At 72.5% G+C, this 56,696-nt stretch carries 47 protein-coding genes, 2 pseudogenes and 1 riboswitch (1 of these 50 only partly in view); of the genes and pseudogenes, 28 read left to right on the plus strand and 21 right to left on the minus strand.

Going from position 1 to position 56,696, the window contains the following annotated elements; genetic code table 11:
- The first annotated feature begins 125 nt into the window (after positions 1–125).
- From KGS77_RS28675 to KGS77_RS28685, 3 genes are all read left to right on the plus strand, one after another.
- Entirely contained in the window at positions 126–551 is a 426-nt protein-coding gene (locus tag KGS77_RS28675) for a helix-turn-helix transcriptional regulator (protein WP_242587747.1), read from the plus strand.
- 5 nt (positions 552–556) lie between these two features.
- Positions 557–973: a VOC family protein gene (locus tag KGS77_RS28680; protein ID WP_242586049.1), complete on the plus strand. Its 417-nt coding sequence runs from the start codon at positions 557–559 to the stop codon at positions 971–973.
- A 136-nt stretch (positions 974–1,109) separates the two neighbouring features.
- Positions 1,110–1,844, plus strand: coding sequence for a DsbA family oxidoreductase (locus KGS77_RS28685; RefSeq protein WP_242586050.1), 735 nt, complete (start codon positions 1,110–1,112; stop codon positions 1,842–1,844).
- Positions 1,845–1,899: 55 nt separating this feature from the next.
- On the opposite strand, the gene KGS77_RS28690 is transcribed toward KGS77_RS28685, so the two are convergent.
- On the minus strand, positions 1,900–3,372 hold the full coding sequence (locus KGS77_RS28690; protein ID WP_242586051.1) for a PLP-dependent aminotransferase family protein: 1,473 nt from the start codon (positions 3,370–3,372) through the stop codon (positions 1,900–1,902).
- On the opposite strand from KGS77_RS28690, the gene KGS77_RS28695 reads away from it, so the two are divergent.
- Positions 3,371–4,327 (plus strand): DMT family transporter, encoded by a 957-nt coding sequence (locus KGS77_RS28695; protein WP_242586052.1) that lies wholly within the window; start codon positions 3,371–3,373, stop codon positions 4,325–4,327. The genes KGS77_RS28690 and KGS77_RS28695 overlap by 2 nt on opposite strands.
- Before the next feature lie 148 nt (positions 4,328–4,475).
- Positions 4,476–5,552 (plus strand): aminotransferase class V-fold PLP-dependent enzyme, encoded by a 1,077-nt coding sequence (locus KGS77_RS28700; protein ID WP_242586053.1) that lies wholly within the window; start codon positions 4,476–4,478, stop codon positions 5,550–5,552.
- Between the two features lie 144 nt (positions 5,553–5,696).
- Here the strand turns inward: KGS77_RS28700 and KGS77_RS28705 are convergent, their stop codons facing one another.
- On the minus strand, positions 5,697–7,049 hold the full coding sequence (locus KGS77_RS28705) for an alpha/beta fold hydrolase (RefSeq protein WP_242586054.1): 1,353 nt from the start codon (positions 7,047–7,049) through the stop codon (positions 5,697–5,699).
- Between the two features lie 216 nt (positions 7,050–7,265).
- Here KGS77_RS28705 and KGS77_RS35095 point away from each other — a divergent pair, with 216 nt between their 5' ends.
- Both KGS77_RS35095 and KGS77_RS28720 read left to right on the plus strand, forming a co-directional pair.
- A complete protein-coding gene (locus KGS77_RS35095) occupies positions 7,266–9,128 on the plus strand; it encodes a sigma-70 family RNA polymerase sigma factor (RefSeq protein ID WP_347404540.1) in 1,863 nt (620 codons plus the stop codon).
- Positions 9,129–9,333: 205 nt separating this feature from the next.
- On the plus strand, positions 9,334–10,371 hold the full coding sequence (locus tag KGS77_RS28720; RefSeq protein WP_242586055.1) for a DUF475 domain-containing protein: 1,038 nt from the start codon (positions 9,334–9,336) through the stop codon (positions 10,369–10,371).
- A 74-nt stretch (positions 10,372–10,445) separates the two neighbouring features.
- On the opposite strand, the gene thpD is transcribed toward KGS77_RS28720, so the two are convergent.
- The 4 genes from thpD to ectA all read right to left on the minus strand — a co-directional run bounded on the left by thpD (position 10,446) and on the right by ectA (position 13,941).
- Complete coding sequence (gene thpD / locus KGS77_RS28725; protein WP_242586056.1) at positions 10,446–11,345, minus strand: ectoine hydroxylase; 900 nt, start codon at positions 11,343–11,345, stop codon at positions 10,446–10,448.
- A gap of 89 nt (positions 11,346–11,434) precedes the next feature.
- Entirely contained in the window at positions 11,435–11,839 is a 405-nt protein-coding gene (locus tag KGS77_RS28730) for an ectoine synthase (RefSeq protein ID WP_242586057.1), read from the minus strand.
- Positions 11,840–11,930: 91 nt separating this feature from the next.
- Positions 11,931–13,199 (minus strand): diaminobutyrate--2-oxoglutarate transaminase, encoded by a 1,269-nt coding sequence (gene ectB / locus KGS77_RS28735; RefSeq protein ID WP_242586058.1) that lies wholly within the window; start codon positions 13,197–13,199, stop codon positions 11,931–11,933.
- Positions 13,200–13,356: 157 nt separating this feature from the next.
- The gene (gene ectA / locus KGS77_RS28740) at positions 13,357–13,941 is read right to left on the minus strand and encodes a diaminobutyrate acetyltransferase (protein ID WP_242586059.1); all 585 of its coding nucleotides are present in this window, start codon (positions 13,939–13,941) and stop codon (positions 13,357–13,359) included.
- A gap of 517 nt (positions 13,942–14,458) precedes the next feature.
- Between ectA and KGS77_RS28745 the strand changes: the two genes are divergently transcribed.
- Positions 14,459–15,550, plus strand: a complete 1,092-nt coding sequence (locus tag KGS77_RS28745) for an amidohydrolase family protein (RefSeq protein ID WP_242586060.1) — start codon at positions 14,459–14,461, stop codon at positions 15,548–15,550.
- Positions 15,551–16,529: 979 nt separating this feature from the next.
- On the opposite strand, the gene KGS77_RS28750 is transcribed toward KGS77_RS28745, so the two are convergent.
- Positions 16,530–17,438 (minus strand): YafY family protein, encoded by a 909-nt coding sequence (locus KGS77_RS28750; RefSeq protein WP_242586061.1) that lies wholly within the window; start codon positions 17,436–17,438, stop codon positions 16,530–16,532.
- 63 nt (positions 17,439–17,501) lie between these two features.
- Between KGS77_RS28750 and KGS77_RS28755 the strand changes: the two genes are divergently transcribed.
- The 3 genes from KGS77_RS28755 to KGS77_RS28765 all read left to right on the plus strand — a co-directional run bounded on the left by KGS77_RS28755 (position 17,502) and on the right by KGS77_RS28765 (position 21,019).
- Complete coding sequence (locus tag KGS77_RS28755; protein WP_242586062.1) at positions 17,502–19,013, plus strand: MFS transporter; 1,512 nt, start codon at positions 17,502–17,504, stop codon at positions 19,011–19,013.
- 144 nt (positions 19,014–19,157) lie between these two features.
- Positions 19,158–19,982 carry a VOC family protein gene (locus tag KGS77_RS28760; protein WP_242587749.1) on the plus strand — a complete coding sequence of 275 codons (825 nt, stop codon included), beginning with the start codon at positions 19,158–19,160 and terminating at the stop codon, positions 19,980–19,982.
- 92 nt (positions 19,983–20,074) lie between these two features.
- Positions 20,075–21,019, plus strand: coding sequence for a Gfo/Idh/MocA family oxidoreductase (locus KGS77_RS28765; protein WP_242586063.1), 945 nt, complete (start codon positions 20,075–20,077; stop codon positions 21,017–21,019).
- Here KGS77_RS28765 and KGS77_RS28770 read toward each other — a convergent pair.
- On the minus strand, positions 20,974–21,396 hold the full coding sequence (locus KGS77_RS28770) for a hypothetical protein (protein ID WP_242586064.1): 423 nt from the start codon (positions 21,394–21,396) through the stop codon (positions 20,974–20,976). The genes KGS77_RS28765 and KGS77_RS28770 overlap by 46 nt on opposite strands.
- Positions 21,397–21,953: 557 nt before the next feature.
- On the opposite strand from KGS77_RS28770, the gene KGS77_RS28775 reads away from it, so the two are divergent.
- Positions 21,954–22,886, plus strand: a complete 933-nt coding sequence (locus KGS77_RS28775) for a serine hydrolase (protein WP_242586065.1) — start codon at positions 21,954–21,956, stop codon at positions 22,884–22,886.
- A 288-nt stretch (positions 22,887–23,174) separates the two neighbouring features.
- On the opposite strand, the gene KGS77_RS28780 is transcribed toward KGS77_RS28775, so the two are convergent.
- On the minus strand, positions 23,175–23,822 hold the full coding sequence (locus KGS77_RS28780; protein ID WP_242586066.1) for a TetR/AcrR family transcriptional regulator: 648 nt from the start codon (positions 23,820–23,822) through the stop codon (positions 23,175–23,177).
- 109 nt (positions 23,823–23,931) lie between these two features.
- Here KGS77_RS28780 and KGS77_RS28785 point away from each other — a divergent pair, with 109 nt between their 5' ends.
- Entirely contained in the window at positions 23,932–24,666 is a 735-nt protein-coding gene (locus tag KGS77_RS28785; protein ID WP_242586067.1) for a hypothetical protein, read from the plus strand.
- A gap of 173 nt (positions 24,667–24,839) precedes the next feature.
- Here the strand turns inward: KGS77_RS28785 and KGS77_RS28790 are convergent, their stop codons facing one another.
- Together KGS77_RS28790 and cobC are read right to left on the minus strand one after the other, a co-directional pair.
- Complete coding sequence (locus KGS77_RS28790; protein WP_242586068.1) at positions 24,840–27,059, minus strand: NADP-dependent isocitrate dehydrogenase; 2,220 nt, start codon at positions 27,057–27,059, stop codon at positions 24,840–24,842.
- Positions 27,060–27,201: 142 nt separating this feature from the next.
- Positions 27,202–28,932 (minus strand): Rv2231c family pyridoxal phosphate-dependent protein CobC, encoded by a 1,731-nt coding sequence (gene cobC, locus KGS77_RS28795; protein ID WP_277994279.1) that lies wholly within the window; start codon positions 28,930–28,932, stop codon positions 27,202–27,204.
- A gap of 149 nt (positions 28,933–29,081) precedes the next feature.
- Here cobC and KGS77_RS28800 point away from each other — a divergent pair, with 149 nt between their 5' ends.
- The gene (locus KGS77_RS28800) at positions 29,082–29,807 is read left to right on the plus strand and encodes a ZIP family metal transporter (protein ID WP_242586069.1); all 726 of its coding nucleotides are present in this window, start codon (positions 29,082–29,084) and stop codon (positions 29,805–29,807) included.
- Between the two features lie 97 nt (positions 29,808–29,904).
- Here the strand turns inward: KGS77_RS28800 and KGS77_RS28805 are convergent, their stop codons facing one another.
- The 5 genes and pseudogenes from KGS77_RS28805 to KGS77_RS28825 all read right to left on the minus strand — a co-directional run bounded on the left by KGS77_RS28805 (position 29,905) and on the right by KGS77_RS28825 (position 37,384).
- Entirely contained in the window at positions 29,905–31,362 is a 1,458-nt protein-coding gene (locus KGS77_RS28805; protein WP_242587751.1) for a cobyrinate a,c-diamide synthase, read from the minus strand.
- A gap of 181 nt (positions 31,363–31,543) precedes the next feature.
- Positions 31,544–32,140: a cob(I)yrinic acid a,c-diamide adenosyltransferase gene (gene cobO, locus KGS77_RS28810; protein ID WP_242586070.1), complete on the minus strand. Its 597-nt coding sequence runs from the start codon at positions 32,138–32,140 to the stop codon at positions 31,544–31,546.
- Positions 32,140–34,434 carry a putative cobaltochelatase gene (locus KGS77_RS28815; protein ID WP_242586071.1) on the minus strand — a complete coding sequence of 765 codons (2,295 nt, stop codon included), beginning with the start codon at positions 34,432–34,434 and terminating at the stop codon, positions 32,140–32,142. The genes cobO and KGS77_RS28815 overlap by 1 nt, the downstream gene beginning before the upstream one ends.
- 172 nt (positions 34,435–34,606) lie before the next feature.
- Positions 34,607–36,169 carry a cobyric acid synthase gene (locus KGS77_RS28820; protein WP_242587752.1) on the minus strand — a complete coding sequence of 521 codons (1,563 nt, stop codon included), beginning with the start codon at positions 36,167–36,169 and terminating at the stop codon, positions 34,607–34,609.
- A 241-nt stretch (positions 36,170–36,410) separates the two neighbouring features.
- Positions 36,411–37,384: pseudogene (locus KGS77_RS28825) on the minus strand (cobalamin biosynthesis protein).
- A 124-nt stretch (positions 37,385–37,508) separates the two neighbouring features.
- Positions 37,509–37,662: riboswitch (cobalamin riboswitch) on the minus strand.
- Between the two features lie 203 nt (positions 37,663–37,865).
- On the opposite strand from KGS77_RS28825, the gene KGS77_RS28830 reads away from it, so the two are divergent.
- The 3 genes from KGS77_RS28830 to KGS77_RS28840 are packed head-to-tail and all read left to right on the plus strand — an operon-like array spanning position 37,866 to position 42,610.
- A complete protein-coding gene (locus tag KGS77_RS28830) occupies positions 37,866–38,480 on the plus strand; it encodes a hypothetical protein (protein ID WP_242586072.1) in 615 nt (204 codons plus the stop codon).
- 6 nt (positions 38,481–38,486) lie between these two features.
- Complete coding sequence (locus tag KGS77_RS28835) at positions 38,487–41,234, plus strand: caspase family protein (protein WP_242586073.1); 2,748 nt, start codon at positions 38,487–38,489, stop codon at positions 41,232–41,234.
- Positions 41,231–42,610, plus strand: coding sequence for an extracellular solute-binding protein (locus KGS77_RS28840; RefSeq protein WP_242586074.1), 1,380 nt, complete (start codon positions 41,231–41,233; stop codon positions 42,608–42,610). Before KGS77_RS28835 ends, KGS77_RS28840 begins: the two co-directional genes overlap by 4 nt.
- A 202-nt stretch (positions 42,611–42,812) precedes the next feature.
- Here KGS77_RS28840 and KGS77_RS28845 read toward each other — a convergent pair whose 3' ends face one another.
- The 3 genes from KGS77_RS28845 to KGS77_RS28855 form a co-directional block, all read right to left on the minus strand.
- A complete protein-coding gene (locus KGS77_RS28845; protein WP_242586075.1) occupies positions 42,813–43,064 on the minus strand; it encodes a hypothetical protein in 252 nt (83 codons plus the stop codon).
- Positions 43,061–44,416 (minus strand): inorganic phosphate transporter, encoded by a 1,356-nt coding sequence (locus tag KGS77_RS28850; protein ID WP_242586076.1) that lies wholly within the window; start codon positions 44,414–44,416, stop codon positions 43,061–43,063. The genes KGS77_RS28845 and KGS77_RS28850 overlap by 4 nt, the downstream gene beginning before the upstream one ends.
- 251 nt (positions 44,417–44,667) lie before the next feature.
- Positions 44,668–45,486 (minus strand): lysozyme, encoded by an 819-nt coding sequence (locus tag KGS77_RS28855; protein ID WP_242586077.1) that lies wholly within the window; start codon positions 45,484–45,486, stop codon positions 44,668–44,670.
- Positions 45,487–45,728: 242 nt separating this feature from the next.
- Here KGS77_RS28855 and KGS77_RS28860 point away from each other — a divergent pair, with 242 nt between their 5' ends.
- From KGS77_RS28860 to KGS77_RS28870, 3 genes are all read left to right on the plus strand, one after another.
- On the plus strand, positions 45,729–46,388 hold the full coding sequence (locus KGS77_RS28860) for a class II aldolase/adducin family protein (protein ID WP_242586078.1): 660 nt from the start codon (positions 45,729–45,731) through the stop codon (positions 46,386–46,388).
- Positions 46,389–46,584: 196 nt separating this feature from the next.
- Positions 46,585–47,712 carry an alpha/beta hydrolase gene (locus KGS77_RS28865; protein ID WP_242586079.1) on the plus strand — a complete coding sequence of 376 codons (1,128 nt, stop codon included), beginning with the start codon at positions 46,585–46,587 and terminating at the stop codon, positions 47,710–47,712.
- Positions 47,713–48,025: 313 nt separating this feature from the next.
- On the plus strand, positions 48,026–49,483 hold the full coding sequence (locus KGS77_RS28870; RefSeq protein ID WP_242586080.1) for a hypothetical protein: 1,458 nt from the start codon (positions 48,026–48,028) through the stop codon (positions 49,481–49,483).
- Positions 49,484–49,579: 96 nt separating this feature from the next.
- Here KGS77_RS28870 and KGS77_RS28875 read toward each other — a convergent pair whose 3' ends face one another.
- Complete coding sequence (locus KGS77_RS28875) at positions 49,580–49,996, minus strand: VOC family protein (protein ID WP_242586081.1); 417 nt, start codon at positions 49,994–49,996, stop codon at positions 49,580–49,582.
- A 422-nt stretch (positions 49,997–50,418) separates the two neighbouring features.
- On the opposite strand from KGS77_RS28875, the gene KGS77_RS28880 reads away from it, so the two are divergent.
- From KGS77_RS28880 to KGS77_RS28890, 3 genes are all read left to right on the plus strand, one after another.
- Positions 50,419–52,017, plus strand: coding sequence for an ABC-F family ATP-binding cassette domain-containing protein (locus KGS77_RS28880; RefSeq protein WP_242586082.1), 1,599 nt, complete (start codon positions 50,419–50,421; stop codon positions 52,015–52,017).
- 322 nt (positions 52,018–52,339) lie between these two features.
- Complete coding sequence (locus KGS77_RS28885) at positions 52,340–52,561, plus strand: helix-turn-helix domain-containing protein (RefSeq protein WP_242586083.1); 222 nt, start codon at positions 52,340–52,342, stop codon at positions 52,559–52,561.
- Positions 52,562–52,711: 150 nt separating this feature from the next.
- On the plus strand, positions 52,712–53,491 hold the full coding sequence (locus KGS77_RS28890; RefSeq protein WP_242586084.1) for an enoyl-CoA hydratase/isomerase family protein: 780 nt from the start codon (positions 52,712–52,714) through the stop codon (positions 53,489–53,491).
- Between the two features lie 101 nt (positions 53,492–53,592).
- On the opposite strand, the gene KGS77_RS28895 is transcribed toward KGS77_RS28890, so the two are convergent.
- The gene (locus KGS77_RS28895) at positions 53,593–54,366 is read right to left on the minus strand and encodes a hypothetical protein (protein WP_242586085.1); all 774 of its coding nucleotides are present in this window, start codon (positions 54,364–54,366) and stop codon (positions 53,593–53,595) included.
- A gap of 322 nt (positions 54,367–54,688) precedes the next feature.
- Here KGS77_RS28895 and KGS77_RS28900 point away from each other — a divergent pair, with 322 nt between their 5' ends.
- The 5 genes and pseudogenes from KGS77_RS28900 to amaP form a co-directional block, all read left to right on the plus strand.
- The gene (locus KGS77_RS28900) at positions 54,689–55,183 is read left to right on the plus strand and encodes an Asp23/Gls24 family envelope stress response protein (RefSeq protein WP_242586086.1); all 495 of its coding nucleotides are present in this window, start codon (positions 54,689–54,691) and stop codon (positions 55,181–55,183) included.
- Positions 55,184–55,266: 83 nt separating this feature from the next.
- Complete coding sequence (locus KGS77_RS28905) at positions 55,267–55,464, plus strand: hypothetical protein (RefSeq protein WP_242586087.1); 198 nt, start codon at positions 55,267–55,269, stop codon at positions 55,462–55,464.
- A 15-nt stretch (positions 55,465–55,479) separates the two neighbouring features.
- Complete coding sequence (locus KGS77_RS28910; RefSeq protein WP_242587753.1) at positions 55,480–55,956, plus strand: hypothetical protein; 477 nt, start codon at positions 55,480–55,482, stop codon at positions 55,954–55,956.
- Positions 55,877–56,629 carry a DUF6286 domain-containing protein gene (locus KGS77_RS28915; protein ID WP_242586088.1) on the plus strand — a complete coding sequence of 251 codons (753 nt, stop codon included), beginning with the start codon at positions 55,877–55,879 and terminating at the stop codon, positions 56,627–56,629. The genes KGS77_RS28910 and KGS77_RS28915 overlap by 80 nt, the downstream gene beginning before the upstream one ends.
- A 7-nt stretch (positions 56,630–56,636) precedes the next feature.
- A pseudogene (gene amaP, locus KGS77_RS28920) lies at positions 56,637–56,696 on the plus strand (alkaline shock response membrane anchor protein AmaP) (it continues 545 nt past the right edge of the window).

Raw genomic sequence — 56,696 nt, forward strand, 5'->3', positions numbered from 1 at the left:
TCGCCACACGCCCTACCGTACGGATCCCGAGCCTGCCGACCCTCGCCGAGCGCTCCCACACCGCCCCGAAGCCGTGCCGCGCAGCAGCCGGCCTGCTCGACCAGGCGCTGTGGGATGGTGGCCGGGTGAACCTGGAAGACCTCGTCCGGCTGCGCCGGGCCCGTGACCTGATGGACCGCGACTACGCCAAGCCGCTCGACGTCCCGGCGCTCGCGCGCTTCGCCCTCATGTCGCCGGGCCATTTCTCCCGCAGCTTCCGCGAGGCATTCGGGGAGACACCGTACGGCTACCTGATGACGCGCCGGATCGAGCGGGCCAAGGCGCTGCTGCGCCGGGGGGACCTGACGGTGACGGAGGTCTGCTTCGCGGTCGGCTGTACCTCGCTGGGGTCCTTCAGCTCGCGCTTCACCGAACTGGTCGGGGAGAGCCCGAGCGCGTACCGGGCCCGCAGTCATGAGGCGGGCGCCGCCATCCCGGCCTGCATCGCCAAGATGTACACGCGACCGGTCAGGAATGGAGAAGCCAAACCCGCTGATCCGCCCGTAGCGTGAGACGCATGGACATCAAACTTTCCACCTGCTTCATCGCCGTCGACGACCACGACAAGGCGCTCGCCTTCTACCGGGACGTGCTCGGCCTGGAAGTACGCAACGACGTCAGTTTCGAGGGGATGCGCTGGGTGACGGTCGGCGCGCCGTCCCAGCCCGGGGTGGAGATCGTCCTCGAACCTCCCCTCGCGGACCCGAACGCCTCGCCCGCCGACAGGGAGGCCATGGCGGAGCTGCTGGCCAAGGGTCTGCTGCGCGGTGTCATCTTCCGGACCGACGACTGTGACGCCACCTTCGAGCGGATCCGCGCCGCGGGCGGCGAGGTGCTGCAGGAGCCGGTCGACCAGCCCTACGGAGTCCGCGACTGCGCCTTCCGCGACCCCTCCGGCAACATGCTGCGCTTCAACCAGCCCCGCGGACAGTAAACGCTCTCCACAGCGCGCGGGCGGCCCGCCTCCGGTCCGCCCGCCGGGGCAGCCGCCCGGTCGTCTTCAGGGAATAGCCGGACCCTCTAGATGGTTGCCCATGCAACTATCAGCTCGTGGAAAGTTCAGTCAGCTCATGCGCGTCGAAATCTGGTCGGACATCGCCTGCCCCTGGTGCTACATAGGAAAGGCCCGTTTCGAGGAGGGGCTGGCGCGGTTCGCGCACCGGGACGAGGTGCGGGTGGTGCACCGGTCCTTCGAGCTGGACCCGCGGGCGGAGGCCGCCTCGGACGTGCCGGTGATCGACATGCTGGCCCGGAAGTACGGAGTGTCGCGGGAGCAGGCCGAGAGCATGGAGGGGCGGGTCGCCGGGGCCGCCGCGCAGGCCGGACTGGAGTACCGGTCCGACCGCCTGCACGGCAACACCTTTGACATGCACCGGCTGCTGCACCTGGCCAAGGCGCGCGGTGTGCAGGACGCCCTGCTCGGGGCGCTGTACCGGGCGAACTTCGCCGAGGCCCGGCCGCTCGGCGATCCCGCCACGCTCGTCGGGATCGCCGTCGGGGCCGGGCTGGACGCTGAGGAGACCGAGCGCGTACTGGCGGACAAGGGTGCGTACGCGGACGCCGTACGGGCCGATGAGCGCGAGGCGGCGGAACTGGGCGTCACCGGCGTGCCGTTCTTCGTCATCGACCGCCGCTACGGCATTTCCGGCGGGCAGCCGGCCGAGGTCTTCGTGCAGGCGCTGGAACGGGCGTACGCCGAGAGGGAGGGAAGCGGGGGCGGAGAAGGGCCGGTGGAGGCCGGGGCGGAGACTGCCGCTGATGAGATGTGTGCGGACGGTGCGGACGGGACGTGCGCCGTGCGCTGACAGAAGACTCGTACGTCGCATACGAGCTTGTGCGTCGTGTACAAGCTCGTACGGCTCATGCACGTTCATACGGCTCGGGAACGCTCTCCTCGACGGCCTGCCGGAGCCGGCGTACACCTTCCTCCAACTGCGCCGTGCCGGGCGTGCTGACATACGTCAGGCGCAGATGGGGAGCGGTTGCCTCGGCGGGGAAGTACGGGCCACCGGGGGTGACCGCCACGCCGTGGCGCAGGGCGGTCGCGGCGACGGCGCGCTCGTCGGTGCCGTCGGGCAGCCGCAGCCACAGGTGGTAGCCGCCGTGGGGCGGCCGGTGCGGCAGGAGGCCGGGCAGTGTGCTGCCCAGGGCGGCGAGCAGGGTGGTGCGGCGGTCGCGCAACGCGTCGGCGAGCGTACGCAGATGGCGGGTCCAGGCGGGCGAGCCGACCAGTTCCAGGGCGGTCTCCTGTAGCGGACGCGGGACGAAGAAACTGTCGACGGCCTGGATCGCGCGCAGCCGTTCCAGAGCCGGGCCGCGGCCGGTCAGGGCCCCGATCCGCAGGCTGGGGGAGGACGCCTTGGTCAGCGAGCGGACATGGACGACGACGCCGTCGAGATCGTCGGCGGCCAGCGGGGCCGGCAGCGGAGGAGAGTCGGCGTGCATCAGGCGGCGGGCGAAGTCGTCCTCGACGACGAAGGCGCCCGCCGCCCGGGCGATATCGAGCACGGCGGTGCGCCGCTGCGGGGACAGGACCGCACCGGTGGGATTGTGGAACAGCGGCTGGCAGACGAACACCCGGGCCCGGGTGGCGTGGAACGCCTCGGTCAGCAGGTCGGTGCGTACCCCGTCGGCGTCGACCGGTACGGGGACGGGCCGCAGCCCGGCGGCGCGGGCGACGGCGAGCGTGCCGGGGTAGGTGGGGGACTCGACCAGGACGGCGGAACCGGGGGCGGCCAGGGCGCGCAGCGCGGTGGTGAGCGCGCTTTGACCCCCGGCGGTGATCAGGACGTCGGAGGCGCCGAGCGGGCCGCGTGGCCCGCCGATGTCACGGGCGAACCACTCCCGCAGCTCGGTCAGTCCCTCCACCGGGGGGCGGGACCAGGTGCCGGGTCTGCGGCCGGCCCGGGCCAGGGCGGCGGCCAGGGCGCGTTCCGGCTGGAGTGCCGCGTGCAGATAGCCCCCGTTGAGGTCGATGACCTCAGGTGGCGGAGCGGTGAGGGTGGCCAGCAGCCCGGAGGCGTCCGCGCTGCGGGGGCCGGTGTCGGCGGTGGCGTACGGCGGGTCCGCGCTCAGTGCCACCTCCTGCCAGGAGACGTCACCAAGGGCGCTCGCGGCGCGGCGGGGAGCGGCCTTGAAGACACCGGCGCCGGGCCGGGAGGTGACCAGTCCCTCGGCGGCGAGGGAGGCGATCGCCCGGGAGACCGTCACCGGGCTGACCTGATGCCGTGTCACCAGCGCCCGGCTCGACGGCAGCTTCTCCCCTTCCGAGTAGCGGTCCAGCTCCTTCCGCAAGATCGCGGCTAGCTGTGCAACGCTGCTACTGTCTTTCATGACGGAACAAGATAGCGCTATCCATTCCTCGGCGATAACGGTCCGCAGCGATATCCGCGGCGACATCCGTAGTGATTTCCGCGGCGATACCCATGGCGGTATCCGCGGCGGCACTGTCCTTGCCGCCCTCGGGGTGGTCTCCTTCTCCCTGAGCTTTCCGGCCACCGTATGGGCCCTGGAAGGTTTCGGCCCGTGGACCGCGACCGGCGTACGGGGCCTGCTGGCCGGCCTGCTCGCCACGGCCTGCCTGCTCGGAAGCCGGGTGCCGGTGCCCGCGCGCCGGCACTGGCCCGGCCTGCTCACGGTGGCCGCCGGCTGTGCCATCGGCTTCCCGCTGCTCACCACGCTCGCCCTCCAGACCTCCACCACCGCCCACTCGGCCGTCGTCGTCGGCATGCTCCCGCTGGCCACCGCCGCCGTCTCCTCCGCCCTGACCGGCCGGCGCCCCTCGCGCGGGTTCTGGGTGGCCGCCGTCCTCGGCGCCCTCACCGTGGCCGCCTTCACCCTCCAGCAGAGCCACGGCCTGCCGACCCTGGGCGACGCGTACCTCTTCGGCGCCCTGCTGGCGTGCGCCGCCGGATACGCCCAGGGAGGCCGGCTCGCCTCCCATATGCCCGGCTGGCAGGTCATCGCCTGGGGCGTCGTCGCCGCCCTGCCGGTATCCGCCCTGGTCACGGCCCTCTCCTTGCCGTGGGAGCCGGTACATCTCACCACCAAGGCGGTCGTCGGTACGGCCTACATCGCCGCCGTGTCCCAGTTCGGCGGGTTCGTCCTGTGGTACCGCGGCATGGCCGCCATCGGAGTGCCCAAGGCCAGCCAGATCCAGCTCGCCCAGCCCCTGATCACCCTTGTGTGGTCGGTCCTGCTCATGGGGGAACGGCTCGCACCCCTCGCCGCCGTCACCGCCCTGATCGTCCTCGGCTGCATCGTGGTCACCCAGCGCGCCCGTGGCTGACCTCCCGCCGCTGTGCGCAAGGCGGGTGAGACAGCAAGGCAGGTAAGGGGTGGGGCAGGTAAGAGGAGTGGGGGGTGAGGGAGGGGCACCCGGGGCGGAAGAGGGAAACTCCGTGGACCGTGTGGCGTCGGGGCCCCAGAGTGGGGGCATGCAGCGACTTGAGCCATTGGCAGGGGCCGAATTCGCGCCCGTCACCACGTACCTCAACACCGCCTCCAGCGGGCTGATCCCCGCGCGCACGGCCGCCGCCCTGCACGCGGCCGTCGACGAGTCCCTCGACCACGGGACCATGGGACGGGACTACTTCGGTCCCGTGGCGGCCTCCCGGGCCGCCTTCGCCCGGCTGCTCCAGGTGCCGGCCGAGCGCGTGGCCGTCGGCGGCTCGGTGGCGGTGCACACCGCGTTCGTCGCGGCCTCCCTCCCCGAGGGGGCCGAAGTCCTCGTACCCGAAGGCGACTTCAGCTCCCTGGTCAACCCCCTCGCCGTACGCCCCGGCATCACGCTGCGCAGCGCTCCCCTGGAGGAACTGGCCGGGGCCGTCCGCCCGGGGACGGCGCTCGTCGCGCTGAGTGCTGTGCAGGCGCGCGACGGCCGGGTCGCCGACCTGGAGGCCGTACGGGCGGCGGCGCGTGCCCACGGGGCCAAGGTGCTCGTCGACGCCACGCAGGCCGCGGGCTGGCTGCCGCTGCGCGCAACCGACTTCGACTATCTGGTGTGCGGGGCCTTCAAGTGGCTGCTGTGCCCGCGCGGCGTCACTTTCCTGGCGTTCGGTGGCGAGGAGGGTGGTGCGGGGGCGTCGATGGCGGACGGGCCGCTCCCGCTGTTCGCCGGCTGGGTGGCGGGCGAGGACCCGGGGGAGTCCAACTACGGTGTGATCGACCGGCTCGCCGCCACCGCGCGCCGCTACGACCAGGCGCACGCGTACTACGCGTACGTCGGTGCCCGGGCGTCCCTCTCCCTCATGGAGGAGATAGGCGTACGGGCCGTATACGCCCACAACACCGCACTGGCCGACCGCTACCGCGCCGGCCTGGAGGAACTGGGTCACCGGCCGGTGACCGCCCCGGGCTCCGCGATCGTCGCGGTCCCGGGCCTCACGGGCGCGGCGGAGCGGCTGGAACGGGAGGGAGTACGCATCTCGGTACGGGCCGGGCACCTGCGTGCCGCCTTCCACCTCTACAACGGGCCGGCCGACGTGGACCGTCTGCTGGACCTCCTCGGCTGACCGCTCCGGAGGCCCGGTCCATTGCGACCGGGCCTCCCCGCTTCGGCGCATCCCCGGCGCATTCTCGGCGCATCCCCGGCATGTCCGCGAAACGTCCACAGCGTTCGCAGCGCCCGCGGCGGTGGTCAGCGTCCGCGGCGGTGGTCAGAGTTCGCCGCGGTTCATACGGATCAGGCGGCGCAGAACCGTTCCGTCACTGACCCGCAGCCCGTCGTGCTCCCACTCGTTGGTCACCCACGTACGCAGATTGCCGACGCGCTCGGCGGTGCGCAGCGAGTGGGCGAGGTCCACGTACATGTCGTCCGCGTAGACGGCCGCGGCGACCGGGACCTCGTTGGCGGCGAGCCGTACGGTGTCGTACAGATCGGGCCACTCCTCACGGGCGGCGAGTTCCTGCGCGGTCTCCTTCAAGGGGCGCAGGGCCGGGTCGGTGTCGAACAGCCAGGGGTAGATCATCTCGCCGGTGAAGTACAGCGGTCCGCCGCCCGCCAGGGCCCGGTCCGCGTCGAATTCCGGGAACTTCGCACGCAGGCGCTGCGCCGCCCAGCCGGTGGCACCGCGGTCCACCGAGCGCTGGGCGTAGATCGCCTCGTGCAGCACGGCGTACAGCGGAGTGGACGCGTACGAGAGATGACCCTGTACGGCCTGGAGGAAGGAATCGGCGAGCTCCGGCCCGGACGGGCCGGTCACCCACGCCTCCTCAAGCAGGTGGTGCAGGGCCGGCGATCCGGCGCCGGTGCCCAGCATCAGTCCCAGCGCCTGGAACGCCTCGACCGTCAGTACCCCGCCGCCGGGCAGCCGGGCCGGGCGTTCGCGCAGGTGCGCGGCGATCCGCAGGGCGCTCTCGACGTCCTGCGGGAAGCGCGCGTAGTGCGCGGCGTTCTTGCGCGCCACGCGTGGGTACGCCGCCCGGTAGACGTCCTCCGCGCCGGTGTCCAGCCCCGGCAGGCCGCCGGTGACGAACACCTCGCGCAGCCCCTCCGGCGCCCGGGACAGATAGGTCAGGGCGCAGAAGCCGCCGAAACTCTGCCCCAGGACGCTCCACCGGCCGGCCGCGGCCTCTCCGGTGCCGGCGCTGCCGGTGCTGCCGGTGCCCTCGCCCAGCAGGTGCCGGCGGAAGAGTTCGGCGTCCCGCACGATGGCGTCGGCGCGGAAGTGCGCCAGGTACGCGGCCTGTTCGCGCGGCCCGCCGCGCAGCGCGAGCGTCTGCCGGTTGGCCGGTGTCGAGCGCCCCGTACCCCGCTGGTCCAGGAGCAGTACGCGGTAGTGGTCAAGGGCGGGTACGAGCCAGGAGTCCCGGCCCAGGGGGCGCGGCGAGGCGCAGCCGGGGCCGCCCTGGAGGTAGACCAGCCACGGCAGTTCCTCGCGCTCCCGCCCGGCGGCCACCACCTCCCGGCCGTACACGGACAGCCGCTCGCCGTCCGGGACCGAGTGGTCCAGCGGCACGTCCAGGAAGTGATCGCGCAGTACGACGCCGGGCAGCCGGTCGACGCTCATGGAACTCCTCAGCTCTTGTCCGTATGCCGGCACTTGCCTGCATTCCGGTACTCGTCCGTACTCATCCGCACTCGGCGGTTCTCGTCCGTACTTGTTCGTGTCCTTCGCGTTCCCCTGGGGTGTCCGGGGCCCGGCGGCCCGGTCAGGGTAGCGCCGGGGCGGTTCCGCAATTCGGCCGGGCCGATGCCTATCGCGCGCAAGGACGGAAGGCTAGGAATGGCACCACACATTCATGAGGTGGTGCCGGTGGACGGGACACCCAGGTACCCGCCGCGTGACGAGGAGTCGCACCGGCGGCTGGTGTACGGCGAGGAGTCCGCGCTCGGCGAGGCGTACGACGCCTTCGGCGCGCTGGTGCGGGCGGTCGCCCGGCGCGTCACCGGCAGCGCGCACAGCGCCGACGAGGTGGTGCAGGAGGTCTTCCTGCGGTTGTGGACCTGCCCGTACGCCTTCGCGCCCGGGCACGGCTCGCTGCGTGCCTGGCTGAGCATGCTCGCGCACCACCGCGCCGTGCTCCGGATGCGGGACGCGGCCGGGGAGCCGGGCGAGCCCGGAGAATCCGAGGAAGCGGGGGAAGCGGGGGAGGAGGCCGGTGAGGCCGGGCGGCGGGCGCGCGACGCCGAAGCGGCGCTGATGCTGCACTCGGCACTGGCCGAACTCCCGCTGCCGCAGCGGGAGGCGATGCATCTGGCCTGCTTCGCCGGGCGGACCTGTCGTCAGGTCGCGGTGGAACTGGGCATCCCCGAGGAGATCGCCGCCTCCCGGCTGCGTACGGCGCTCGGTGGCCTCGCGGACCGTCTCACCGCACTGCCGGGCCATGTCCCCGCCGATCCCCGAACCTCTCAAAGCCCCCAGGAGTCACAAGAGACCCAAGAGCTCCAAGGGGCCCAAGAGCTCCCACAAGCATCACCCCCCGGCCCCGGCGACCCGGAAAGCAGCGCCGAAGACGACCACCAGGCCGTCAGCGAGCTGCTCGCGGCCTGGGTGCTGGGCGCGGGCATGCCGGGCGACGACGCCCGCGTACGCCGCCACCTGCGAAGCTGCGCGCCGTGCGCCGCGGAAGCCCGTCGGCTGGGCGAAGCCGTACGACTGCTCGACGAACCGGCGGAGAGCGGCGCGACGGAGGCAAAGGGTGCGAGGCAGGTAAAGGGTGTAAAGGGTGCAGGGAGCCGGAAAGGCGGCGGCAAGGGGGCCGTACGGACCGTACGCAAGGGCAACACCGGGGTCGCCCGCGGCCGGCTGATGGCCGCCGCCCGCACCGCCCGGCCCGGTCACGGCCCGCTGGCCGCGCACGCCGCCCCGTACGCCGGGGCAGTGGCGAGCCTGGACGCGCTGCTGCACGAACTGGACACCGCTCCGGCCCTGTGGGGCACCCCCGTCGTCCACGACTGGGACGTACAGGGCACCCTCGCCCATCTCGTCGCGGCCGACGAGGCGCTGGCCGAACGGCTGGGGCTGGCGCCGGTCACGATGACCGGCGGGAGCCAGGGCCCGGCCCGGGTGGCGATGCCGGGCGGCCCCTGGGAGCTGCGCTGGTCGGCGCGTACGGAAGAGGTGGTGGCGTACGAGCACACCCGGCCGACGGCCGAGACCCGCGAGGCATGGCGGACCCAGGCCCACGGCCTGCTGGCGCTGCCGGAGGCCGGTGACGAACAACTGGCCGCCTCTCCCACGGTGCTGATGGGACTACGGCTGCCGGTCGCCGACCACTATGTGCTGCGGGCGCTGGAGACCTGGGTGCACACCCGCGACATCGGACGGGCGCTGGGCCGGCCCGTACCGCCGCCGCTGCCGACGCATCTCCAGCGGTTCGTGGGACTGTCCATCCGCATCCTGGACCGCGCGCTGGGGCCGACCGCGCGGCCGGTGCTGCTCTCGGTGGAGGGCGAGGCGGGCGGCGACTGGGTGCTGGGCTCGGACGCAGAGCCGATCGCCGCCGAACTGGTCCTGGAGGCGGTGGACTTCTGCCTGCTGGTCGGCGGCCGGCGGATTCCGGCGGAGATCGCACGCGGCCACGCGGGCGACCCGGTCGCCTCCCAGCGGGTACTGGAGACGGCCGCATCGCTCGCATGGCTCTGACCCCGGTACCGACCCCGGCACTGTCGGGAATCCTGAAATCCCGCTGTCCGAGCGCCTGCTCCCCGTGCCCGAACCGATTGAATCATTATGATCGATTGATGGTCGGGCGTTCGGACCGGCTGTCCTCCCGGCGAGTGCCGCATTAGTCTGCCCGTATTCATGTGCCGCGGGGGCCGCCATGTTCTTGAAGACCTACGGGTGGGCAATGGCATGCTTCGCCCTGGTAGGTGCCGCGGTGGCGCTCCTGGGCGGCTGGGCTCACCTTGTGCCGCTGGTTCCGATCATGCTGCTCGGCTTCGCCCTGGGAGTGAACGAGGCCATTGCCTCGGTCGGCCCCCTCAAGCGGATCCCGGGGTTCTGGCAGCGCTTTTTTCTGCTGCCGGGAGTCATCCTCGCCGCGGTGATCGGCCGCCTGGGCGTCCCCTTTTTCGTCGTCACGCTCAGCTCCGGCGAACCTCCCGGCCAGGTGCTGAGTCTGGCTCTGCACGAACCGCATCGGTACGAGGAGATGCTCGCCGCGGCGGAACCCGCCGTCTACGCCTTCAGCGGCACCTTCTTGCTGCTGGCCTTCTTCGAATTCATCTTCATCGACCGGGAGGTGAAGTGGCTCGCCTGGCTGGAGAGGCCCTTGGGGCGAGCCGGAGGCATGCCGAACCTTGGGCTCATGCTCGCCATGACCGTCCTGCTGTGCACCGCCTGGTTCATCGGCGAGCGCCCGGCAGCCATCCTCACCGCCGGCCTGCTGGCCCTCCTGTCCTACGTGGTGATCCACAGCATCGCCGCGTTCCTGCGTGAGCGTGCACGCCCTGGCAGCCCAAGTAACGGGGAAAGCCGTGCCGTCGACGCCGGTACGGCCGGTGTGGCGATCACGCTCTCCAGCATCGAGGTGGCGGACATCGCCGTGGGGGCGGAGGCGAGTGCGGCAGCATTCATCTTCGACAAGAACATCTTCGTGATAGCCGCCGGGCTGGGGATGGCCGCCTTCGTCGCACGCTCCTCCGTCCTGCTGTGGACGCGCCGGCAGACCTTGCGCACCTGGGCCTACGCACGCCATGGCGCGGCGTACGGCACGGGAGCGATCGCCGCACTGCTCCTGCTCAAGACGGGCTATGCCGTGCCCACTTACGTCAACGTACTGGTGGTCGCCGTCATGCTCGGCGCCGCGCTGCTCTCCTCCCACCGCTTGGAGAAAACAACAGTGGAGCAGGCCGCATCAGAGGCCGAGGGCCAGCGCACACGATGAGCCGGCCGACCGCCGGCCGTACCGCGGCGGCGTTCGTACGGAACGGAACGCCGCCGCGGTACGGCCGCACGGAGTCACCGCACCGGCGTGAAGTCCCGTGCGCCGATGTACTCCGGGCGCCGCACCGGTGCCGCGAACGGTTCCACCGCCGTGTTCTCCACGCTGTTGAACACGATGAAGACGTTGCTGCGCGGGTAGGGGGTGATGTTGTCCCCGGAGCCGTGCATGGCGTTGCAGTCGAACCACGTCGCCGAGCCGGGCTTCCCGGTGAACAGCCGGATGCCGTGCCGGTCCGCCATTTCTGTCAGCGCCCGGTCCGAGGGGGTGCCGGCGTCCTGCATCTGGAGGGACTTCTTGTAGTTGTCCCGCGGCGTCTCGCCCGCGCAGCCCAGGAAGTGCCGGTGCGAACCAGGCATGATCATCAGGCTGCCGTTGGTGTCGTGGTTCTCGGTGAGGGCGATCGAGATCGAGACGGTACGCATCCGGGGCAGACCGTCCTCGGCGTGCCAGGTCTCGAAGTCGGAGTGCCAGTAGAAGCCCGAGGCACCGAAGCCCGGCTTGACGTTGATCCGGGACTGGTGGACGTAGACGTCCGAGCCGAGGATCTGACGGGCACGCCCCACCACGCGCGGGTCGGCGACCAGGCCCGCGAACACCTCACTGATCTTGTGCACCTCGAAGACGGACCGGATGTCCTGGGACTTCGGCTCGACGATCGAGCGGTCGTCCGCCCGCATCCGCGAGTCGTTGACCAGGCGGTCCAGTTCGGCGCGGTACACCGCGACCTCGTCCGCGGTGATCAGTTCGTCGATGGCGAAGAAGCCGTCGCGGGCGAAGTCCTCCAGCTCGGAGGGCCGGAACGGCCCGGCCGTCCCGGGCTGCGACCACACCACCGGGTCCTGACGCGGGGTGATCACCTCGGTGGCCCCACGGGTCGGGTACAGGTCGGCGGTGCGCTCGGGTGCGGTGGTCATGGTGTTGCCTTCCTCTCCTCTCGGACGTGCTTGCGCAGCGTGCGGCGGCGCGTGTGCGCTCTCGTACGGCTCCTGCGGGCTCGTACGGATCAGGCCGCGTCGGGTTCGGTGAGCAGCGGGTACACGCCGTTCTCGTCGTGGTCCTCGCGGCCGGTGACCGGCGGGTTGAAGACGCACACACAGCGGAAGTCGGTCTTCGGCCGCATGGTGTGCCTCTCGTGGCCGTCCAGGAGGTACATCGTGCCGGGCGTGATCCAGTGCTTCTCGCCGGTCTCGTCGTTGGTGAGTTCGGCCTCGCCCTCCACGCACAGCACGGCCTCGATGTGGTTGGCGTACCACATGGACGTCTCGGTACCCGCGTACAGAGTCGTCTCGTGGAGGGAGAAGCCGACGCGCTCCTTGGCGAGCACGATGCGCTTGCTCTCCCAGGTGCCGGACTTGGCCTTGACGTGGCGGTCGGTGCCTTCGATGTCCTTGAAGGAGCGGACGATCACGGTGATTCGGTGCCTTTCTGTGTCTTCTTCTACGAGTTCTACGAGTTCTAAAAGGTTCTTCTGCCGGCGTACGGACCCGGTGCGGGTGCGCTCAGGCGCAGTCCCGTACCGCGCGGGCGAGGGTGCGAAGGCCCTCGTCCAGCTCGTCGGGAGTGGTGGTCAGGGCCGGCAGCAGCTTGACGACCTCGCCCTGCGGTCCGGAGGTCTCGATCAGCAGGCCGAGTTCGAAGGCCCGCCGGGCGACCTTGCCGGCCAGTTCCTTGTCGGGGAACTCCAGGCCCCAGACCAGGCCACGGCCGCGGTACTCGCCGCCCAGTTCCGGGTGGGCGGCGACGATCGCGCGCAGGTGCGACTCGACGATCTCGCCGCGGCCCAGCGTCTGCTTCTCCATCTCACCGTCGGCCCAGTAGGTGTCCAGGGCCGCGGCGGCGGTGACGAAGGCGGGGTTGTTGCCGCGGAAGGTGCCGTTGTGCTCGCCCGGCTCCCACACGTCCAGTTCCGGCTTGAAGAGGGTGAGCGCGAGCGGGAGCCCGTAGCCGCTGATGGACTTGGAGACGGTGACGATGTCCGGCACGATGCCCGCCTCCTCGAAGGAGAAGAAGGCACCGGTGCGTCCGCAGCCCATCTGGATGTCGTCCACGATCAGCAGCATGTCGCGGCGCTCGCACAGGTCGGCCAGGGCCCGCAGCCACTCGGGGCGGGCGACGTTGATGCCGCCCTCGCCCTGGACCGTCTCGACGATGACGGCGGCGGGCCGGTTCAGGCCGGAGCCCTGGTCCTCCAGCAGCCGCTCGAACCACAGGAAGTCCGGGTAGGTGCCGTCGAGGTAGTTGTCGAAGGGCATCGGGGTGCCGTGGACCAGCGGGATGCCGGCGCCGGCCCGCTTGAAGGCGTTGCCGGTCACGGCCAGCGAGCCCAGCGACATGCCGTGGAAGGCGTTGGTGAAGGACACGATGGACTCGCGGCCCTTGACCTTGCGGGCGAGTTTGAGCGCCGCCTCGACGGCGTTGGTGCCCGTCGGGCCGGGGAACATGACCTTGTACGGGAGGTCGCGCGGGCGCAGCACGATGTTCTGGAAGGACTCCAGGAAGGCGCGCTTGGCCGTGGTGGACATGTCCAGGCCGTGGGTGACGCCGTCGCGTTCTATGTAGTCGATGAGCGCCCGTTTGAGTACGGGGTTGTTGTGGCCGTAGTTCAGTGAGCCGGCCCCGGCGAAGAAGTCCAGGTAGGTGTGGCCGTCCTCGTCGTACATCCGGCTGCCCTGCGCGCGGTCGAAGACGGTGGGCCAGCCGCGGCAGTAGCTGCGCACCTCCGACTCCACGGTTTCGAAGACGCTCAGGTCGGGCTGGGTGATGGTCACAGCATGCTCCTGGGAGATGGGTGGCGTGAGGAAGAAGAAGTCTTTGGGGGAGGTGGGGCGTCGGGCGGCCGGGCCGCGAGCGGGAGCGGGGGTGGGGACGCGAGCGGGAGTGGAAGCACGGGCGGGAGCGGGGGCGCGGCGCGGCGCCCGCCGGGGGTCAGGGCCGGTGCGCCGCGAGGGTGTCCAGGGGGCCGATGAGGTGCAGTACCTCCGGCTCGTGGCCCTGCTCGGGGAAGAGGCCGGCATCGAAGAGGACCTCGCGCCGGTGGCCGCCCGCATGGCGCTCGGCGAAGGAGGTGAACACCCTCTCGGAGGCTGTGTTGCCGGGGGTGACCGTGGTTTCCAGGTACCGGATGCCGTACTCCCGCGCGGCCCGCTCGGCCAGTCCGTCCACCAGCGCGGCGGCCAGCCCCCGGCCGCGGTGGGCGTGGTCGACGGCGAGCTGCCAGACCACGAGGGTTCCGGGGCGCTCGGGGCGCAGATAGCCGGTGACGAAGCCGGCCGGCTCGCCCCGCGCGTCGCGGGCGACGGCGGAGGTGGCGGCGAAGTCACGGCACCACAGGAGGTAGCTGTAGGACGAGTTCAGGTCCAGCGTCTTGGAGTCGCGGGCGATACGCCAGATCGCGGCTCCGTCCTCCACCCGTGGGGTGTCGAGCTTGAATCCCTCCGGCATTTCCCTGATGGCGCTGATGTCGCTGAAGTCACTACGAGATCGTGCACGGTCTGCTGGTGCGGCGGTCATGCGAATTCAATTTACCCAGGGAAAAACAAAAATGCATCGAGGATCGGGGTTACGCGGCCCGGGGTGGATGTGTTATCGCACGGGGGCGCTCGGGCGCGCGAGAGTCCTGAAAAATGTCACTGCTTGTCCGAAAAATACCGGGCAAAACGGGCGACATGTGGGGTCGATCACAGCCCTGTGACGCCGTTACAGGGCGCCCGGAACGCGCCGATTGCGGCTAGCGAAATTTTAGCGTTTGGGCTGCGCGAAACCGGGCAGGAGAGCACAGGAAGCTGTGCTTCCAAAGAATAGGGAATTCGCCGGTAAAAGATGCCGAGAGGTGCTGAGAGGTGTCGAGAGGCGCCTTGAAGTACCTCCAGGTGTACCGCGGGGAAAGGAGAATGGTCCGTGCCGTTACGGCCCGCGTTCCGGCCGGCTTTCCGGCCCGCGTCACGAGGTACGCCACCGCGTCGCGTGGCCCGGAGCGGTCGCGGATACCCGCGGACCCCCGTCCTGCCGCTGCGCATACAGTGCGTCCATGAGTGAGAGTGTGGTGCTGCACATCAAGGGGAGGGTCCTGGCCGGGCCGCAGGACGTGCGCGACGAACTCTGGGTCGTCGACGGGCGGGTGACCTATGAACGGCCGGGCGGGGCACGGGAGATCACGACCGTACGGGGCTGGGCGCTGCCGGGCCTGGTGGACGCCCACTGCCATGTCGGCCTGGACGCGCACGGCCCGGTGGACGAGGCCACCAGCGAGAAGCAGGCGCTGACGGACCGGGACGCCGGAACGCTGCTGATCCGCGACGCCGGCTCACCCTCCGACACCCGCTGGATCGACGACCGCGAGGACCTGCCGCGGATCATCCGCGCCGGCCGGCACATCGCCCGTACCCGCCGCTACATCCGCAACTACGCCCACGAGATCGAGCCGGAGGATTTGGTCGCGTACGTGGCGCGGGAGGCCCGCCGCGGCGACGGCTGGGTCAAGCTCGTCGGTGACTGGATCGACCGCGAGAGCGGCGATCTGGCGGCCTGCTGGCCGCGCGGCGAGGTCGAGGCGGCCATCGCCGAGGCACACCGGCTCGGCGCCCGGGTGACGGCCCACTGCTTCGCCGAGGAGTCGCTGGCCCCGCTCGTCGAGGCGGGCATCGACTGTATCGAGCACGCCACCGGCCTGACCGAGGAGACCATCCCGCTCTTCGCCGAGCGCGGCGTCGCGATCGTACCCACGCTCATCAACATCGCGACCTTCCCGACGCTCGCGGCGGCCGGCGAGGGCAAGTTCCCGCGCTGGGCGGACCACATGCGCCGGCTGCACGAACGCCGCTACGACACCGTACGGGCCGCGTACGACGCCGGAGTGCCCGTCTTCGCCGGCACGGACGCGGGCGGCTCGCTCGCCCACGGCCTGGTCGCCCAGGAGGTGGCCGAGCTGATGAAGGCGGGCATTCCCGCGGTGGACGCCCTCTCGGCGACGACCTGGAGCGCCCGTACGTGGCTGGGCCGCCCCGGCCTCACCGAGGGCGCCCCCGCGGACCTCGTCGTCTACGACAGCGACCCGCGCGAGGACGTCCGCGTCCTGGCGGCACCACGCCGGGTGGTGCTGCGGGGACGGGTGGTCGGCTAGGGAACCTTCCGTACAGGGACGGGCCTTACAGGGACGGGCCTTCCCGGACGGGGTGGCCGGTCGGCGGCACAGGACCGGGTCGGTGTCCGGCGCTGAAGCGGGCGGTGACCGCAGACGCGTCCGAGCCGGAGCCGTGCACGCCGACACCGACGCCGACGCCGACCTCCAAGGCCACCGCCCGGACCGCCCGGACCGCCGGCACGCCGGGCCGGCCCGGTCACGCTCCCCGCAGGCACAACCGAGCGCCGGCCCCAGGCCGTTGTGCGCACCACGCCCACCAACAGGGCATCCCCGGCGCCGCGGCGTCCGGACGCGCGCCGCACCGCCCGCCACCACCGTCAGCCTGATCGCCGCAACGGTCGGCGCGAAGCCCCGGGGCCCAGCGCGGAGCATGACGGAGGAGGCGGGTAGGGGAGGGAGCGGGTAACCCGTGCGCCTACGGGGTAAATCGAACGCCCCTGTCCCCCGGTCGGGGGTTACCCGGAGGGGCGGGTGCGGAACCCCCGCGCTGGACAGGGGCGGGGTGAGGGGGAGCGGGCGGAGGCAGAGCCCTTTCTTTCCCGTTGCTGCATGAGTGCGGCAGGGCTGGCTGGTGGATGAAGGGACGCCACGGTCGGGGACAGCGGACTCCGTCCGAAATGACCGTGCATACTCCGTCCACCCTGCGGGCTGGCGCTCGTATTTCCTCACCGGCGAGAGCAGGAAGCACATCTCTCCGCGCGCGCTTCGTGTACGGGCTCTTCGGCCGGTCAGGCGTGGCGGCACCGGGCGGGCGTTGTCGCCCTCAACGGCTCAGTGCGGCCCGGCTGTTCGTACGCTTCGGACAGGAGGAACTCAGAGCTGCACCAGGGCAAAGACGCACTTGGCCGTGGCGCATGCCACTGACCGCATCTGCTCGTCGGGGGCCGTGGGTGTCGGTCAGGCGGTCATGAGCCGGTGGCGTGTTGCATGCGTGCGGCGGTCCGGTGGAGGTAGGCGGTCACCTCGGGGTCGGCATCGAGGGTGTGGTCGGCGTCGAGGGCGGCGAGGGCCTGGGCGATGCCGGGGAGGTGGTTGCTGGAGAAGTCGACGGTGCAGGTGGCCTCGTCACGGGGGCGGATGCGGGCGGCCAGGGCCCAGGTGCGGCGGCGGACGGTGTGGGCGGGGGCGTGGACGGTGGCGATGGCGCGGTAGCGGGTCGGCGCGGTGGCGATCTTGTTGGCGACATAGGCGGCCGGATCGTTGCCGGGGACGGCGCGGGGGTGAAGTGGTGGCGGGTGGGGGCCGGGTTGGTGATGCGGTCGAGACGGTAGATGCGCCAGTCGTTCTTGTCGGTGTCGTGGGCGAGGAGGTACCACAGGCCGCCGGAGGCGATGAGGTGGTGGGGGGCGACGCGGCGGGCGGCGCAGCCGTTGTGTCGGGTGATGTAGTCGAAGGTGACGCTTTCGTGGTCGCGGCAGGCGGCGGCCAGGCTGCCCAGCAGCTCGGGGCTGACGCGCGGGCCGGGGGATTCCCAGCCGATGGTTGTTGTCGTCTGCTGTACGGCCGCGACCTGGGTGCGCAGCCGGGCGGGGAGGATCTGTTCGAGTTTGGCCAGGGCGCGCAGTGAGGTTTCCTCCATGCCGGTGAGGTGGCCGGCGGCGGTGCGCAGAGCGACGGCGATGACGATGGCTTCGTCGTCGTCGAGGATCAGCGGGGGCATGGCGGTGCCGGAGGCCAGGCGGTAGCCGCCGGCGTGGCCGGTGGTGCCTTCGACGGGGTAGCCGAGGTCGCGCAGGCGGTCGATGTCGCGGCGGATGGTGCGGCCGGTGACGCCGAGGCGTTCGGCGAGTTCGGCGCCGGACCATTCGCGGCGGGCCTGCAGCAGGGACAGCAGGCGGAGCATCCGGGCGGGCAGGTCGGTCGTCATGTCCTCCAGATTGCCCCTCTTTAGGGACGTGAGATGTCCTAAAAGGGTCCTAACTTGGACGGCATGTCCGAGAACAAAAGTCCCCGAAACACCGTGAATGCGGTTGATCCGCGCAGGTGGGCAGCGCTGGCTGTGGTGCTGATCGCCTCGTTCATGGACGCGGTCGACGTCACCGTCGTCCATATGGCCATTCCCCACGTCCAACAGGACATCGGCGCCTCGTCGGCGCAGGTGCAGTGGATCACCGGCGGGTATGCGCTGGCGTTCGCGCTCGGGCTGATCACCGGTGGCCGTCTGGGTGACCTGTTCGGCCGCAAGCGTGTCTTCCTGCTCGGCGTCGTCGGCTTCACCCTCACCTCGCTGGTCTGCGGCGTCGCCGGCGACGCGGAGATGCTGCTGGCCGGGCGCGTCGCGCAGGGCGCGACGGCGGCCCTGATGGTGCCGCAGGTGCTGTCGATCATCCACGTCACCTTCCCTGAGCGGGAGCGCGGCAAGGTCTTCGGCCTCTACGGAGCGGTGATGTCGCTCGGAACGATCGCCGGCCCGCTGGTCAGCGCGCTGCTGGTGCAGGGGGATCTGTTCGGGCTGGGCTGGCGGCCGATCTTCCTGGTCAACCTGCCGCTGGGCATCGCGGGGCTGATCGCCGGCGTCCTGGTGATCAGCAGGTCGCGGGCCGAGCATGCCGCCCGTCTGGACCTGGTCGGGGTGGTGCTGGCGACCATCGGGCTGCTGGCGCTGGTGCTGCCGCTGATCCAGGGCCGTGAGCTGGGCCGGCCTGTCTGGACGTACGTATCGATGGCCGCGTCCGTGCCGGTGCTGGCGCTCTTCGTCGCCTGGGAGCGGCGTCTGCTGCGGCGGGGTAGCTCGCCGCTGGTGGTGCTGTCGCTGTTCGCCCGGCGCAGTTTCGCCGGCGGGCAGGGCGTGCAGATGATGTTCGGTCTCGCCTCGGGGGTGTTCTTCCTGGCCTGGACCCTCTACCTCCAGATGGGGCTGGGCTGGTCGCCGCTGAAGGCGGGGCTGTCGGGGCTGCCGCTGTCGGTGGCGATGATGGCCGGGGCCGGGATGTCCATGCAGGTCCTGGTGCCCCGCTTCGGCCGCGTGGTCTTGCAGGCCGGCGCTTTGCTGGCGGCGGTGGGGATGCTGCTGTTCGCCTGCCTGGCCCAGCACTACGGCAACGCCATCGCGACGTGGCAGGCCATCGTTCCGCTGATCCCGATGGGCCTGGGCATGGGCCTGATCATCGCCCCGCTGACCGACGTGATCCTCTCCGAGGTTCCCCACGAGCACGCCGGCTCCGCATCCGGGCTGACCAGCACCACCGTCCAGCTCGGCCAGGCCGTCGGCGTCGCCCTGTCCTCGGTGGTCTTCTTCGCCCGCCTGGGCCACGGCGCCCCCGCTGCCCAGGCCGCGCAGATGCCGTACGCCTTCACCGGCTCCCTGTGGTACGTGGCGGTCGCGTTTGTCGCCGCGTTCTGCCTGCTGTTCACCCTGCCCCGCACCGTCGGCACCAAGAAGCCGGCTGCGGGCCCGGCCCGGCGGTCCGGGCAGCAGGACGTCACGCTTCCGGTGGCCTGACCAGCCGCGGGCTCCGTGCGGGGTCACTTCTGCGGTCCTGTACGCGGGCCCGCCCGTGGGGGCGAGCCAGGCTCGGCACGAAAGAACCCGTCCTGCGGCACATACCACGTTTGCGGTCGCACGAAAGGAACAATCTTGAGCTCCATGTCTCCCGGCCAGGTCGTCTGGTTCGAGATCGGCACCACCGACCCGAAGGCCGTCACCGGCTTCTACGGTCCCCTCCTCGGGTGGACGTTCGAGGCCGATCCGGATTCCTCCATCGACGGCCGCACCTACACCCGCATCCTCGCCCCCGGCGCACCGTGGCCGATGGGTGCGATCCAGCAGGGCGACATCGGCGACGAGGCCATCAACCTCTCCATCCTCGCCACCGACGTCCACGCCGAGGTGGAGAAGCTCACCGGCCTGGGCGCCACGGTGGTGGTGCCGGCCACCCAGGTGGGCGATGTGACCGTCTTCGCCCGGCTGAAGGATCCGCGCGGCAACCTGTTCTCCCTCTTCTCCCAGTCCACCTCCCAGCGGTTCAAGGAGCGCATCGCCGGGACCGAGGAGTACGTGCAGCAGGCCGCCTGCACCCCGCAGCCCGGCACGATGGCCGGCTTCGAGATCGGCACCACCGATGTGAAGGCCACCACCGACTTCTGCACCCGTGGCTTCGGCTGGCGGTTCGAGAAGGGCGACGCCCTCGGTGACGTGCCCAGCCTGGCCGTCTTCGGGCCCGGCGCCGAGCACCCTGCCGGCCTCTTGTGGGATCACAGCGGCGATCACGGCAGAGCGGCGGATTACCTCATGCCCACCTTCCTGGTCACCAACGCCTGCGCCACCGCCGCAGCAGCGCAGGAGCGAGGCGCACGCGTGGAGCAGCAGCCGCGCTCTGCGCCGGCCGGCCCGGACCGAGCCCGTATCCGCGACCCCCGCGGCAACCTCTTCGGACTCCTGTCCCAGCCCACCCCGCCCACGACCCGCTGAACCCTTTCGGCGCCTCGGCTACTCCTGTCGTGCTCTCGGCCGGAGCGGCCGGGCCCGGGCCGATGACTCACTCACCGCAAAGGAGACAAGAGATGAAGATCGCACTGCTGGGAACGGGTTTCGGGCAGGCGCACGCCGCCGTGTACGCCGCTCGTGGCGACGTGGAGGTGGTGATGTTCGGCCGGGACGCGGCCAAGACCGCAAAGGCCGCAGGCCAGTTCGGGTTCGCCTCCTCGACCGATATGGAGGCCGCGTTCGAGGACGGTTCCTTCGGCCTGGTCGACATCTGCCTGCCGGTCCCCTTGCACGCCCGTTACGTCCTGCGGGCGCTGGAGGCGGGCAAGCACGTGCTGGTCGAGCTGCCGCTGGCCGATGACATCGAGGACGCGAAGCGGGTGGCCGAGGCCGCCGAGCGCAGCGACAAGCACGTGTTCGTCGACATGTTCGAGCGATTCGTACCGGCCAACCAGGCCCTTTTCGACGCGGTGCAGCAGGGCACCTACGGGCGCCTGGAGCACCTGACGTTGTGGAACCTGACCGCGCACCTGTGGCCGGGCGCCTCGCTGGGACTGAAGGTCCTGCCGCTGGAAGCACTGCACAGTGACATGGACATCATCACCCGTACCCTCGGCCTGCCCCAGGTCACCACCGTCACCACCGTGGCACGCGGCGAGGACTCCGGGGCCATCGACATCACCTTCCGCTTCGACGGCGCGGCGGCCCGCAGCTCCGTCTCCTCGCTGATGCCCCAGGCGTGGGGAGCCCGCGGCGGCTACACCGCCACCTTCGAGCACGGCGTCCTGGACGCCACGTCCACGATGGGCTTCGACGGCAAACCCTCCGGCACCGTCACCGCCTACACCGCTGAGGGCGCGCACGAACTCCAGTTGCCGGCCGCCGACCAGTACACCGCCATGATCGGCCACGTACTGGAGGTGGTGCGCGGCGAAGCGGACAACCGGATCGCCCCCGCGAGCGTGCTGGATGCGCTTCAGCTCACCCTCGACCTGGACCGCCAGGTCAACAGCCCCGTCTGAACCCCGTCTCCCGGCCCCCACCGGCCTGTCCGCACGGCCCACGCCCCGGGGGCCGGTGCGGGGGCCGGCCAGACGTACGGACACCGCCCAGCTCCACGGCAACGAGGAAGCCGTCGGGCGGGCCCTGGGCCCTGAGTCTCGATACCGATGCCGGCGTAGGTGAAGGTGGCGGGCAGGCGCTCGGCGAAGCACTTCAGGTGGTCGGAGGCTTCCGCCCCGGCGTGGCTGTCCAGGTTGAGGTTGTGCAGTTCGTCCACCAGCATCAGGCCGGCGTGGACGTGGGCGGCGGTGGCGCAGACGGCGTCCACGATGTCGGTGCGGATGGCCCGCGTCTGGAAGCACAGCCCGAGGAAGCGGGCGGACTCCCTCGCGAGCATCTTCGGCTTCGCGATCGGCCCATCCGGGTCCGGCGCGATCATCTAGTGGGCGGCCTGGCGCAGGCCCACCCTTCAGAGGCGCCGGGTTGCAGCCGTGCGGTCCGGTAGGGGCGGCGTCAGGCGTGTCGAGAACGTCTTTACGCCGAGCAGCCGCGGTACCGCCGTGCCCAGTCGGTGGAGTGTACGGGCCGTAGCAGCTCGACCGCCCTGGCCGCGGTTTTTGATCTCTCCGGCAGTGGGAAGACCGTGACGGTCCGGCGTGGCATCCGGCCGGGGGCGGGGAGATGGCCCCAGGACGCCGGTGCTCGCCAGGTCGTCGTCCTGTGTGCTGTTGGCCGTCCCCGCTCCGTTGTTTCGCGCAGCGTTGTTCCATGCACCGTTTTTGTCCTGTCCAGGGCCGCGGAGGGTGGTCTCCGCGTGAACGGCTGTCGCGCACCGGCGGGTTGCCGAAACCACACCCCCCCTCGCACAACCATTCGGTGGTGTTGGTGTGTCATGTGAGGGACGGGCACACGTCGGTGGGCTCATGAGTACGGAACAGGGGCGGGAACACACCCATGACGCAGAACAACCGGATATCCCGGCGCGCCCGTGGCGCGCTCACCATGGCGACGGCCGCGGGAGTCCTCGCGCCGCTCGCCGCCGTGGCGGCACCGGCCGCCGCCGCGCCCGCGGCTCCCAAAGTGGTCTGCACCTCGGCCAAGGCGGGGCTGGCCGCGAAACTGACCAAAGACATCACCTCGGCGCTGCGCAACCGGCGCGCCACCACGGCCATCGCTTTTGAGGATCCTGCCACCAAGACCTCCTGTTTCTTGCGCAAGGACAGCAAGTTCGACTCCGCGAGCGTGGTGAAGGCGACGGTCCTGGCCACGCTGCTGTGGGACGCCAAGAAGCACAACCGTCACCTGACGGCCCGTGAGGCCAAGCTCGCCAAGGCCATGATCACCCAGTCGGACAACGCCTCCACCAGCGCCCTGTGGCGGCAGCTCGGCGTCTCCAAGGTCAAGGGGTTCCTCGCGGCGGCCAAGATGACGCGGACCGTGCCCGGCAGCGGCGGCTACTGGGGTCTCACCCAGATCACCGCCGGTGACGAGCAGAAGCTGCTGAGGCTGCTGACCAACCGCAACGCGGTGCTCAGCGACAGCTCCCGCAAGTACGCCCTGGACCTCATGGGGAAGGTCGTGACCTCGCAGCGCTGGGGCACCTCGGCCGGCGCTCCGCGCGCGGTCAAGGTCCAGGTCAAGAACGGCTGGCTGCCGCGCGCCACGCACGGCTGGCGGGTGCACAGCATCGGCGCGTTCACGGGTCCCGGGCGCAACTACACGATGGCCGTGCTCACGCACGACAACCGCACCATGAACGACGGTGTGGCCACCATCCAGGCCGTGGCCCGCGCGATCCACAACGACATCAACCCGCGGGGCCTGGCGCCCTCGTACAGCCCGACGACGGCTCCGCAGGAGGTCGTGCCGCCGATGCCCCGGTCCTGATCCGGCGCGGACGCGCACAGCCCCTGCCCCTGCCCCCCTCCGCCTCTGATGATGAGGGCGAGGGTGAGGGTGAGGGTGAGGGTGGGGGTGGTGTCGGCCTTGGCGGCCTGTTGTGGTCGTCGGGGCCGATGTCGTGTTCGGGGAGGTTTTCGGTGCCGTGGTTCGCGGCCGAGCCGATGCCGATGCCGGTACTGATGCCCGTACCGATGCCGGTACCGATGCCCGTACGGACGCCGGTACCGCGGCCCGGCTCAGTCCCCCAGGGGCCGCGCACGGCATGAGGGGTGCTCAGGGGGTACGGATGTGCGGTCCTTCCCCGGCGTCCGAGGGAGCGTCGGGCCGCAGGAAGCGGCGGAGGGTCAGGCGGAGGGTGGGGAGCTGGTCCGCCGGGCTGAAGGACGGATCGGTCGCGGCGCCGGTGTAGAGGGCGGCGATCAGAGCCATGATCCACGCCGCGGTGGCGTCCGGGTCCAGGCCGGGGTCGATCCGGCCCGCCGCTGCCGCGTTCCGCAGCAGGGCGGTGATGGTGGACCGTTCTTCCTCGTTGTCGCGGCTCAGCAGCGCTTCGAGTTCGGGGTCGCGGTAGGTCTGGATCATCGCCTCCATGACGAGGGCGGGGACCAGTGGCTCCGCGGCGGGGGCGGCGAGAAGGTCCACGGTCTCGAAGAGGGCGGTCCACGGGTCCTCGGCGGTACGGGCGGCGGCGAGACGCTCGGCCTTGGTGGTGCCGTCGTGTCCGTCGTCCTCGAAGACGGCGTGGAAGATGGCGCGCTTGTTGGGGAAGTAGTGGAACAGGTTGCCGGCGCTCATGCCGGCGGCCTTGCAGATCTCTGCCGTGGTGGTGCGTTCGAACCCCTTGGCGGCGAAGAGCTGGGCCGCGGTGTTGATGATGTGCCGGCGCCGCGCTCGGTGCTTGGCAGGGTCGACCGTCCTCATCCGGGCTCCTTCTGGTCGTTCCCGAGTTCTCCTGGTCTGCTGTCTCAATAATAGACCGAGCGCTCGGTCTATTATTGAGCTCAGAAGTCGGAAGAGGATTGAGGGGGACATGGATACGCGTACGAAGCGCGACCGGGAGCGGCTTTCACGGGACGGCCGGCTCACCGTGCTCGGCGAGTCGGCCTGGGGCACGGCGGGCGTCTACATCGTCTTCGTGCTCGCGGGAGCGGGAGCCGGCCGGCTCATCGGCATCCTGGCCGACTGGCTCGTGACGCTGCCCTCGGCGCCGTTGCGGGGGCCGGCCGAGCTCGTGGCCTCGATTCCCGGTGTGCTGCCGCCCGTCGCGGGCGCGGTGGCGGGGCTGGCCCTCGGGCTCGTCGCCCAGCACGACCAACTGGTGACCCGCCTGTCCGATGAGCATGTCGTGTTCCTGCGCAAGGGCCGGGAGCGGGAGTTCTCGCGGGACGCCGTCGCCGCCGTGTTCCGGGACGGCAAGCAACTGGTCCTGCTCGGTCATGACGGTGGCGAACTCACCCGGCAGGAGTGCGGCCTGGACGTCGGCCGTGTTGCCGACGCCTTCGCCGGACACGGGTACGTATGGGTGGAGGCCGATCCGTATGAGAACGAGTTCCGCCGCTGGGTTCCAGGCACCCCCGGGCTTCCGAAGGGTGCGGACGCCCTCCTCAAGGCCCGCCAGGGGGCGCTGGAGAAGAAGGGTTTCTCCGATGACGAGGTTCAGGAGCTCCGTGAGGAACTGGCCCGTCTCGGCGTCGTCGTGAAGGACGGGAAACGGCGTCAGTACTGGAGAACCGTCCGGCGGGCAGAGCCGGAAGGGCGGGATTGACGGAAATGGCGGGAATGACGGTGACGCGGGACCGTACGGCGGGGAGGCCGGGGCCTGCTCGGTGAGACCGGGCTCCTGCGGCCGGTTCACGGCCGCAGCAGCCCGGCCGGAGCGTGCGGACGCCCGCGAGTACGCAACTCGCGGGCGTCCGTTCGCGTATGAGCGTCAGGCCGTCAGGCCAGCGTCGCCAGCGCCTGGTTGAAGGTCGCCGACGGGCGCATGACCGCCGCGGCCTTGGCCGGGTCGGGCTGGTAGTAGCCGCCGATGTCGGCCGGCGAGCCCTGTACCGCGATCAGCTCGTCGACGATCGTCTGCTCCTGCTCGCCCAGCGTCCGGGCCAGCTCGGCGAACGCCTCGGCGAGCTGGGTGTCCTCGGTCTGCTTGGCCAGCTCCTGCGCCCAGTACAGGGCCAGGTAGAAGTGGCTGCCGCGGTTGTCGATGCCGCCCAGGCGACGGCTGGGCGACTTGTCGTTCTCCAGGAACGTGGCCGTGGCACGGTCCAGGGTGTCCGCGAGCACCTGGGCGCGCGCGTTGCCCTTGGTCTGCGCCAGGTGCTCGAAGCTGACCGCCAGCGCCAGGAACTCACCCAGGCTGTCCCAGCGCAGGTAGTTCTCCTTGACGAGCTGCTGTACGTGCTTGGGCGCCGAGCCGCCGGCACCGGTCTCGAACAGACCGCCGCCGTTCATGAGCGGGACGACCGAGAGCATCTTGGCGCTGGTGCCCAGCTCCAGGATCGGGAACAGGTCGGTCAGGTAGTCACGCAGGACGTTGCCGGTGACCGAGATCGTGTTCTCGCCGCGGCGGATGCGCTCCAGGGAGAACGCGGTCGCCTCGACCGGCGACATGATCTTGATCTCCAGGCCCTCGGTGTCGTGCTCGGGCAGGTACTGCTTGACCTTCTCGATGAGCTGGGCGTCGTGCGCGCGGTTCTCGTCCAGCCAGAACACCGCCGGGTCGCCGGTGGCGCGGGCGCGGGTGACGGCGAGCTTGACCCAGTCCCTGATCGGGGCGTCCTTGGTCTGGCAGGCGCGGAAGATGTCACCGGCGGAGACGGCCTGCTCCAGGACGGCGTTCCCGGCCGCGTCGACCAGGCGGACCGTGCCGGTCGTGGGGATCTCGAAGGTCTTGTCGTGGCTGCCGTACTCCTCGGCCTTCTGCGCCATCAGGCCGACGTTGGGGACCGAGCCCATCGTCGCCGGGTCGAAGGCGCCGTTGGCGCGGCAGTCCTCGATGACGGTCTGGTAGACGCCGGAGTAGCTGCTGTCCGGCAGGACGGCGAGGGTGTCGGCCTCCTGGCCGTCCGGGCCCCACATGTGACCGGAGGTGCGGATCATCGCCGGCATCGAGGCGTCGACGATCACGTCGGACGGCACGTGCAGGTTGGTGATGCCGCGGTCGGAGTCGACCATCGCCAGCTCGGGGCCCTCGGCCAGCTCGGCGTCGAAGGACGCCTTGATCTCGGCGCCCTCGGGCAGCGACTCCAGGCCCTTGTAGATGCCGCCCAGACCGTCGTTCGGGGTCAGGCCGGCCGCGGCGAGGGTCTCGCCGTACTTCGCGAACGTCTTGGGGAAGAAGGCGCGCACCACGTGACCGAAGATGATCGGGTCGGAGACCTTCATCATCGTGGCCTTGAGGTGTACGGAGAACAGCACGCCCTCGGCCTTGGCGCGGGCGATCTGCGCCGAGAGGAACTCGCGCAGCGCGGCCACGCGCATCACGGAGGCGTCCACGACCTCGCCCGCCAGGACGGGGACGGACTCCCGCAGCACGGTGGTGGAGCCGTCGTCGCCCTTGAGCTCGATACGCAGCGAGCCGGCCTCGGAGATCACGGCGGACTTCTCGGTGGAACGGAAGTCGTCCACGCCCATGGTCGCCACGTTCGTCTTGGACTCGGGGGTCCACTTGCCCATGCGGTGCGGGTGGGCCTTGGCGTAGTTCTTGACCGAGGCGGGGGCGCGGCGGTCGGAGTTGCCCTCGCGCAGGACCGGGTTGACGGCGCTGCCCTTGACCTTGTCGTAACGGGCGCGGATGTCGCGCTCCTCGTCGGTCTTGGGGTCGTCCGGGTACGCGGGCAGTGCGTAGCCCTGCTCCTGGAGCTCCGCGATCGCGGCCTTGAGCTGCGGGATCGAGGCCGAGATGTTCGGCAGCTTGATGATGTTGGCCTCGGGCGTCCTGGCCAGCTCACCGAGCTCGGCGAGCGCGTCGGGAATGCGCTGCCCCTCCTGGAGGAACTCCGGGAAGTGGGCGATGATCCGCCCGGCCAGCGAGATGTCACGAGTCTCCACAGTGACACCGGCCTGCGACGCGTACGCCTGGACCACCGGCAAGAACGAATACGTCGCCAGGGCCGGGGCCTCGTCAGTGTGCGTGTAGATGATGGTCGAGTCAGTCACCGGGTGCTCCGCTCCACGTCTGCAACATTGCTCGACATCAAGATATCTCGTGATCGCACCCCTCTCGACAGGGCCCCGTACCGGTCCGGTGGCCGGGTCACCGCCTGAGCGATCACCGCCCGTGTGATCGCCACTCGCGCGATCACACGGGCGGCGGCGCGTCGGGGATCTCGCCGAGGACCTCCGCGAGGGCGGCGGCGAACCGGTCGGTGGTGGCCCGGTCCCGGACCGCCAGCCGCAGCCACCCGGGTCCCAGCCCGGGGAAGGTGTCCCCGCGCCGGACCGCGAAACCCAGCCCGCGCAGCCGCTCCCGTACGGCGGCGGCACGGGGCAGCCGGACCAGCACGAACGGGCCCGCGGCCGGCTCCACGGCCCGTACGTCTGCGAACCCGCCCAGCCGCGCCAGAAGGTACCCGCGGTCCTCGGCGATCACCTCCGCCGCCTGTGCCGCCTCCGCCAGCGCGGCCGGGCCGCAGCACGCCTCGGCGGCGGCCAGCGCGGGGGAGGAGACCGGCCACAGCGGCTGGGCCCGCTCCAGCTCCGCCACCGTCCCGGGCTCGGCCAGCACGTACCCCACCCGCAGCCCCGCCAGCCCCCAGGTCTTGGTGAGGCTGCGCAGTACGACCAGGCCCGGCAGGTCCGTACGCGAGGCCAGCGACGCGTGCTCGCCCGGCACCGCGTCCATGAACGCCTCGTCCACCACCAGCGTCCGGCCCGGACGCGCCAGCCCCGCGATCTCCTCGGCCGGGTGCAGGACGGAGGTGGGGTTGGTCGGATTGCCGATGACGACCAGATCGGCGTCCTCGGGGACGGCACCGGCGGCCAGCCGGAAGCCGTCCCGCTCCTTGAGCAGCACCCGTTCCACGCTGTGACCGGCGTCCCGCAGCGCCGCCTCGGGCTCGGTGAACTGCGGGTGCACCACGACCGGCCGGCGTGCCCGTACGGCCCGGGCGATCAGTACGAACGCCTCCGCCGCGCCCGCCGTCAGCAGCACCCGCTCGACGGGCAGGCCGTGCCGGGCCGCGACCGCCCGGCGGGCCGCCCGGCCGTCGGGGTAGGCCGCCAGCCCGTCCAGCGAGGCGGCGATCCGGGCCTTGAGCCAGGCCGGGGGCGTCCCGGTACGGACATTGACCGCCAGGTCGGTCAGGTCGGCCAGGACGCCGTTCCCGTCGCGGACCTCGGCGTCGCCGTGGTGCCGCAGGTCCGGCTCGTGGGGCTCGCCGGCCGAAGGATGTGACGTGGCTGATGTGGTGGACATGGGTGCCTTGCCGGTGGTGATGGAGAGAGTTGGAGAAGTGGGGGAAGTGGGGGAAGTGGGGGAAGTGGGGGGAATCGGAAGAATCGGGGATGTGCAGGGGCTGGGGTCGGCGTCGTGGGTGGCTGTGGGGAGGGCCGGGTGCGGGCGGCGGCGGGCGACGGCACAGGTCGCCCTGGCCGCGCGCCCTGGAGGCGCCGACTTGCGCTTGGGAACCAGCAGTACGGCTCCGGGCCCCGCGGCCGTCAGGGCGGCGGCCTCCGCCACGCTCGGTGTCCCCACGGCGTCCGCCGCCGCCCGGGAGGGATGGGGAACGCCCACCTTGGCCAGCGCCCCTGCCCCGTACGACCGCAGCGGCACCCCCAGCCGCGCCGCCGCCGCGACCAGGCCCGGCTCCGCCGCCTTGCCCTCCACCGTCGCCAGCACGGCGACCGAGCCCGGCGTCAGACCCGCCGCCGCGAGCGTCTCCTCGACCAGGCCCAGCACCTCCGCCGCTGACACGCCCCGGCCGGCCCCGACCCCGACCGCGACCTCGGCCTCGGCCTCGGCCTCGGGACCGGTCTCCGCGGAGCCCCCGGATCCTGCCGCGGCCCCGGCACCGTACGGGCCGGACCTCACGGCCGGAACCCCGCCGGCCCCCGGTACCGGACATGCGGAACCGCCGGACGGTCAGTAAGCAGGTGACAGGGGAGCCGGGACCCGGGCCACGGGAAACGGCATCCGGACCGCGGGACAAAGGATCCGGACCACGGGAAGGAGGTGGGAGCGTGCCGGTGGCCATCGCACTGGGCGCGTTCTTGATGACGCTCTTCGGCGGCTGGGTCGCCCATCGCGTCACCGACCGCAGGCATCTGATCCTGGGCCTGGCCGGCGGGCTGATGCTGGGCGTGGTGGGCCTGGACCTGCTGCCCGAGGCGCTGGACGCCGCCGGGCAGACCGTCTTCGGCGTGCCCGCCGCGCTGCTCTGCTTCGTCCTGGGCTTCCTGGCCGCGCACGCGCTGGAACGGCTGCTGGCCGTCCGCAAGGCCGCCCACGGCATGGACCCGCACCAACGGGCGCCGCAGGTCGGGCTGACGGCGGCGGTCGCGCTGGTGGTGCACAGCATGATGGACGGCTTCGCGATCGGTCTGTCCTACCAGGTGGGCCGGGACATGGCGGTGGCGGTGGCGCTCGCCGTCATCGCCCACGACTTCGCGGACGGCTTCAACACGTACACGATCACCAGCCTGTACGGGAACGCCCGGCACCGGGCGCTGCTGATGCTCGGCGCGGACGCGCTGGCGCCGGTCGCCGGTGCCGCCGCGACCCTGCTGTTCACCCTTCCGGAGCAGCCACTCGGCCTCTACCTGGGTTTCTTCGGCGGGGTGCTGCTCTACCTGGCGACCTCCGACATCCTGCCGGAGGCCCACCACGACCATCCGGCGCTGTCCACGCTGGGCTGCACGGCGGCAGGCGTGGGCTTCATATGGCTGGTGGTCGGCTTCTCCGAGTGAGGTGTACGAGTACGCGTACGCGCCGGGTCGGCCGCATGAGCCGTACGAGGCGCGTGAGCCGTACGAGCCGGATGGGCCGGGCCGGCCGTCGGCCCGGTCACGCACGGCGGGTTCCCGGCGTTCCAGCGGTTCCCGGCGTCCCGACGGCTCGGGCGCCGGCCACCAGCCGCCACGCCAGGGACGGTTCGGCGGCCCAGTGGACGTGCAGGTACGAGGCGTGCACGCCGCCGCGTACGAATCCCTCGACCCCGCGCCGTGGATGTGTCACGCCCCAGGCGGGCCGCTCACCCGCGCCCGGCTCCAGCACCGTCCGGTGGAACTCGTGCCCGCGCACCCGCGTCCCGGCCACGGCCAGCGCGCTGTCGTGCAGGGCCACCGCCTCCCGGTAGCCGAGCGTGAGCCGGTCGGACATCCGGGCCTCGGCCGGGAGCACCCCGCACATGGGCTTGCCGTCCAGCGACCGGGACAGGTACAGCAGCCCCGCGCACTCGGCGGCGACCGGCGCCCCCGACTCCGCCAGGGCCGCCACGGCCGCGCGCAGCGGCTCGTTCGCGGACAGCTCCGGCGCGTACACCTCGGGGAAGCCGCCGCCGATCACCAGCGCACGGGTGCCGGCCGGCAGCCGCTCGTCGCGCAGCGGGTCGAACACGGCCACCTCCGCGCCGGCGGCGGTCAGCAGTTCGGCGTGCTCGGCGTAGGAGAAGGTGAACGCGGCACCGCCCGCCACGGCGATCACCGGCTTGTCCGCGCCGGGGTCCGGGCCCGTCCCATATGCGCCGGGGTCCGTCTGATCCATGACGGGGTGCCCGTCCCTGCCCCGGTCCCCGGCGCTCGGCGGCGCCGGGTCCCAGGCCGGGCCGGTCAGCGGGGGAGCGCTGCGGGCCAGCGACAGCAGCGCCTCCAGGTCGCAGCCTTCGCGGACCTGCTCGGCCAGGGCCCGTACGGACTCCACGGCCTCCGCCTGCCGCTCGGCGACCGGGACCAGGCCCAGGTGCCGGGAGGGCGTACGGACCTGGCGGGCACGCCGCAGCGCCCCCAGGACCGGGACGCCCGAGGCGTCCAGCGCCTCCCGCAGCAGCTCCTCGTGCCGGTCCGAGCCGACCTTGTTCAAGATCACTCCGGCCAGCCGTACCTCCGGGTCCCAGGACGCGAAGCCGTGCACCAGCGCCGCCACCGACCGCGACTGCGAGGAGGCGTCCACGACCAGGACCACCGGCGCCCGCAGCAGCTTGGCGACCTGCGCGGTGGACCCCAGCTCGCCCTGCCCCGCGGCCCCGTCGTACAGCCCCATCACGCCCTCGACGACCGCCAGGTCCGCGCCCGCCGCGCCGTGCAGGAACAGCGGGGCGACGCGGCCGGGACCGCACAGGTAGGCGTCCAGGTTGCGCCCGGGGCGGCCGGTGGCCAGGGAGTGGTAACCCGGGTCGATGTAGTCGGGGCCCACCTTGTGCGGGGAGACCGCCAGGCCCAGGCGGGCGAAGGCGGCCATCAGGCCGGTGGCGACGGTCGTCTTGCCGCTGCCCGAGGAGGGCGCGGCGATGACCAGCCGCGGCACCGCGACCGCCGCAGCGGCGGCCGAGGACCCCTGGGACGTACCGGGCGCGCCGGATGCAGTGCTCAAGAAACGCCCACCTGAGCCGTACGAGGACACACGCCCACCTGAGCCGTACGAGGACACACGCCCACCTGAGCCGTACGAGAACACACGCTGACCTGAGCCGCAGGAGAAGGAGCGCTCACCACTCGATGCCCCGCTGGCCCTTCTGGCCCGTGTCCATCGGGTGCTTGACCTTGGACATGTCGGTGACCAGGTCGGCGAAGTCGACCAGCTCCTGCGGGGCGTTGCGGCCCGTGATGACCACGTGCTGGGTCCCCGGGCGGTCCCGCAGCACCGAGACGACCTCGCTCGCGTCCACCCAGCCCCAGTGCATCGGGTAGGCGAACTCGTCCAGTACGTACAGCTTGTACGTCTCGGCGGCGAGGTCCCGTTTGACCTGCTCCCAGCCCTCGCGCGCCGCCTCCTCACTGGAGGCCAGGTCGCGCTGCACCCAGGACCAGCCCTCGCCCATCTTGTGCCAGGCGACGGTGCCGCCCTCGCCGGAGTCGCCCAGGACGCGCAGCGCCCGCTCCTCGCCGACCTTCCACTTCGCCGACTTCACGAACTGGAACACCCCGACCGGCCAGCCCTGGTTCCAGGCCCGCAGCGCCAGCCCGAAGGCGGCGGTGGACTTGCCCTTGCCGACGCCGGTGTGGACCAGGACCAGCGGGCGGTTGCGCCGCTGGCGCGTGGTGAGCCCGTCGTCCGGTACGACGGACGGCTGTCCCTGTGGCATTACGCGACCCTCCGGGTGTCTTGAGCGTTCCGTACATGCGCTGCGTTGCGTGCGTGCTCTGCGGTACGTGCGTGCGCTGCGTTCGTTGTGTGTTCCACGTTGCGTGCGTGTTCCGCGTGCCGTGTCCGGCGGGTCCGCGACGCCTCCGGGCCGCGGTGTGCGTCGCGTACGTCGCGGACCTGCCGTACGTCCCGTACGAGCGCCGAGACGCTGTCCGCGCGCAGTTCCTCCAGCGTGACGGCGGTGGCCCCCAGGTCGCGGGCCAGTTCGCCCGCGAGCCCGAGCCGTACCGGCCCGCTCTCGCAGTCCACGACCACCGACGCGACACCGTCCCCGGCCAGCAGCCGGGCCGCCCGCGAGGACCGCTGGAGCGGCTCCCGGCCGCCGGTCGCCCGGCCGTCGGTGACGACCACCAGCAGCGGGCGGCGCGAGGGGTCCCGCATCCGCTCGACCCGCAGCACCTCGTGGGCCTTGAGCAGGCCCTCGGACAGCGGCGTACGGCCGCCGGTGGGCAGCTTCTCCAGCCGGGCCGCGCCCGCCTCCACCGATGAGGTCGGCGGCAGCGTCAGCTCCGCACCCGTACCGCGGAAGGTGATCAGCCCGACCTTGTCGCGCCGCTGGTAGGCGTCCAGGAGCAGCGAGAGCACCGCGCCCTTGACCGCGCTCATGCGCTGCCGCGCGGCCATCGACCCGGAGGCGTCCACGACGAAGAGGACGAGGTTGCCCTCGCGGCCCTCGCGCACCGCCTCGCGCAGATCGTCCCGGCGCAGGACCAGGCCGCTGCCGGCCCGTCCGCGCGCCCGCTGGTGCGGGGCGGCGGCCTGGACGGTGGCCGCCAGGTGCAGTTTGCCCAGCGCGCCCCGGGGGCGGCGGGCGCCGGTGGTGCGGCCGTGTGCCGTACGGGCCCGGGAGCGGCGGCCGTCGGCGCCCTCGCCCAGGCCCGGCACGTCCAGCCGCCGGGTCCTGAACGGCTCGGCCGCGCCGACGGCGGCCTTCTCACCGCCCCGGCCGTCCTGGCTGTCCGCGCCGGCCTGGCCGGCGTCCTCGGGGCGGCCGGAGCGGGCCTGCGGGCCATCCGGCGCCGGAGCGCGGTCGGGCCCGGACGCGGGCGGCTGTTCGGGGAGCTGCGGCCGGTCGTGCGGGGGCCGCGCATCCTCGCCGGGTGCCCCGTCCGTACCGCCGTCACCGTCCTGCGGCGGCTGTCCGCCGCCCGGTCCGCCGGGCCCGTCCGGACCGTCGCCGTCCGGGTCCGGCTCCGGGCCGTCGTCCTCGTCCTGGTCCGCGGCGAACTCCTCCAGCGTCCGGTCGAGCTTGTCCTCGTCCAGGCCGGGGGCGTCGAAGGGATTGCGCCGGCGGCGGTGCGGGAGGGCCAGCAGCGCGGCCTGCCGTACGTCCTCCTCGCGGACCTCCGTACGGCCCGCCCACGCCGCCAGCGCGCAGGCGGTGCGCGCCATCACGATGTCGGCGCGCATGCCGTCCACCTCGAACGCGGCACAGACCGCGGCGATCTGACGCAGCGCGGCGTCGCCGAGCACCACGGACGGCAGCAGGGCGCGGGCGGCGGCGATACGGTCCCGCAGCGCCTCTTCCTCCGTGGCCCAGCGCGCGGCGAAGCCGGCCGGGTCGGCGTCGTAGTCCAGCCGGCGCCGTACGACCTGGACCCGCTGGTCCGGCTCGCGGGAGGCCGCGACCTCCACCGTCAGGCCGAAGCGGTCCAGCAACTGCGGGCGCAGCTCACCCTCTTCGGGGTTCATCGTCCCCACCAGCAGGAAGCGCGCCGCGTGCCGTACGGAGACGCCTTCGCGCTCCACGTAGGAGGCGCCCATGGCGGCGGCGTCCAACAAGGAGTCCACGAGGTGGTCATGGAGCAGATTGACCTCGTCGACGTACAGCACGCCGCGGTGCGCTTCCGCCAGCAGGCCCGGCTCGAAGGCCTTCACGCCCTCCGACAGCGCTCGCTCGATGTCCAGCGCGCCGACGAGCCGGTCCTCGGACGCGCCGATGGGGAGTTCGACCATTTTGGCGGGGCGCTCGACGCCGGCACCTGTCTGCTCGTGCGGCCCGTCCGGGCAGCCAGGGTCCGGCGCGGCCGGGGCGCAGGAGAAACGGCAGCCGGGCACGACGTCGACGTGCGGCAGCAGCGAGGCGAGCGCCCGGACGGCGGTGCTCTTGGCGGTGCCTTTCTCGCCGCGGACGAGCACGCCGCCCACGGCCGGTGAGACCGCGTTCAGCAGCAGCGCCAGCCGCAGGTCGTCCATGCCGACGATCGCGGTGAAGGGGTAGGGGTTGGTCACGTGCCGATCACTCCTTCGAGTGGCTTGCGAAGACTGCCGGCCGAACTACGGGCGCCGGGGAGCGATCTCGCAGCCTCGGCTCCGCCTGAGCGGAGGTGGTCCACTTCTGCACGAGCAGTTGGCTGGGCCGCTGCTGTGGTCCCCGCGTCCGCGGGGTTGCCGCCGGGGCCGCTCACGGCGCCCCCGGCGGTATGAACGGCAGCCCGTCCGGCACTCCGCCCTCGATGAGCCGCAGCAGCGCGTCGGTGTCCGCGTGCTCCTCGATCAGGTCGCCGAGGCGGTCCAACTGCTCCTCGCGCAGCGCCGCGAAGCTGGTGTCGGGAGCGGGCACGAACGCCCGGCCCGCGTCGGCCGCGACCCGCCGCAGGAAGGCCCGCCGGAAGGCGTCGCTCTCCAGCGAGCCGTGCCAGTGCGTGCCCCACACCACACCGGACCGGCAGCCGTCCAGGGCGGTGCCCGCGCCGTCGGTCAAGAAGGGCTCCGCGCCGTCGACCTCGGCCACGCCGTGGTGGATCTCATACCCCTCGACCGGCTCGCCCAGCGCCCGACCCGTCGGCCGGGCCAGCGTCTTGTCCACCGCGAACCGTACGCGTACGGGCAGCAGCCCCAGCCCCTGGACGACCCCGGCCCGGGACTCGACCTCGTCCTCGATGCGCTCGCCCAGCATCTGGTAGCCGCCGCAGATGCCCAGCACCGGGCGGCCCTCGGCGGCCCGCCGCCGTACCGCGTCGGCCAGGCCGCGCTCGCGCAGCCACCGAAGGGCGCGCACGGTGCCGCGGGTCCCGGGCAGCACCACCAGGTCCGCGTCGGCCAGTTCCTCGGGGCGGTCCACGAACCGCACCACCACGCCGGGTTCGGCGGCCAGCGCGTCCACGTCCGTGAAGTTGGACATCAGCGGCACCGCGGCGACCGCGACCCGCAGCACGTCCGCGCCGTGCGGCGGCGCCACCACGCTCTCGCGCACCGCGCCCCGCAGGGAGACCCGCAGGCCGTCCTCCTCGTCGATGCCCAGGCCGTGGGTGAAGGGCAGCACGCCCAGCGTCGGCCGGCCGCTCAGCCCCTTGAGCATGTCCAGCCCGGGTTCCAGCAGCGACACATCACCGCGGAACTTGTTGACGAGGTAGCCGGCGACCAGCGCCTGGTCCTCCTTGGACAGCAGCGCCGTGGTGCCGAAGAAGGAGGCGAAGACGCCGCCGCGGTCGATGTCGCCGACCACCACGACCGGCAGTCTGCCGGCCCGCGCGATGCCCATGTTCACGATGTCGGTGCGCCGCAGGTTGATCTCCGCCGGGCTGCCGGCCCCCTCGCAGATCACCGCGTCGTGGGTGCGCCGCAGCTCCTCCAGGCACGCCGTGACGGTGTCGAACAACTGCTCCTGGCGGCCCGCGTGGTAGCCCCGGGCACTCAGCTCACCCACCGGCTTGCCCAGCAGCACCACCTGGCTGCTGCGGTCGCCGCCCGGCTTGAGCAGCACCGGGTTCATCAGCGCGCTCGGCTCTACGCGGGCCGCGGCGGCCTGCATGGCCTGCGCCCGCCCGATCTCCGCGCCCTCGCGCGTCACGTACGAATTGAGCGACATGTTCTGCGCCTTGAAGGGCGCCACGCGGACGCCCTTGCGGGACAGCCAGCGGCAGATGCCGGCCGTCACCACGCTCTTGCCCGCGTCGGACGTGGTGCCCGCCACCAGCAGCCCACCACCGAGGGCGCCGCCCGGCGCCGTACCGCGGCTGCTCACGCTGTCCCGGCCGCTTCGGCCGTCGTGGTCACTGCGACCGCTCACAGGGCACTCCTCGCCATGTCCTCACCATCACGTCCCGCCACCGCAAGGCTGCCCGGAACCGGCCCGTGCGGCCCGTACGACCTGCCCGGTGCGTACGGCTCGGGCGCGCCGGGCAGGCCCGGCCCGTACGCTCCGTCCGGCGTCCGGGGGCGGGCCAGGGCCGCGCTCCCGCGCCGGCGCATCGCCGGCCGCCGCCTCACGACGACCGCCTCCTCGCGGCCGGCCGCGCGTTCAGCGCACCGGCCACGGCCCGCCCCGCGACGGTCACCGCCAGCGCCAGCGCGCTCACCCGGCGCGAGAGCGCCACCGCCCGCTCCACGTCCCGCACCGCGACGGCCCGCCCCGCGCCGCCGTTGAGCACCGGCCGGTGCTCGACGCGCCCGCCGTACGCCAGCGTGCCCCCAGCCGCAGCCCCAGCGCGCCCGCGAAGGACGCCTCCACCGGCCCCGCGTTGGGGCTCGGGTGGGCCCCGCCGTCCTGGCGCCAGGCGCGCCACGCGCCCCGCCGGTCCGGCCCGGCGAGCACGGTCAGGGCCGCCGTCAGCCGGGCCCCCGGCCAGCCGGCGACGTCGTCCAGCCGGGCCGACGCCCAGCCGAAGCGCCGGTAGCGCGGCGACTTGTGACCCACCATCGCGTCCAGCGTGTTCACCGCCCGGAAGGCCACCAGCCCCGGCACACCGGCCACCGCGCCCCATACGAGCGCGCCGACCACCGCGTCGGAGGTGTTCTCCGCGACGGACTCCACCACCGCGCGCGCGATCTGCTGCCCGTCCAGCGCCTGGGGGTCGCGCCCGCACAGATGCGGCAGCCGCTCGCGGGCCACCTCCAGGTCGCCCGCCTCCAGCGCGCCGCCGATCGCCCGCGCCTCGCGGCGCAGCGACGTGCCGCCCAGGACGGCCCAGGTGGCGGCGGCGGTCAGCGCGAGGGAGGCGCGGGAGGAGGACCGTACGGTACGGGCCAGCAGCGCGGCCCCGGCGGCGGCCCCGCCGGCGCACAGCGCGGCGTGCACCGCTCCGTACCCGCGGTGGTCGCGCCACAGCCCGCGCTCCACGGCGCCCGCGGCCCGCCCGAAAGCGGCCACCGGATGACCGCGCCGGGGATCGCCCGCGATCAGGTCACCGAGGAAGCCCAGGGCCGCGCCGCACGCGTACGTGGCGTGTTCGGCACGCATCGGATCAGGCCGCCGTCACGCCTTGGAGGGACGGTACGGCACGAAGGGATCTCGAACTGCGGCCGGGCATGGCGGTGTGTCCTCACTCAGGGTCCGCGCCCTGGTTCGACGTGAACGGCGACGAGAGTCTCCTGGCTCCCGGATCGGCGTCTCCTCCGGCCTTCCAGTCCGTACGCGCACACCCGAGGCGGGCGCGGGCCGGGCCGTGGCCTTCGCTGGAGGAACGCTCCCCGGTGACAGTGGCGGGACCGCGCCGGATTCTCACCGGACTTCCTCATCTGTCGCCGAATGGCTCCGGCAGTCCACCACGCTCCGCGAAGGCCCGTCAACTCGCCTGTGACCTGCGGTGAGGCCGGTACGTGGGCACTGTGGCGCGCGCCACAGGGTAAGGGGGGCGTCACATACGGTTGCCTGTGCCGCCGCTGGCGCGTCACTATCTGGTGCACGGCGGGCGATGGGGCTCGCCGGAAGGGGGCCGGGAATGCCGGACAGTGCAAGCCGCCGTGAGTTCCGCCTCAGGATCACGGGCACCAACAATCCGCACCAGGACATCGAGGACCTCAAGGCGTGGCTGGAGCGCGAGCCCTGGCTGGCCGGCCAGGGACACGAGTGGGTGGTGCGGCCACAGTCGGATGACGAGGGGCAACGGCCGGAAGGGGCGGAACGGGCGGAAGGGCTCGAAGGGGCGGAGAAATCCGGGCGGCCCGTACGGACCGGACAACCCGGGCGGCCCGTACGGACCGGACAACCCGGACGGCCTGTACGGACCGGACAGCCGGGCCGGCCGGACACCGGGCGCCGGGACATGGCGATCGGCGCGGACGAGCTGATCCTGGTGGTGACCGGCGCGTTCACCGCCGAGATCACCAAGAGCCTGCTCATCACCCTGCGGGAGTGGCTCAGACAGCGCCGCGAGGAGCGCGCCGCCGGCGAGGAGCCCGGCGTCGCGCTCGGTGACGGCGGCGGCCTGCGCGACATCGGCGACGCACCGCCGGGAGACCGGCCGCCCGGCAACCGGCCCTGCGGCAGCCGGCCCCCCGGGCGCCCGGATCCCCGCGCCGGTACGGACGAAGGCGGCGGCGCCGGCGAGGGATGAGCCGCGATGTCCGTATATGACGCGCGTGGCAAACGGAACCGGGCGCTGCTCATCTGTGTGAGCGACTACGAGACCCTCCCCAAGCTCCCGGCGGTCGAGGCCAACGCGGAGGAACTCAAACGCGCCCTGACCGACAAGAACACCGACCTGTTCACCGAGCGCGAAGTGCGCATCTGCCGGCCCCGGGAGCCCTGGGAGCTGGACCAGGCGCTGGACACCGTCGCCGCCGAGGCGCGCGGCCTGCTGCTCATCCACTTCTCCGGCCACGGCAGGGTCCGGCTCAACGGCGGCGACCTGCAACTGATGGTCGGCGTCTCACGGACGGGCCAGACCCACAAGGCGGTCTCCTGGCAGCAGACCGTCCTGCCCTATCTGGAACACTCGCGGGCCGACCGCGTCGTGATCATCCTGGAGTGCTGCTTCTCGGGCAACGCCGACGAGGGGTTCCACTCCCGTCGCAAACCCATGTCCCTCCTGATGGCCGCCCAGCCCAACCGGCGCATCTTCAGCGGCGAGGAGCCGTTGGGCGGCACGGTCTTCACCCGCGCCGCCGTCCAGATCCTGCGCGAGGGCATTCCGGGCCGGCCGTACGTGACCTTCGAGGACTTCGTACGGGCGCTGCGCGAGCGGCTCGCCGACGAGGAGACCCCGATGGGCGACGTCTGGGAGCCCCGGTCGGCCAAGCAGAACACCGTCGACGACGTCGTCCTCTCCTTCGCCACGCCCGAAGTCCGGCCCCCCACACCGCTGCGCATCCGGATCCGCCGCTGGTTCCGGCGGTACGTCCTGCGGCGCCTGCGGGTCCTGACGGCCATGGCGACGGCCGCGGGCCTGATCCTCGCCGGCCTCGTCGTGGCCGACGCGCTGCGCCCGGAGCCGCCCTGCCCGCCCGCACTCGAACTGCGCCTGCTGACCGCCCCGGAGGCGGAGCCCACGCTGCGCCGGGCGGCCCTGGAGTACGAGATGTCCGCCCTGAACACCCGTGCGCTGAAAGGGGAGGGAGACATCCCGGACGGCTGCCGGCGTGCGCAGATCACCGTCTACTCCGCGGCCAAGGACCAGGTCGTCAAGGGGTTCGCCGCCGCCGGCCGCTGGCAGGTACAGGCCGGTGGTGACCGGGCGCGGGGCCCCGGGAGTTCCGGGAGTCCTGCGAGCCCCGGGAGTCCCCAGGGCCCCACGAAGTCCGGGAACCCGAAGGGCTCCCAGGGGCCCGAGGACTCCGGCGGGCAGAAAGGGGGGACGGGCACCGACCCGCTGTACCGTCCCGGCCCCCAGCCCGACCTGTGGATCCCCGAATCCACCGCCGACTACCTCGAAGCCCGCCGTGGCATGGCGTCCGCCGCCGCCTCCCCGGCCGGCCTGGCCAACACCGGCCCGGTCGCCTACACCCCCCTGGTCGTCGGCGTGCCGGAGAAGAAACGGCCGGCCGACGTCGAACGGGTCGGCGGCGCCTGGCAGGCCCTCCTCGCGGCGACCGACCCCGACCACCAGAACCTCAAACTGCTGCGCCCCAGCCCCGTACTGTCCGGCACCGGCCTGATGCACACCCTCGGCCTCTACCTCGCCAACGACGGCTCCTGGAGCGGCTCCGGCAGCGCGCCCGACTCCTCGGTGGCCCGCACGGCCGAGCGCCGGCTGTCGGCCCCAGGCAGCCAGTACGCGGGCAGCACAGAGCTCCTGTGCTCGCTGCGCCCCGACTCCGGCCAGACCCAGGGCGCCGACCGGGCCCGCTCCGCCCCGCTGGTCACCGAGAAGTCGCTGATGGACTACAACCTCGGCCACGCCATCGGCAGTTGCCCGGCGAGCAGTGCCCCGCTCGCGCCCGGCGACCGCTACGCCGCCTACTACCCCAAGGGCGTCCCGGCCCTGGACCACCCGCTGGTGCGGGTCGGCTGGCAGGGCGCGAAGGACGGTACGGAGCGCCGGGCGGCCGTGGACAGCTTCGCGCGCTGGCTGCGCGACCCCTCCGGCGGGCAGCGCACCCTCGTCCAGGAGGGCTACCGGCCGGTGGCGGAGGGCACGGACCTCCGGCTCGCCGGGTCGCCGCTGCTGGACAGCCGCGCCGACGCCGACACCAACGCCCGGGTCATCCCCTTCCCCGCCGGCCGGGCCTACGAGTCCCAGGTGACACAGGTGCTGCGCAGATACGACCAGGCGCAGGAGTCCAGCCAGGTGCTGTTCCTCATCGACACCTCCTCCTCCATGGCCGACCACGGCAAGCTCACGGTGGCGCTGGACGCGGCGGGCCGGGCCCTGGAGATGGTGGGCACCGCCGGCCACACGTACGGCCTGTGGACCTTCCCCGACCGCGGGGACCCCACGGACCCCTACCGGTCGCGCCGGGCCGTACCCCTGGGCAGCTCCGACCGCGCCCCGGGCAAGGCGGCGCTGAACCGGATCGCCAAGGGGGAACTGGTCGAGCACGGCGCCGACATGGAGGAGGCGCTGACCGCCGCCGTACAGGAGACGAGGAAGGCGTCCGGCAGGAACAAGGCCATCGTGCTGATCCTCGACCAGGACGACGGGGCCCGCAACCGTGCGGAGGACGTGGAGAAGAAGCTGGCCACGCTGCTGGAAGGCACGCCGAGAATCCCCGTTCTGATGCTGGTGATGGGCAAGGGCGGCTGCAATCTGACGATGCGCGGCCTGGCGTCGACCTCCGGCGGCCAGTGCGTGGCGGCCGGCTCCGACGCGCCGGACCTGCTGGCCGGGCTCGTGGCCTCCGTGGGCACGGCGGGGAAGGAGACTCCGTGACAGAGCCGCGACGCAGAGCAGCGAAGGCCCGGAACCGGTGGGTGGTTACAGCGCTCGGCGCGCTGGTGGTGTGCACGGCGGCGGGCTGTACGGACGACTCGCCCGGCCCCGGACCGCGGAAGGGCGAGATCGTGCTGGCCACCGGCAGCGACCTGAGCAGCACCGGCGTACGTCAGGACCTGATCCGGGCCTGGGAGAAGAGGACCGGAAACACGGTCCGGATCGTCAAGCTCCCGGACACCGCGGACGGACAGCGCAGCCAGCTCCTGGCCGCCGGTCAGTCCGGCAACAGCGGCTACGACGTGCTGAACATCGACGTGGCCTGGACCGCGGAGTTCGCCGCCGCGGGCGTCATCCGCCCCTGGGAGGGCAAGCTGGACCCCGACTTCCTGGACAGCGTGGTGAAGACCACCCAGTACGACGGCAAGGTGTGGGGCGTGCCCTTCAACACCGACGCCGGGCTGCTCTACTACCGCAAGGACCTCCTTGGCGAATACCTCGGCGACAGCCGGCCGCCGGACAACTGGGGCGAGCTGAAGAACATGGCCACCCAGGTCACGGACGCGTACAACAAGAAGCACAAGGACAAGCTGGCCGGCCTGGTCACCCAGTTGCGCCCGTACGAAGGGCTGACCGTCAACACCCTGGAGGCGGCCTGGGCGGCCGGCGGCGCGCCGGAGGCGACCAGCTTCACCAAAGGGGAGCAGGTCGGCGCGCTCCAGCAGGGCGTAGCCGACCTGAAGACCCTGCTGAACTCGATCATGCCGCCCCAGGTGACGGCGATGGACGAGACGGAGAGCCGCCGCTGGTTCGCCGACGGCAAGGCGCTGTTCATGCGCAACTGGCCGGTGGAGTACGCCTCGGTCGCGGACAAACTCACCCCCGGCGAGCAGTTCGACGTCACCGAGCTGCCGACCCGCCCCAGGGACGGCAAGCGGCTGTCCGTACTGGGCGGGCAGAACCTGGCGATCTCGGCCGCCAGCGACCGGCCCGCACTGGCCCGTCAGTTGATCGAGGCACTCACCGGCCCGCAGAGCGAACGCTGCCTGCTGGAGCGCGGCTTCGCGGCGACCCGCGACTCGGCGTACCGGGACCCGGGCCGGGCCCCCGTCTGCGGTCTGCCGCCCGAGAACGCCGATCGCGGCGAGAGCGGCGGGCCGTCGCCCGCGGGAGGTGACGGCCGGGAACCCGCGTACAAGAAGACGCTGTACGCGGCGCTGCGCGCGGCCGAACCCAGGCCGCGCAGCGTCCACTACCAGACGTTCAGCAAGGTCGTGCAGATCCGGGTCTCGGAGTACTTGCGCAGACAGGACAACACGGCGGTCGCGGACGCTCTGGCCAGGGAGGCGGACAAGGCGCTCAACGGGCGCGGCTGAGGGGTCGTTCTTCGGGCAGGCCCGGGCGACCTGCGGGGGAAGCCGGTGCTGACCGTACGGTGAGACGTACGGAGAACAGTGCGATGCGGTGATACGCGCGGTGCGGTGGAACGCGCACGGAAAACGGCAGGCGGTCACCGGGGCGCGAATGGCCCCGGTGACCGCCTGCCGTTCAGTCTGTTCGAGCCTGTCCGAAGGCTTCTCAGCGGGCGACGATCAGGTAGATGCCGTACGCCACGGCCGCCGCGCACAGGGCGAAGGCGGCGTACGCGCCCGTACGGGCCGCTGCGGACGGTGCGGTGGTGGCCGGGCCGCCGGTCGGCGCCGCCCCGCCCGCCGGCCGGCGCTTGCGGGACGTGCCGACGATGCCGACGGTGAACAGACCCACGATCCCGACCGTCACCACGAGGGTGACGCCGAAGACCTGGCCCAGAGCTGCCCAGTCGATGCTCATGCGGGTGTCATTCCTTGGGTGCGGGAAGTGCGGGGGAGGGGGCGGTCAGCCGGCGGCCGTGGCCGCGGCGGGCGGGGCGGGGCGACGGGCTCGTGCGGCTCTTGCGCGCCGGCCGTCGGAACCGTCGCCGTGGCCGCGGCCGGCGCGCGGGGTACCGGGCCGGCGGGCGGCGGGGAGACGGCGCGCAGCGCGGTGGTGACCACGCCCGCCGGCTCGGCGGCCGGGCCGGTCCCGGCGTCCGCGGTGGCCGGGGTCTCGTTGACGTTGGTGTGGTCCACCGGCTTGCGGCGCGAGGCCCACCAGATCGCGCCGCAGGCGGCGAGCGCGAGGACGGCGACGGCCGCGACACCCCAGTCGCCCCGGCCCGCCAGGAAGGCGGCACCCGCCGAGACCAGACCGGCGGCCGGCAGCGTCAGCCCCCAGGCGATGACCATGCGGCCCGCCGTGGACCAGCGCACCACGCCGCCCTTGCGGCCCAGGCCCGCGCCCATGACCGAACCGGAGCAGACCTGGGTGGTGGAGAGCGCGAAGCCCAGGTTCGAGGAGGCCAGGATGGTGGCCGCGGCGCCGGTCTGGGCGGCGAAGCCCTGCGGCGGCTGGATGTCGGTGATGCCCTTGCCCATCGTACGGATGATCCGCCAGCCGCCCAAGTACGTGCCGGCGGCGATGGCCAGACCGGCCGAGGCGATGACCCACAGCGGCGGGTCGGAGTGCGGGGCGAGGACGCCGCCGGTGATCAGCGCGAGGGTGATCACACCCATCGTCTTCTGCGCGTCGTTGGTGCCGTGGGCCAGCGAGACCAGCGCCGCCGAGGCGATCTGCCCGGCGCGGTAGCCCTTGGCGGTGTCCTCCTCGTCGTGGTGGCGCGCCAGACGGTAGGTGAGGCGGGTCGCCGCCATCGCGGCCAGACCGGCGACGACGGGCGCGGCCACGGCCGGGATCAGGACCTTCATCACCACGGCGGAGCCGTGGACGCCGCCGGTGCCGACGGAGACCAGCGTGGCGCCGATCAGCCCGCCGAAGAGGGCGTGGGAGGAGCTGGAGGGCAGCCCCGCCAGCCAGGTGAGCAGATTCCAGACGATCGCGCCGACCAGGCCGGCGAAGATCACTTCCGGTCTGATTCCGGCGGTCTCGTCGATGATGCCGCCGGAGATGGTCTTGGCGACCTCCACGGACAGGAACGCGCCGACGAGGTTGAGGACCGCCGACATCGCCACCGCTGTCTTGGGCCGCAGTGCCCCGGTGGAAATGGTGGTGGCCATGGCGTTGGCCGTGTCGTGGAAGCCGTTCGTAAAGTCGAACACCAAGGCCGTGACGATCACGATCCCGATGAGAAGCGTGATGTGTTCCATTCACCCAGGCAATCAGTTCGATGGTCAATGACGCTCGGACCGTACGGACGGAGGGTGAACGGAAGGTGAACTGAGGCGGGCGTGACGGTGATGCCCCCGCGGGGTGTTCACGCGGGGGCGGTGTGGCGGACGTCCGGCGGCCGTGTGGCGGACGCTTTCCCGTCACCCGGTTCCCGGTCACGTTCCCGGCCGGGCTTTCGATCAGGGCCTCGATCAGGGCTTCGATCGGGGTCTCGGCCAGGGCCTCGTCCTCATCCTCTGGCGAACCTCTTGAGCTGCGCCACCGAGCCGTTCCACCGGTTCTGGTCACCGGGCAGCGCGCCGTCGTCGGCGTACTGCCGGAAGCTCACGAACGACCAGCCGGCGGGCAGCGGACCGGCGGCGCCGTGCCAGTCGGCCAGCCACAGCGGGTGGGTGCGGCCGAAGGACCGGTTGCCACCGGTGCAGCCGTTCCACCACCGGGCCGTGGTGTAGATCACGGGCGTCCGGCCCGTACCGCGCCGGACCTCCCGGCTGAACGCCCCGATCCACCGGACCAGGGCGGCCCGGCTCATCCCGAAGCAGGGGTTCTTTCTGTTGTACGGGTTGTGCTCGATGTCCAGTGCGGGCGGCAGCGTCCAGCCGTCGGCCGACCACCGGCCGCCGTTGCGCAGGAAGTACCGGGCCTGCGCGGTGCCGGAGGAGGCGGTCGGCACCGCGAAGTGGTACGCGCCACGCACCAGGCCGGCCCGCCGGGAGCCGTTGTACTGCTGGCGGAAGTAGGGGTTCCGGTAGGAGAGCGCCTCGGTGGCCTTGACGTAGACGAAGCGCGCGCCCTTGGCCCTGGCGCTGTGCCAGTCGACGTTCTTCTGGTGCGCGGAGACGTCGTGGCCCCTGAGCCGGATGGGGGCGGCCAAGGCGGTGGGGGCCGCGGCGAGGGTGGTGGTACCGAGTGTGGCGGCTACGACGGAGACGGCGAGCAGGGCGCGCCGGCCGCGCCGATCGCGGCGGTCGCGGCGGTCGAGGTACGACGGGTGGGTGGCTGTCGCTGAATGGTCCGGTGAGTGGAGCGGCTGATGATCACGAGCCATTGTTCCCCCCGGAAAACGGCGTCCATGACAAATCCACCAGAGGCTACCGGATGATCCCTAGAAGGCGGTCGATCTCCGGCCAATGCCTTGTAGGAGATGATGTATCGGTATATGACGGGAACGCCCGAATACCGGAGGATCGTCGTCCGCGCCCGGCGCCCGCCCTGTCCCGCCGTCCGCCCCGCCCGTACGGTGTCGACCGACAGGCCCGACACGCCACAGCGCACGGGAAAGGGATCCGTATGACGGAGCGGGAAGCCATCGAGGGCGCCTGGCGCGATCTGGTCGCCACGGCCCGGCGCACGGTCGCCGACGGGCTGGTCGTCGGCACGTCGGGCAATGTGTCCGTACGTGTCGGGGATCAGGTTCTCGTCACGCCCAGCGGCGTCCCCTACGACCGGCTGGGCCCCGGCGACCTCACCGCCGTGGACCTCGACGGCCGCCGGACCGCCGGCGCCCTGGAACCCACCAGCGAACTCCCCATGCACCTGGCGGTCTACCGCACCACCGGCGCCACCGCGATCGTGCACACCCACGCGGCCCACGCCACCGCCGTCTCCACCCTGGTCACCGAGCTCCCCCTGATCCATTACATGGCCGCGGCTCTCGGCGGCCCCGTCCGTGTCGCCCCCTACGCGCTGTACGGCACCGAGGAGTTGGCCGAGAACATGCTCGGCGCGCTGCGCGACCGTACCGGCTGCCTCCTGCGCAACCACGGCACCGTCACCTACGGCACCACCCTGGACCAGGCGTACGACCGCACCGCCCAGCTCGAATGGATGTGCCGCGTGTGGCTCGCGGCCAGTTCCGTACCGGGGCGTGAGCCGGCGCTGCTCTCCGCGGAGCAGGTGCGGGAGGTGGGCGAGAAACTCCGGGGGTACGGACAGCGCCGCCCCCAATGACCATCCGCCTGCGATGACCACCCGCCCGCAACGGGCATCCGCCCGCGATGACCACACGCCTGCGAAGACCATCCGCCCGCCTTCCGGGCGGGCCCGCTGTCATGGACGCGCGGTCCGTGGGCACGCGTGCCCCATGGATCACTCGCGCGCCGCCGCCCACTGGCCGCATCCGCCGGCCCTGCCCACACTAAGGAGGATGCGTCTGGGAACCGTGGCGGCAGCGACCGCAACCACCGTGATCGGGGCCGGCGCGACCGCGCTGGCGGTCGGCCGGTACGCCAGCGACGCCGCCCTGAGAACACCGTCCGGCCTGCCCTTTCCCGGTGATCCACGGATCACCGTGCAGGCCGTCGCCGACGGCTGGATCACCCTCGACCGCAACGCCGCCGCCCTGCGGCCGGGCACGTACGGGCTGACCGGCGACGGCTGCCACGCGGTCGTGGGCCCGCTGGCCGAGGACGCCCCGCACCCCGCCGGCGCCGTCGTACGCCGTCTGCTGCGCGTCAGCAAGGGCGCGCCGCGCCCCGGCGCCCGGATGCGGCTGACCCCGCAGGTCTACACCGGCCACCCGCGCGAGGCGCTGGAACTGGAGTGCTCCGACGTCGAGGTCCCCGGCGAACTGGGCCCGCTCCCGGCCTGGTTCGTGCCCGGCTCGCGGGACCTGTGGGTCATCATCGCGCACGGCCTGGGCACCACCCGCGAGCACCCCATGATCGTCATGCCCTTCCTGCACCGCTACCGGCTCCCCGTACTGGACCTCGCCTACCGCAACGACGCCGGCGCCCCGCGCTCCACCGACGGCGTCAGCCACCTCGGCGACTCCGAGTGGCGCGACCTGGACGCCGCGATCCGCCACGCCGTCCGCCACGGCGCCCGCCGCGTCGTCCTGTACGGCTGGTCCACCGGCGCCTCCATGGCCCTGCACGCCGCCGCCAACTCCGCGCTGCGCCACCACATCAGGGGCCTGATCCTGGACTCCCCGATCCTCGACTGGCAGGCCACCGTACGGGCCCTGGCCGCCGCCCGCGGCACCCCGCGCCCCCTGCTGAGCCTGGCCGTACGCGCCGCCGAGGGGAGTACCGGCCTGCACTCGGACCGGCTGGCCGGGGCCACCGACCCCGCCCTGCTGTCCGTGCCGACCCTCCTCCTGCACGGGCCGGACGACACCATCGCCCCGTGGGGGCCGTCCCGGGAACTGGCCGCCCGCCGCCCCGACCTGGTCACCCTCCACCCCTTCGCGCAGGCCCAGCACGCCGCCATGTGGAACACTGCGCCCTCCGCCTACGAAGAGACGCTGCGCCGCTTCCTGACGCCGCTCATGTAGCCCCGGCCGGACGGCCCTGCTTGTTCGTACGGCCCCTTGCATGCGTACGGTCCCCTTCGCGCCATCCCGTTCGTACGGTCCCCTTCGCACGGTCCTGTTCGTTCTCGTTCGCAAGGACCCGCTCGTACGGTCTCTTCGCGCGGACCCGGCCGCACGGCTCTCCCCGTACGGTCGTACGGCCCCGGCCGGATGGCCCGCCGCACCGTCGCGGCCGGGCCGGGCGGCCCCGGCCGGGGAAGAGCACGCGCCGGCCCACAAGGCGCAGGACGGGTTCCGATTGGGCTTTCGGGCCGTCAGCGGCAAGACTGCTCCTGTGACGTCCCGTACTCCGCGCGACTCCCGGCTCCGACTGGTCCCCCGTCAACCGATCGCCGCTGCCCGCCGGGCGGTGAGCACCCGGGCCGCCCGGCCGGCGCCCCGGCCCCCCGCGGGCATGCCGCCACCCGCCGAACTGGCGCGGCAGGCCCGGAGCTGCCTCGCCGGAGCCGTCCGGCTGGCCCGCTGGGCCGACGGCGGCCGGGGCGGATCCAAGGCCGGAGTGCGGGCCGGAGCGGACGGGGCACTTCCGGAGGCCGTCGTGGAGCGGGCCGCCGCCGGACTGGAACTGACGCCGCGGCAGGTGCGCGCGGACTGGGACCGGGCCAGGCTGGCCGGGCTGATCGAGCTGCACCAGGGCCTGGCCCGGCCCGGGTGGCGGCTGCGTGCCTGGGACCGCGACGACGCGGCGGCGCTGCGCGGCTGGGTCGCGCTCTTCGACGCCTGGTCGCTGGCGCGCCCCACGCCCCCCGGCGCCGCGCCGACCGTCGTCGCCGAAGTCGTCGAGGCCGTACCGCAGTTGCTCTCGCTGCTGCACCTGTCGGCCGGCCCGGTCCGGCTGCCGGTCCTGCTGGACCTGCTCGGCCAGCGCGTCGCCGAGCTGCGTACGGAGCGCTGCGAGGTCCTGTACGGACAGGCGGGCGGCGAGGGGGAGGACGGCGGCGCGCCGGGCGGCCGGGAAGGGACGCCGGGCGACCCGGCCGGGGTGCCCTTGGCGGCGCTCCTGGACTGGGCGCTGGACGGGCTCTCGACCGTGGGAGCGCTCGTGGTGCGCGGCGGTGCGAAGACCGGCGTACCCGCCGAGCGCGAGGCGCTGCTCACCCCCCTCGGCAACTGGTCGGTGTGGGTCAAGCTGGAACAGATCTGTGTCGCGGCCCAGAGCCCGGCCGGCAACATCGAACGCTCCGCCGAGGCGATGCTGCGCGGCTGCGCCCGTCTGACCCCGGGCCCGGCCCGCGCCGAATACCGGGCCTGGCTGGCGGCCCGGTCCGTCGGCAGCGCCGTCGAGGAGCTGCTGGAGGTGGCCCGGGGCGAGGACGCCCTGCTGCGCGGCCTGGCCTTCGAGGCGCTGCGCGCGGTCGGCGCGCCCGCCGAGCCCGCCGTGCGCGCCGCCGCCGAGGAGCCGGGCCTGCGGCCGTACGCCCTGCTGTGGCTGGTCGAACACGAGGGCGGCGACCCGGAGACCGCGCCGGACGTCCTGACCCGCGAGGAGGCCACCTGGCTGTGGGTGGACACCGCCGCGGCCGTCGCGGACCACGGCGAGAGCCAGCTCCTGGTCCGCCACCTCGACTCGGCGGTCCAGGGCTCGGTGCCGCGCCTCCTGGAAGAGGTACGGGCCGTGGGGCACCCGCGCACCGTGCAGGTCCTGGTCGCGCTGGCCGCGGCACACCCCGACCCGGCCCTGGCCAAGGCCGTCCGCCGGGCCGCCTTCCAGGTCCACACCGGCGGGGTGTGAACCGGGCGGGGCGGCCGGACGCACCGCACCGCACCGTATCGGCGGCCCGGCCCACCTGACCGTACCGGCGGCCGAGCCCGGCAGACCGGCCGGCCGTCAGCTCAGGGTCGCCCCCGGTGTGTACGTCCCGAAGGTCCACAAGTTGCCCTCGGCGTCACGGGCCGTGTAGTCCCGCGAGCCGTATTCCTGGTCCGTGGGCGGCGTCAGTATCTCCACCCCGGCCTGCTCGGCCCGCTTGTGGTGCGCGTCCGGGTCCTGGACGACGACATAGACACCGGCCGGCCCCGCGTCCCGCATCGCCTCGCCGTAGACGCCGCCGTGCCCTTTGGAGCCCAGCATCACCGTGCCGTTGCCGTAGGACAGCTCGGCGTGCAGCACCGTGCCGTCCTCGCTCTCGTACAGTGCGTCGCGGGTGAAACCGAACCCTTCGGTGAGCTGCCGGATGGCCGCCTTGGCGTCCCGGTAGAGCAGCGTGGGGAAGAGGGTGGGCGCACCCGTTGCGGTGTCGGCCATGATGATCACCGTCCTTCGTACGGTCTCTTCTTCGGCCTGTCGTGCGATCTGTGTCACAGTCTTGCACCGGGGTCTGACAACGCCCGCCGGACACCGGGCGCCGGGCCCCGGACCTGGCCGGATACCCGCCCGGAGGCCGGGCCGGAGACGGGCCGGGACCGTCGGCCGACGGGCACCTGCGGACGTCCGCAGGCACCTCCGTGCGTCCGCGGGCACCCCCCCGCACCCCCGGCGCGCGAGACCGACGGCCCGGGAAAACTGGTTGCAGCCCACCGCTAGACTGGTTTCCATGGCAATTCTCCTCGTGCATTAGACGGCGCCGGCCCGCCCGTCGCCCGGCCCCACCCTCTTCGGTGGCGCGCCGCGCACGGTGGTGTTCATCCCGTCCTTCCCGCTGTCCTTACCTGCCCTGGAGTCTTTCCGTGATCACCGCCTCCGGCCTTGAGCTGCGCGCCGGCGCCCGTGTCCTCATCGAGTCCGCGTCCTTCCGTGTCGCCAAGGGCGACCGCATCGGCCTGGTCGGCCGCAACGGCGCGGGCAAGACCACGCTCACCAAGGTGCTGGCCGGACAGGGTGCCCCCGCCGCCGGGACGGTCACCCGCTCCGGCGACGTCGGCTATCTCCCGCAGGACCCGCGCACCGGTGACCTGGACGTGCTCGCCCGCGACCGCATCCTCTCCGCCCGCGAGCTGGACAGCGTGCTGCGCAAGATGCGCGAGAACGAGGACCGGATGGCGAACGGCAAGGGCGCCACCCGTGAGAAGGCGATGAAGAAGTACGAGCGCCTGGAGACGGAGTTCCTGACCAAGGGCGGTTACGCCGCCGAGGCGGAGGCCGCGACCATCGCCGCCAGCCTGGGCCTGCCCGACCGCATCCTCAACCAGCCTCTCCACACGCTCTCCGGCGGTCAGCGCCGCCGCGTGGAGCTGGCCCGCATCCTCTTCTCGGACTCCGACATCCTGCTCCTGGACGAGCCGACCAACCACCTGGACGCCGACTCCATCGCCTGGCTGCGCGACTACCTCAAGACCTACCGCGGCGGCTTCATCGTCATCTCCCACGACGTCGACCTGGTCGAGACGGTCGTCAACAAGGTCTTCTACCTGGACGCCAACCGCGCCCAGATCGACATCTACAACATGGGCTGGAAGCTCTACCAGCAGCAGCGCGAGGCCGACGAGAAGCGCCGCAAGCGCGAGCGTGCCAACGCCGAGAAGAAGGCCGCAGCGCTCAACTCCCAGGCCGACAAGATGCGGGCCAAGGCCACCAAGACCGTCGCCGCGCAGAACATGGCCCGGCGCGCAGAGCGGCTGCTGGCCGGCCTGGAGGAGGTGCGGGCCGCCGACAAGGTCGCCAAGCTGCGCTTCCCGGACCCGGCGCCGTGCGGCAAGACCCCGCTCACCGCCGAGGGCCTGTCCAAGTCCTACGGCTCGCTGGAGATCTTCACCGACGTCGACCTGGCCATCGACAAGGGTTCGCGGGTGGTCATCCTCGGGCTCAACGGCGCGGGCAAGACGACCCTGCTGCGGCTGCTGGCCGGCGTCGAGAAGCCCGACACCGGCGAGGTCCGCCCCGGCCACGGCCTGAAGCTGGGCTACTACGCCCAGGAGCACGAGACGCTGGACCCGGACCGTACGGTCCTGGAGAACATGCGCTCGGCCGCCCCGGACATGGACCTGGTCGACATCCGCAAGACGCTCGGCTCCTTCCTCTTCTCCGGCGACGACGTCGACAAGCCCGCCGGGGTGCTCTCCGGTGGCGAGAAGACCCGGCTGGCGCTGGCCACCCTGGTCGTCTCCTCCGCCAACGTGCTGCTGCTGGACGAGCCGACGAACAACCTCGACCCGGCCAGCCGCGAGGAGATCCTGGGCGCGCTGCACACCTTCACCGGCGCCGTGGTGCTGGTGACGCACGACGAGGGAGCGGTGGACGCCCTCCAGCCGGAGCGCATCATCCTGCTGCCGGACGGCGTCGAGGACCTGTGGGGCCCGGACTACGCCGACCTTGTGGCGCTGGCCTGATCAAGGCCGTATGGATCATTCGGCCGAGGCGTGATCCATCATCTGAGTGAGAACGGCTCGTACACCGGCGAGTCTTCCCGGGAAGGCCGGGCCCCACCGGCCCGGCCTTCACCTGTTCCCTCCCGTACCGCTTGACCTGCTGCTTCCCTGTGGCTGTCGCTTCACGGCGGCGTACACCGCAAGCGGAATATCTGATTCCCGGCGTCAATCCGGCGCCCTTGACGGCAAACGATGTCCTACGGACCTTGCTGAATGGGTGGCCAGGAAGCCCGGGAGGGGTGATCATGAGAGTCCAGAGCGCACTTCCCATGAGGAGGCACGGGTGGCCGAGACTCTGAAGAAGGGCAGCCGGGTTACCGGCGCCGCGCGCGAGAAGCTCGCGGCAGACCTGAAGAAGAAGTACGACTCCGGTGCAAGCATCCGGGCGCTGGCCGAAGAGACCGGCCGCTCCTACGGGTTCGTCCACCGGATGCTCACCGAATCCGGTGTGATCCTGCGGGGACGCGGCGGAGCGACAAGGGGCAAGAAGGCCGCCTCGGCCTGACACGAGGCGTACAGCGCTTCCGGGACAGCCGATGGTGCCACCCGGTCGGTCGAGCAGACGACCGGGTGGTTACTGTTCAGTCACTTAAGCGCGTGCGTGCCGGTTCACTCCCGCGCGCACGGGTGTGGTCGGCTGACTCGGAGGCAATCCATGACTCTGCTCGACAAGGACGGTGTGCGGCTCACCGTGGACGACGCGATCGCCACGGTGACCCTCGCCAACGCGGCCAAGCGCAACGCGCAGTCGCCCGCCATGTGGCGGGCACTGGCCGAGGCGGGATCGCTGCTGCCGGGGAACGTACGGGTCGTCGTGGTACGCGGCGAGGGCAAGTCCTTCTCCGCGGGCCTGGACCGCCAGGCGTTCACCCCCGAGGGCTTCGAGGGCGAACCGTCCTTCCTCGACCTCGCGCGCGGTTCCGACGCGGAACTGGACGCCGCCATCGCCGGCTACCAAGAAGCGTTCACCTGGTGGCGGCGCCCGGACCTGGTGTCGGTGGCCGCCGTCCAGGGACACGCGATCGGAGCGGGCTTCCAGCTCGCGCTCGCCTGCGACCTGCGGGTGTGCGCGCAGGACGCGCAGTTCGCGATGCGGGAGACCAGCCTGGGGCTGGTGCCGGACCTGACCGGCACCCACCCGCTGGTCGCGCTGGTGGGCTATGCGCGCGCCCTGGAAATCTGCGTCACCGGGCGTTTCGTGTACGCGGACGAGGCCGAGCGCACGGGCCTGGCCAACCTCGTGGTGCCGGCCGGTGAACTGGACGGCGCGGTGGCGGACCTGGCGGCGGCGCTCACGGCCGCGCCGCGCGACGCCGTCATCGAGACCAAGGCCCTGCTGGCGGGCGCGGTCTCTCGACCATACGAGGAGCAGCGCGCCGCGGAACGGGCCGCGCAGGCACGGCGGCTGCGGGACCTGGCGGGCCTGGGGGAGTAGGCCGTACGGGCGGGAGCAGGCGTACGGGCGGAAGCAGGCGCGTACGGGCGCGGCTCCGGCCCCGCGGTCGGACGCGGCGGTCGGCGGTGATGCCGTAGCGGTCAGGCGGCGTCGACGGCGGTGATCAGCACCGCGACCGTGACCGGTCCGGGGGCCGCGTCCGCCGCCGCCTGCCGTACGGCCAGCGCCACGTCCAGCGTCCGGCGCCCCGCGCCCGCGGCCACCTGCACCAGCACATGACCCGGCTCCCGGCGTACCGCCTGTGACGAGCCGCCCAGGACGGGCGCCGGCCTGGAGACACCGGGAACCCGTAGGACCGCACGCGTCACCTCGTCGGCCGGGTCCGCGGCCGGCCCTCCCTCCGGGCCCGCGCCCGCATCCCCGGCCGTGCGCCCGGCCGGCGGATCGTCCAAAACCTCCCCGGTCCCCGAGGCGGTTCCCCAGGCCCGCACAGCCCCGGCAGCCCCCGCAGCTTCTCCCTCCTCCAGCAGCGCGGTGACCCGCAGATCCACCGCGGCCACCACCAGCCCCAGCCCGTCGGCCGCCCGCGCCAGCAGGGCCTCACGGAGCAGTCCGGCGGTGACGGGCACCGGCCGGTCCGGCCCGGCCGAGAAGTCCGCCGTGATGCGCAGCGGCCCCGGCGGCAGCGCGCTGGGCGGCGGCGGTACGGCCGCTCGCGGCGCCACGTCCGGGTCGGCCAGGGACAGCCGCAGCCGGCCCGGACGGATGCCCGGCAGAGCCCCGGCCGCTTCGCGCAGGGCCGCGGCGGCTGCCTGTTCGGTGATCCAGGAGCCGTCGCCGGGGCCGCCGAGCGGCAGCACCCGGCCGAGCCCGAGCTGCTGTCGTACGGTCCGTACCAACTGGTCCGCGTCCATCCGGCCGTCACCCCTTTTCCGTACGGTCCTACGGTCTTTCCACCCTGCCGCACTGTCGTCCCCGTGGCAGGCCGATCCCCCCGAACGCCGTCGCCGGACCCGCTCCCGGCGCATTCCCACCGCACTCCCGGCGGACTCCCAGCGCCTTCCCGGTGCGCTCCCACCGCACTCTTCTCGCGCCCCGGGCGCGCCGTGGGCGCCCGGCTGCACTCCGCTGCCGCATTCCCGCAGCGGTCCCGGGGAAGCGCACCTAATGTGGGAAACGGAGCCAAGAGTGCTTCTCCCCCCGGAAAGGGACGATCGGCGAAAGGGGCGATCGGCGATGAGTGAGACCGCGCAGCGCAGCCAGTCGGAGTCCGCCGGCCAGCAGCCGAAGGGCGAGGAACCACAGAAGGCGACGGGCGGAAAGCGGGGCGGCGGCGACCCCGCGTCGCGGGGGCGTACGACCATTGCCGACGGCGTCGTGGAGAAGATCGCCGGACTCGCGGCCCGGGACGTCATGGGGGTGCACGCGATGGGCAGCGGCTTCGCCCGTACGCTCGGCGCCGTCCGCGACCGGGTGCCCGGCGGCGGCAAGTCCGTCACCCGCGGGGTCAAGGCCGAGGTCGGTGAGGTGCAGACCGCCCTGGACCTGGAGATCGTCGTGGAGTACGGCGTGCCCATCGCGGATGTGGCCGCGGGCGTACGCGAGAACGTGATCTCCGCCGTCGAGCGGATGACCGGCCTGGAGGTCGTCGAGGTCAACATCGCCGTCAGCGACGTGAAGCTGCCCGATGACGAAGAGGACGACGAGAGCGAACAGCCCAGGCTCCAGTAAGGCATGAGGGCGCGGTACGGCGTGGAGGTGCGGGACCGCGCGAGCGCGCGGGACCGTCCGGAGCGGTAGCGAAGGAGGGCGTGATGAACATGGCCGTGGCTGGTCTGTTGGCCGGAATGGCGCTGGGCTTCGCCGGATACTTCGGCGGCTTCGGAGCGTTTTTGCTGGTGGCGGCGCTCGGCGTCGTCGGTTTCTTCGTCGGGCGGCTCCTGGACGGGGACCTGGAGCCCGGCGAGTTCTTCCGTACGCGCACCGGCGACCGCGACGCCCGGCGGCGGTGAGGCCCGGTGGCGACGGTGCTCCCGGCCGCCACGGCCGCCACAGCCGCCAGGGCTCCCGCCGTCGAGGCGGCCGGGCGCGGCGCGACGAGGATCGCGGACCGGGTCGTGGCGAAGATCGCTGCCCGGGCCGCGCGTGAGGCACTGCGTGCCGCCACCACCGACCCCACCGACGCCCACGCGACGGTGACCGTACGTCGCCGCGAGGGCCGGCAGGACCTGGGGGAGGCACGGGTACGGGTGGCCCTGGAGCTGTCCTACCCCTGCGACATCGGGGCCCGGTGCGGCGCGGTACGGCGTCATGTCACCGATCGCGTACGGGCGCTGGCGGGCATGGACGTGCCCGAGGTGGCGGTCGAGGTCGAACGGCTGCGGTCGCCGCGGACGGCGGAGCGGGCGGGCGGGGGAGGGTGCGATGAGCGACGAGGGCACCGGCCGCCCGGGGGACCCGCGCCGCCCCCTGACCCTGAAGAAAACCCCGGAAACACCCCCTGACACCGCCGCTGCATCGCCTGACACCACCGCCTCTGGCACCACTGCCTCTGGCACCACTGCCTCTGGGACCACCGCTTCTGACGCCGCGTCCCCCGGCGCCGCACCGGACCGCCCCGTGGAGCACTCCGGGCGCTCCGGGCGCTTCTGGGCGGTCCGCAGGGTACCGGCCGCGCTGGTGGCGCTGGTGCTGCTCGGCGCGGCCGGACTGCTGCTGTACGACGTGGCCGCGGTACGCGCCGACCGCCCGGCCATGGCCTGGCGCAGACGGCTCGCCGAGGAACTGGCGACCCGCCACCTGGACGACCCGTGGGTGCTGGCCGGCGCGGCCGTGGCCGTCGTCCTCGGCCTGTGGCTGCTGACGCTGGCGCTGACCCCGGGCCTGCGCGCCGTACTGCCGATGACGCGCCGGACGCCGGACGTCCGGGGCGCGCTGGACCGTTCGGCGGCGGCGCTGGTGCTGCGCGACCGGGCCATGGAGGTCCCCGGCGTCCAGTCCGTACGGGTGTCCGTCGGCCGCCGCAGGGCCAGGACCCGGGCCGTCTCGCACTTCCGCCCGCTGGAGGAGGTACGGGGCGACCTGCACACGGCGGTGGAGGACGGCCTGGCTCAACTGGGGCTCCAGCGGCGGCTCGCCCTGTCCGTACGGGTACGCCGCTCGGTGAAGAAGGGGTGAGCACGCGATGCGCAAGGTCCTCAGAACGGTCAACCGGGTCCTCCTCGCGCTGACCGGGCTGCTGCTC

This window comes from Streptomyces sp. MST-110588 (assembly GCF_022695595.1).
GTDB lineage: Bacteria > Actinomycetota > Actinomycetes > Streptomycetales > Streptomycetaceae > Streptomyces.

Bases quoted from the DNA above. Each gene is read 5' to 3' on its own strand.
- KGS77_RS28680 (WP_242586049.1), top strand. From the start codon at position 557: ATGGACATCAAACTTTCCACCTGCTTCATCGCCGTCGACGACCACGAC.
- KGS77_RS28685 (WP_242586050.1), top strand. From the start codon at position 1,110: ATGCGCGTCGAAATCTGGTCGGACATCGCCTGCCCCTGGTGCTACATA.
- KGS77_RS28695 (WP_242586052.1), top strand. From the start codon at position 3,371: ATGACGGAACAAGATAGCGCTATCCATTCCTCGGCGATAACGGTCCGC.
- KGS77_RS28690 (WP_242586051.1), bottom strand. From the start codon at position 3,372: ATGAAAGACAGTAGCAGCGTTGCACAGCTAGCCGCGATCTTGCGGAAG.
- KGS77_RS28700 (WP_242586053.1), top strand. From the start codon at position 4,476: ATGCAGCGACTTGAGCCATTGGCAGGGGCCGAATTCGCGCCCGTCACC.
- KGS77_RS28705 (WP_242586054.1), bottom strand. From the start codon at position 7,049: ATGAGCGTCGACCGGCTGCCCGGCGTCGTACTGCGCGATCACTTCCTG.
- KGS77_RS35095 (WP_347404540.1), top strand. From the start codon at position 7,266: ATGGCACCACACATTCATGAGGTGGTGCCGGTGGACGGGACACCCAGG.
- KGS77_RS28720 (WP_242586055.1), top strand. From the start codon at position 9,334: ATGGCATGCTTCGCCCTGGTAGGTGCCGCGGTGGCGCTCCTGGGCGGC.
- thpD (WP_242586056.1), bottom strand. From the start codon at position 11,345: ATGACCACCGCACCCGAGCGCACCGCCGACCTGTACCCGACCCGTGGG.
- ectA (WP_242586059.1), bottom strand. From the start codon at position 13,941: ATGACCGCCGCACCAGCAGACCGTGCACGATCTCGTAGTGACTTCAGC.
- KGS77_RS28745 (WP_242586060.1), top strand. From the start codon at position 14,459: ATGAGTGAGAGTGTGGTGCTGCACATCAAGGGGAGGGTCCTGGCCGGG.
- KGS77_RS28750 (WP_242586061.1), bottom strand. From the start codon at position 17,438: ATGACGACCGACCTGCCCGCCCGGATGCTCCGCCTGCTGTCCCTGCTG.
- KGS77_RS28755 (WP_242586062.1), top strand. From the start codon at position 17,502: ATGTCCGAGAACAAAAGTCCCCGAAACACCGTGAATGCGGTTGATCCG.
- KGS77_RS28760 (WP_242587749.1), top strand. From the start codon at position 19,158: ATGTCTCCCGGCCAGGTCGTCTGGTTCGAGATCGGCACCACCGACCCG.
- KGS77_RS28765 (WP_242586063.1), top strand. From the start codon at position 20,075: ATGAAGATCGCACTGCTGGGAACGGGTTTCGGGCAGGCGCACGCCGCC.
- KGS77_RS28770 (WP_242586064.1), bottom strand. From the start codon at position 21,396: ATGCTCGCGAGGGAGTCCGCCCGCTTCCTCGGGCTGTGCTTCCAGACG.
- KGS77_RS28775 (WP_242586065.1), top strand. From the start codon at position 21,954: ATGACGCAGAACAACCGGATATCCCGGCGCGCCCGTGGCGCGCTCACC.
- KGS77_RS28780 (WP_242586066.1), bottom strand. From the start codon at position 23,822: ATGAGGACGGTCGACCCTGCCAAGCACCGAGCGCGGCGCCGGCACATC.
- KGS77_RS28785 (WP_242586067.1), top strand. From the start codon at position 23,932: ATGGATACGCGTACGAAGCGCGACCGGGAGCGGCTTTCACGGGACGGC.
- cobO (WP_242586070.1), bottom strand. From the start codon at position 32,140: ATGCCACAGGGACAGCCGTCCGTCGTACCGGACGACGGGCTCACCACG.
- KGS77_RS28830 (WP_242586072.1), top strand. From the start codon at position 37,866: ATGCCGGACAGTGCAAGCCGCCGTGAGTTCCGCCTCAGGATCACGGGC.
- KGS77_RS28835 (WP_242586073.1), top strand. From the start codon at position 38,487: ATGTCCGTATATGACGCGCGTGGCAAACGGAACCGGGCGCTGCTCATC.
- KGS77_RS28845 (WP_242586075.1), bottom strand. From the start codon at position 43,064: ATGAGCATCGACTGGGCAGCTCTGGGCCAGGTCTTCGGCGTCACCCTC.
- KGS77_RS28850 (WP_242586076.1), bottom strand. From the start codon at position 44,416: ATGGAACACATCACGCTTCTCATCGGGATCGTGATCGTCACGGCCTTG.
- KGS77_RS28855 (WP_242586077.1), bottom strand. From the start codon at position 45,486: ATGGCTCGTGATCATCAGCCGCTCCACTCACCGGACCATTCAGCGACA.
- KGS77_RS28860 (WP_242586078.1), top strand. From the start codon at position 45,729: ATGACGGAGCGGGAAGCCATCGAGGGCGCCTGGCGCGATCTGGTCGCC.
- KGS77_RS28865 (WP_242586079.1), top strand. From the start codon at position 46,585: ATGCGTCTGGGAACCGTGGCGGCAGCGACCGCAACCACCGTGATCGGG.
- KGS77_RS28875 (WP_242586081.1), bottom strand. From the start codon at position 49,996: ATGGCCGACACCGCAACGGGTGCGCCCACCCTCTTCCCCACGCTGCTC.
- KGS77_RS28890 (WP_242586084.1), top strand. From the start codon at position 52,712: ATGACTCTGCTCGACAAGGACGGTGTGCGGCTCACCGTGGACGACGCG.
- KGS77_RS28895 (WP_242586085.1), bottom strand. From the start codon at position 54,366: ATGGACGCGGACCAGTTGGTACGGACCGTACGACAGCAGCTCGGGCTC.
- KGS77_RS28900 (WP_242586086.1), top strand. From the start codon at position 54,689: ATGAGTGAGACCGCGCAGCGCAGCCAGTCGGAGTCCGCCGGCCAGCAG.
- KGS77_RS28905 (WP_242586087.1), top strand. From the start codon at position 55,267: ATGAACATGGCCGTGGCTGGTCTGTTGGCCGGAATGGCGCTGGGCTTC.
- KGS77_RS28915 (WP_242586088.1), top strand. From the start codon at position 55,877: ATGAGCGACGAGGGCACCGGCCGCCCGGGGGACCCGCGCCGCCCCCTG.